A 57,216-nucleotide genomic window follows, 5' to 3' on the forward strand; every position below is an offset into this window, starting at 1 on the left:
ACGTCCAGGTGCAGTGGCGGCCGGGCAACTACGACCAGCAGACCGCCGCCGCGCTGCTCACCAAGTCCGGCCCGGACGTCTTCGAGGTCAACGGCCCGACGCTGGACCAGATCCAGGGCGGCCAGGTGGTCGACCTCACCGATCTCCTCAGCGAGGCCAAGGACGACTTCAACCCGGCCGTGCTCGCCCCGAAGACGTATCAGGGCAAGATCTGGGCCGTTCCGCAGGTCATCGACACCCAGTTGCTCTACTACCGCAAGAGCATGCTCGACGCCTCGGGGGTGGAGCCGCCGCGCAGCCTCGACGCGCTGATCGACGCGGCGAAGGAGCTGACCACCAAGGACGTCAAGGGGCTCTTCCTGGGCAATGACGGCGGCCCCGGCGTCCTCGCCGGCACCCCGCTCAACGCCGCCGGGCTCACGCTGGTCACCGAGGACGGCGAGGTCGGCTTCGACGATCCGGCCGCCGCCCGGACGCTCGGCAAGCTGCGTCAGCTCTACGCCGAGAAGTCGCTGCTGCTCGGGGCGCCCTCCGACTGGTCGGATCCGGCCGCGTTCACCCAGGGGCTCACCGCCATGCAGTGGTCCGGGCTGTGGGCGCTTCCGCAGGTGAAGAAGGCGCTGGGGGACGACTTCGGGGTGTTGCCGTTCCCCCAGGACGGGGCGCACGGCGCGCCCGCGGTGCCGGTCGGCGCGTACGGGGCGGCGGTCAGCGCCCGAGCCCGGGACAAGGCGCTGGCGAAGGCGTATGTGAAGTGGCTGTGGGTGCAACGGACCGACTACCAGGAGGACTTCGCGCTCCGCTACGGCTTCCACATCCCCGCCCGGATCTCGCTGGCCACGAAGGCGGCCAAGCTGCGGCAGGGCGCGGCCGGTGAGGCGGTGCGCTTCGCCACCGACCACGGCCATGCCGAGCCGCTGCTGTGGACCTCCGCGAGCCGTACGGCCTACCAGGACGCGCTGAGCCGGATCATCAAGGGCGGGGCCGATCCGGGCGGCGAGCTGCGGTCGGTGGTCCGCAAGACCGAGGCCGAGCTGCGGCGCGTGAAGAAGAAGAGCTGATGCGGAGTACGTTCGTCCGCAGGCTCCTGGGCCCGCAGAACCGCCATCTGTGGTTCTGGATATTCGTCGGCCCGTTCGTGCTGGGGCTGACCCTCTTCACCTACGTCCCGCTGGCCTGGAGCGTCTACCTCAGCTTCTTCGACGCGCACAACACCGTCTCGCCCACGGACTTCGTCGGCCTCGACAACTACACGGCGATGCTGGGCGACGACGCGTTCACCGGCAGCCTGGTGACCTTCCTGGTCTTCACGGCGTTCATCGTCCCGGCCACCTACGCGCTCTCGCTCGCCCTCGCGCTGATGGTCAACCGGCTGCGCTGGGCGCAGGCGTTCTTCCGGTCGGTGTTCTTCCTGCCGGTGGCGTGCTCGTATGTGGTGGCGGCGCTGATCTGGAAGATGTCGATCTTCAACGGGGTGCGCTTCGGGCTGGCCAACACCGTGCTGGACTGGTTCGGCGCCGATCAGATCGCCTGGCTGTCGACCACGGACCCGCCCTGGTACTGGCTGGTCATCGTGACCGTACGGCTGTGGCTCCAGGCGGGGTTCTACATGGTGCTGTTCCTGGCCGGGCTGCAGCGCATCTCCCCGCGGCTGTACGAGGCGGCGGCCGTGGACGGGGCGCGGCCCGGCTGGCAGGTGTTCCGGCACATCACCTTTCCGCAGCTGCGGGCGACCTCGGTCGCGGTGGTGCTGCTGCTGGTGATCAACGCCTTCCAGGCGTTCGACGAGTTCTACAACCTGCTGGCGGACTCGCGCGGCTATCCGCCCTACGCCCGCCCGCCACTGGTCTACCTCTACTACACGGCGCTGGGCCAGGGGCAGAACCTGGGCCTGGGCAGTGCGGGCGCGGTGATCCTGGCACTGATCATCGCCGTGGTGACGGTGGTGCAGGCCCGCTGGTTCGGCCTGGGCCGGAAGGAGGACTGATGCCCACTCCCCCGAAGCCGCGCGATGCCCGGCGCCGGAACACGCGCGACGTCCGGCGCCGGAACACGCGCGACGTCCGGGACGCCCTCGTCGGCGTGGGGCGCGCCGTGCGGCTGGTGCTGCTGCTCGCGCTCGCGCTGGTCTTCCTGATCCCGTTCTATCTGCTGGTGCGCAACGGTCTGTCGAGCGAGGCGGACATCACCTCGCCGGGGTGGACGTTCTTCCCGGGCGAGCTGCACTGGTCCAACGTCAGCGAGTTGTTCGACGACCCCAATGTGCCGATGGCGCACGCGCTGCTCAACTCCTCGCTGATCGCGGTCCTCACCACGGTGGGCACGCTGCTGCTGGCCTCGCTCGCCGGGTACGGCCTGGCGCGCATCCCGTACGCCTACGCCAATGTGGTCTTCTACTGGATCCTGGGCACCTTGATGGTCCCGGCGGCGGTCACCTTCGTGCCCAGCTTCGTGCTGGTCAGCTCGCTCGGCTGGGTGTCCACGCTGCGCGGTCTGGTGGTGCCCACGCTGTTCAGCGCGGTCGCGGCGTTCATCTTCCGCCAGTACTTCCTGGGCTTTCCCCGGGAGCTGGAGGACGCGGCGCGGGTGGACGGGCTGGGTTACTGGCGTACGTACTGGCGGGTCGTGGTGCCGAACTCCCGGCCGGTCTTCGCGGCGGTGGGCACGATCGTCTTCATCGGCGCCTGGAACTCCTTCCTGTGGCCGCTGGTCATCGGGCAGGACCGGGACGCGTGGACGGTACAGGTGGCGCTGTCGACGTTCACCACCGCCCAGACCGTCAACCTCCATGAGCTGTTCGTGGCGGCGGCGGTGTCGATCGTGCCGCTGCTGGTGGTCTTCCTCGTGCTCCAGCGCTATATCGTCGTGGGCGTCGAGCGCACGGGCATCGACGACTGAGGCCGGTGGCTCATCCGGCGGCCGGGCCGTCGTCCGGCAGCGGGGCGTACCGCCGCAGCCAGACCTCCGTCTGGGACAGATGCGCGGTGGCGGCCGCGGCGGCGGCCGCCGGATCGCGGGTGGCCATGGCGTTGATCAGCGCCTCATGGCCGAGGTCGCTGGCCAGCCGGATGGTGTCGGCCTCGGCGGCGCCGTAGATGCTGTAGTGGCTGCCCCGGGCGCGCAACACATCGATCAGGGCGGCCAGCGCCTCGTTGCCGCTCGCCTCGCAGAGGGTGGAGTGGAACTCCCGGTCCAGCTCGTGCCGTTCCGTCTCGTCCTCGCAGACGGCCAGCCGCTTCTGCACCTCGCGCAGCCGGGCGACCGCCCGCTCGTCGGCGCGGGCGGCGGCCAGCGCGGCGGCCTGGGCCTCCAGGGGGCGGCGGACGTCGAACAGCTCCAGCAGCCCGTCGAGCGACAGGACGTCCACGGTGGCGGCGAACCCGGCCAGCATCTGCCCGGGGCGCAGCGCCGATACGAAGGTGCCGGAGCCGTGGCGGGACTCCAGCAGCCCGAGGGCGGCGAGGGAGCGCACCGCCTCGCGCAGCGATCCGCGTGAGACGCCGAGCCGCGCGCAGAGCTCGGGCTCGGCGGGAAGCTGTTGTCCGGGCGCCAGTTCACCCTTGGCGATCATGGCGCGGAGCCCGTCCGCCGCCTCGTCGGTCGCGGTCATCCCGCCACCCCTTCCTGACCAGCTCCGGCCAAGTCATTAGATGACTCCATACTACCGGTCGGCTTCGTTACCCCCAATTTACGTCGAGCCCCTGTTCAGAATGGTCTCACCCCTCTACCGTTCCCGGGAGCTCGGAGAAGTCATCGGACAACCAAGTCAACCAGAACGAGGAAGGGACCCATGACCACCCCGTCGTCGCACTGGACGCTCGATCCCTCGGTCGTCCATCTCAACCACGGCTCGTTCGGCGCCGTGCCGCGCACCGTCCAGGAGGTCCAGCGGGCGCTGCGCGAGGAGATGGAGACCAACCCGGACGCGTGGTTCCGGGAGCTGCCCGAGCGGGTCGGGCAGGCGCGCGCCGCCGTGGCGCGGTTCCTGCGGGTCCCGGCGGACCACACCGCCCTGGTGGCCAACGCCAGCGCCGGGGTGAGCACCGTCCTGGGCTGCCTGCCGCTGCCGCCCGGCGCCGAGGTGCTGTTGACCGACCACACCTACGGCGCGGTGGCGATGGGCACGGCGCGGGCCGCCGAGCGGGCCGGCGCCCGGGTGCGGACGCTGCACATTCCGCTGGAGGCGACCGCCGAGGAGATCGCGGCCGTCTTCGCGGGGGCGCTGAGCGAGGCCACCGCGCTGGTGGTCGTGGACCAGATCACCTCGGCCACCGCCCGGCTGTTCCCCATGGCGGAGATCAGCCGGCTCGCCCACGCCGCCGGGGCGAAGGTCCTGGTCGACGGCGCCCACGCGCCCGGCATGCTGGCCGATCCGGTCGGCCTGGCCGGAGCCGCCGACTTCTGGGTGGGCAATCTGCACAAGTGGTGCTGTGCGCCGCGCGGTACGGCGGCGCTGATCGCGCGCGGGCCCGACGCCCAGGACCTGTGGCCGCTCACCGACTCCTGGGGCGCTCCGGAGCCGTTCCCGCAACGTTTCGACGCCCAGGGCACCTCGGACTTCACCGCCTGGCTCGCGGCGCCGCGCTCGCTGGAGTTCATCGAGGAGACGTACGGCTGGGACGCCGCCCGCGTCCGGATGACCAAGCTGGCCGAGGTGGCCCAGGGGCTGCTGGCCGACGCCCTGGACGCGGACCTGACCGCCGTCGGCGGCAGCGAGGCCCCGGCGATGCGGCTGATCCCGCTGCCCGCCGGGCTCGCCACCGACCACGAGGCCTCGCATGTGCTGCAGCGCCGGATCGCGGCCGACACCGGCTGCGAGACCGCGATCACCTCCTGGGGCGGACGGGGCTTCCTGCGGCTCTCGGCCCATCTCTACAACACCGTCCCCGACTACGAGCGACTGGCCGAGCACCTCCCCGGGGTGCTCAGGGCCTGAGCGGCCTCAATGAAGTCCGGTGCGGTTCGGGTGCGCCCCGAAGGGGCGCGGGGCTGTGTCGATGTGCGACATCGGCGTCACCATCGGCGCGGTCGCCACCGCCCTGGTGGCGCTGTGCTACGTGACTCCACCCACGCGTAACCGCGCGGGCTTCCTGGACCGCCGGCTAAGCAGCGTCGCAGAGGGCCAGCCCGGCCCTGTCGAGGACGTTCGTCGCTCCGACGTGGTCCGCGTGCGCGGTGAAGCCGCACGCCGTGCATGCGAACTTCGCTTGGGTGACGCGGTTCTCCTTCGCGACATGCCCGCAGCCTCCGAGGCCGGGCGGGCACGTACGGGAGGTGTTGCGCGCGTCCACCGCGACCACGAGGCGACCGGCACTCTCAGCCTTGTTCGCCAGGATCGTCAGGAACTGCGCCCAACCCGCGTCGAGGATGCTGCGGTTCAAGCCCGCCTTGGCCGCGGCCCCATTCGGCAGGAAGGTGCCGGGCGCGTCGGGGTCGGGCTTGGGTTGGGGGGCGCGGGTCATACCCGCCGTTTTCAGCTTCTCGTGGGCGATCACGTCGTGGTCCCGCACGAGGGTGAGCGCGGTCTTGTGCGCGTGGTCCAGGCGCTGGCGCCGGATCCTCGCGTACAGCTTCGCCACGCGGCGGACGGCGGCCCTGTGCGCCTTGGTGCGCCGCCGGGTGCGCTTGGGGAACGTCGCCAGGTGCCGCTGCGCTTCGGCGAGTTCGTCGGCGGCCTGGTCGAGGAAGCGGGGGCGTGCGATGTGTGCGCCGTCGGAGGTGGTCAAAAAGTGCGTGGTACCCATGTCGATCCCGACGACTGCGCCCGTGGCGGGTAGGGGTTCGGCTGGTACGTCGTCGCAGGAGAGGACGGCGTACCAGCGGTTCCCCTCCCGTTTCACCGAGATGGTCTTGACCCGGCCGCGTACGGGCCGGTGTTGGTGGACGCGGACGTGACCGATGCCCTGGAGGCGTATGCGGGTCTGTGGGTCGTGGGGGGGGTGGAGTCCCAGCGGCACCCGTCCCCGTCCTCGGGGAAGGTCACCGTGTCGAAGTGGCCGACGCCCTTGAACCTGGGGTATCCCGGCTTCTGACCGGCCTTGACGCGGCGGAAGAACGCTTGGAACGCCTTGTCCAGGCGGCGCAGGGTGGCCTGCTGGGAGGAGAACGACCAGCGGCCTTGACGCTCGGGGTCGAACGCCCGGATCTCCTTGAGCTGGGCCGACTGATCGCCGTACTTGATACTCGTCCTGGAGGCGTGCCGGTAGGCATCGCGGCGTTCCTGCAGGGCTCCGTTGTACAGCGAGCAGTGATCCCGCAGCATCTCGCCCAGCGCGACCGCCTGACGGGCCGTAGGGCGCAGCAGGAACTTGTACACACGCAACAAAACGCAGCCCGCCCCCCCTCACCCGTTTCCCCAGGTCAACGCAGATATGGTCACTCTACCGGCCGCCGCTGACAACGCAGTGGACTCCACCGCTACGCGGCTCCGGCCCAAGGATTCGACGCTCCCTCGGCTAAAGCCGTGGGTCCCCCGGAAGAAGGTCTGATGGAGTTCGCCAGGGGCCGGAAAGCCTCATCCGCGCCCTGACGGGCCCCGTCCGCTCGTGGCGACCGGCGGCAGCGCCGCCGGTACCCCGAAGACGCGCTCCCCCGGCGCCCCGCCCCGCAGCAGCGCCGCCCCCAGCGGGGTCAGCGTGTGCAGGACCGCGCTGCCCTGGCGCAGGGTGTGCACCAGGCCCGCCTCGCGCAGCACACTGGCGTGCTGGCTGGCCGAGGCCAGCGATACGCCCACTCTGCGGGCGAGTTCACTGGTCGTACAGCCGCCGCCGACCTCCAGCAGCACCGCGGAGCGGGTCTGCCCGACCAGCTTGCCGAGCCTCTGGGCGGACCCGGACCTGGAACCGGGACCGGACCCCGACGCGACGGCGGGTCGCTGCTCGGGGCGGGACATCGGACCGCACCGGGCGTGTTCGACGGGGTAGACCAGAACGGGCGTCAGATCCGGATTCCGGAAGGTCACCGGCGTCCCCCGGCAGAAGAACGACGGCAGCAGCAGCACCCCCCGCCCCCGCAGCCACAGATCGCGGTCCACCGGATAGTCGACCTCCAGCACGGGCGCCCGCCACCGCATCGTCGGCGGCAGCGAGGCCAGCAGCCCATCGGCGCCCCCGTCCAGCAGGGCGCGGCCCCGGGCCACCCGGTCGGCCTCGATCCGGGCCTGGATATGCGGCCAGTACGGGGCGACGGCGGCCTGGTGGTAGGCGCGCAGCGTGCTGATCAGCCGGTCCAGCGATCTTCGCTCGCCCTGCGCCAGACCCCGTATCCACCCCGGGAGCGCCCGAGCCGCCGGAAGCCCGGCCAGCTCCGCGTGCAAGCGCTCACCCGAGATGGCGCGCAGCGCGGACATCGCGGCATCGCAACCGATTACCCCTTCGGCGGGTGTCAGGAAGTCCGGGAAATAGCCGCGCGACGGAATGAGCGGCGCAAGCAGCCGCGCTTCGCCGTTGAGTCGGTTTCGCGCCTCGGAACGCCATTTCCCGTATACGGTCTCCGCCCGGTTCTCCCGCAACCTATGGAAACTTAAAACGGTTTCCCAGAGCGCGTCCGGGCGGACCGCCATCCGCAGCCGGGCCAGATCGAGTTCACTGAAATGAACACGGAGCACCAGACCCCCACACGTGACATTGCGATCGCCCCCCGATCACCGATGAGTATGCACGCTGGCACGGTCAGTCACCACGCCCTTTTAGCCAGATGTGAAACGGGGAGCGGCCCGGAGCCCGGAAGAGGAAAGCTGTTCCCCAGGAAAACCGGGGGCCACCGGGAAAAACTTCCGAGGGCCGTCCGGAATTCAACAGGCGGTGCTCAGAGCCAGTTTGCTCGTTCCCGTGGGGGGTGACGAGTACGTTACGGCGACTGGGCACTTGTGTTGCCGCACGTAGCCGATGCGCGCGGCAACAGCTCCCGTGGGGGGAGTGAGAGGGGGCGGCACCTCCGCACAAGGTGCCGCCCCCTTTGAGATCCGGAGGTCCCGGGCCGCGACGTCGGCCCCGGACGTGCCGCGGCGCCGCCCTCGTCATGGTCAGGAGGGCAGCCGACGACCGGCGCCCCCGCCCTCGCCCGCCTCCAGCTGCCAGGCCGCCGGGCGGACATGGGCGGTGGCGAATTCTTCGAGGCAGGCGACGAAGGACGCGATCGCGGGGGCCGCGTAGTGCTGAGTGGACCAGCAGGCGTGCAGGGCAAGCCGTAGCGGGCTTCCGTCGGAGGCGGTGATCAGCACCGGATAGGCGGAGAAATGCGGCAGATCCGTGACGACGCCGACGCCGGATCCGGCGGCGGCGAGGGCCTGGATCATCCGCGCGGTGGAGCTCTCCTCCACATGCGAGAAGGCCAGACCCGCCGCCACGACCGCCTGGTCGAGTACGGCCCTGGCCGGGTGCTCGCCGGTCAGCAGCACGAGTGGTTCCCGGACCAGCTCGGCGAGCTCGACGCTTCCGCGGCGCCGGACGGCCCAGGGGTGGGTGGCGGCGACATAGGCGCGCAGTGGGACATCCGTCAGTGGCTGCCAGCTCAGCCCATGGGCGGCCGGCGCGGTCGCGGCGACGCCGAGGTCGGCCCCCTCGGCAACCGTGTGGGGCACCTGCTGTGCGGGCACTTCCCGGATCGAGACAAACGGGTCGGTGGGCGACAACCGGGCCACGAAGGGCGCGACCACTTCGTGAATCGTGGTTTCCGCGGCGGCCACGACCACGCGACGCAGCCCGCCGTGCGCCATGTGGTGCGCCACCGACTCGATCTGGTCGGCGCGGCTGACCAGGTCCGTCGCGCTGTCGATGAGCTGCCGGCCGGCACTGGTCAGCCGCAGGCGCGGGCCGGAGCGGTCGAACAGTACGACCCCCAACTCGGCCTCCAGATGGCGTAGTTGCCGGGAAAGCGCGGGTTGGGCGAGATGGAGCCGCTCGGCCGCCGCGGTGACGGTACCGGCGCGGACGACGGCCAGGAAGTACCGCAGGCGCTTGATCTCCATCGCGGCATCATGCCATATCGGCATGGGAACCCCGGCATTTTTGGTATTAGACAGCATGCTTCGAGCTCAAGACGATGGAGACCCCTCACCGTCGACTCCCCCGGAGCGTCCGCCCATGTCCGCGATGGCACCCGCCTCTCCGCCTCCCACCCTCGGGGACTGGCTCGAACCGCCGGTCAACCGGTGGGCCTTCAACCATGTCGAGGAGTTCCTGCCGACGGCCGTGATCTCGCGGGGACGCGGCGAGCACCGCTCCTTCGCCGAGGCGCCCCTTCCGCTCGAGGACGCCGAGGTCGACCTGGCCGGGACGCGCAGCACGGTGGCGGAGTTCCTGGAGCGGACCCGGACCGACGCGATCGTGGTGCTCCACGGGGAGCACATCGTGTTCGAGCGGTACTTCGGCGAGGGGCGGCCGGACCGGCGGCACGCCCTGATGTCGATCTCGAAGTCGGTCGCGGGCATGGCCGCGGGCTGTCTGGTGGACGAGGACCGCCTCACGCTGTCCGCCCCGGTCGAGTCCTATGTGCCCGAACTCGCCGCCTCGGCGTACGGGACCGCCACCGTAGGCGAGATCCTGGACATGTCGGCCTCGCTCCGGTTCAACCATGACTACCGTGATCCGGCTTCCGAGGTGCAGGCGCTGGACCGCGCCTCCGGCTGGCGCCCGCGCGGTCCCGGGGACCCGGCCGTGCGCACCTTCCTGGCCGCCCTCGAGCCGGACGGGCCGCACGGCCGCTCCACCCAGTACTGCTCGGCCACCACCGACGTCCTCGCCTGGATCCTCGAACGAGCCGCCGGACAGCCCTACGCCGAGGTGATCGCCGACCGGATCTGGTCCCGCATCGGCGCCGAACACGACGCTCTGGTCACCACCGACCCGGAGGGCACCCCCTACGCCTGCGCCGGGGTCAACGCGACGGCGCGCGATCTCGCCCGCTTCGGACGCTGTGTGCTGGACAACGGCTCGGCCGGCGGCACTCAGGTCGTCCCGGAGGCATGGGTCCGCGCCACCCGCGGCGGCGCGCCGTCCGGGGTGGTCCCGGACGCGGACTTCCGCGAGGTCCACCCGAACGGGTCGTACCGCAACCAGTGGTGGATCACCGGCGACGCTGCCGGGAGCTTCCTCGGCCTCGGTATCTTCGGCCAGTACCTCTGGCTCGATCCCGAACGGGACGTGGTCATCGCCAAACAGTCCAGCCTGCTGGGCCCCCGCGCACAGCGCGCCGAGCACGCTTCGTCCCTCACCCAGATCGCGGCCGCGGTCGCCGCCGCCCGCCGGTCCTCCCACCCCGGCCAGGAGCCACGATGAGCAGCGACGCCGACGGGCCGCGCCAGGACCCCGCACCGACCCTCGAACAGCACGGCATCGAGCACATCCCGGCCGCCGAGCGCCACGGCAAGCCGTGGCATCAGCTCACCCTCTGGTTCTCCAGCAATGTGCAGATGACCGCGGTGGTCACCGGAGCGGTGGCGGTCACGCTCGGCCTCGATCTGCGGTGGGCCATCGTCACGATCGTCATCGGCAACCTGGTCGGCGGCGTCTTCATGGCCTACCACAGCGTGCAGGGGCCCGAACTCGGCGTCCCGCAGATGATCCAGAGCCGGGCCCAGTTCGGGTTTCTCGGCGGGGCGCTGCCCTCCTTCATCGTCGTCCTGATGTACCTGGGCTTCTCCGTCGAGGGCGGTCTGGTGGGCGGCGGGGCGCTGGCCGGCTGGACCGGCATGCCCAAGCCCGCGGGCATCGTGATCTTCTGCGTGCTGCACCTGCTGGTCGCGCTGGTCGGCTACAAGCTGATTCACGCCACCGCGCGGGTGATCTCCGTGCTCTCGGGGATCGTGTTCCTGGCGCTGTTCGTGCAGCTTGCCACCCACCTGCCCGCCCATCTGCCGAACTCCGGCTCCGCGGCTACGCCGGGCACGGTGCTGCTCGCCGTCTCGATCTCCATCTCCTGGCAGGTCACCTGGGCGCCCTACGTCTCCGACTACTCGCGCTATCTGCCCGAGGACACCCCCAGAGGCACCACCTTCTGGTACACCTACCTCGGATCGGTGGTGGGCGGCACGGCCACGATGGTCATCGGCGCGATGGCCGCCGCGGTCAACGACCAGGCGCTGAACTCGGACGCGATCGGTTTCCTCGCCGACCGCTACCCGGCGATCAGCGGCCTGGTGGTATTCGCCCTGTTGATGTCCATGATCCCGGCCGGAGCCGAAGGGGCCTACGGTGCCTTCCTCTCCACCCTCAGCATCTTTTCCCGCAAGGACAGACTGCGCTCCCCGGCGCTCGCCCGCGCGCTCTTCGTCATCGGCTTCACCCTGGTCGGGGCGGTCCTCGCCATCCTGTCCAGCGGGAGCATGATCACCACGTACACGAACATCACGCTGTTCCTGCTGTATCTGCTCATCCCGTGGACGGCCATCAACCTCACCGACTACTACTTCGTCCGGCGCGGCCACTACGACATCTCCGCCCTCTTCGAGCCGAACGGCCGCTACGGACGGTGCAACTGGGGGACGGTCATCCTCTACGCGGTGTCCATCGCGGCGGAGCTGCCGTTCGTCAACAGCAGCCTCTACGTCGGCCCGCTGGTGAAACCGCTCGGTGGTGCCGACATCGCCTGGCTGGTCGGCCTGGTGGTGGGCGGAGTCGGCTACTGCGCGCTCGCCCGGTCGGGCCGCCGCGGCCGGGCCGGGGCGGAGGCGCCGCCCGCGGCCGGTGCCGCGCCGCCGCGGGAGCAGCGCGGTGCGACCTACGGGCGGTGATCGCTCCGAAGGCCGCGGCGGATGTGTCCGCACAGGAATTCCGCACAGAAATAAGGGGGCGGCACCTCCGCACAAGGTGCCGCCCCCTTTGAGATCCGGAGCCGCTGCCGGGGGTGAGGGTGAGTTCCCGGCGCCGGCTCCGGTGGCCTTACCGGCTCCTACCCGTTCTCACCGGCCGTTCGCCGCCGCACGGCCGGCCTCCAGGCGGGCCACGGGGATGCGGAACGGGGAGCAGGAGACGTAGTCCAGGCCCACCTCGTGGAAGAAGTGGACGGACTCCGGGTCGCCGCCGTGCTCACCGCAGACCCCCAGCTTGAGGCCGGGGCGGGTGGCGCGGCCGGCCTGGGCGGCGTCGCGGACGAGGGAGCCGACGCCGTCCTTGTCAATGGTCTCGAACGGGCTGACGCCGAAGATGCCCTTCTCCAGGTAGGCGGTGAAGAAGCTGGCCTCGACGTCGTCCCGGGAGAAGCCCCAGACGGTCTGGGTGAGGTCGTTGGTGCCGAAGGAGAAGAAGTCGGCGGATTCGGCGATCTGAGCGGCGGTCAGCGCGGCGCGCGGCAGCTCGATCATGGTGCCGAGGGTGAGCTTGAGGTCCACGCCCCGGGCCTGCTCGACCTCCGCGATGACCCGCTCGGCCTCCTCACGGACGATCTCCAGCTCCTGGACCGTGCCGACGAGCGGAATCATGATCTCGGCGCGCGGGTCGCCCTTGGCGTTGCGGCGCTCGGCGGCGGCCTCGGCGATCGCCCGCACCTGCATGGCGAACAGCCCGGGGATGACCAGGCCCAGCCGCACCCCGCGCAGGCCCAGCATCGGGTTCTGCTCGTGCAGCCGGTGCACGGCCTGGAGCAGCCGCAGATCGTTCTCGTTGTGGTCCTTGCGGGACTCGGCGAGCGCGACGCGCACCGACAGCTCGGTGATGTCGGGCAGGAACTCGTGCAGCGGCGGGTCGAGCAGCCGGACGGTGACCGGCAGCCCGTCCATCGCCTCGAAGAGCTCGACGAAGTCGTTCTTCTGGAGCGGCAGCAGCTCGCCCAGCGCCGTGTCCCGCTCCTCTTCGGTGTGGGCGAGGATCAGCCGCTCGACCTTCTCCCGGCGCTCGCCGAGGAACATGTGCTCGGTGCGGCACAGCCCGATGCCCTGGGCGCCGAACCGGCGGGCGCGGGCGGCGTCCTCGGCGTTGTCCGCGTTGGCCCGTACGCGCAGCCGGCGTACTCGATCCGCGTACGCCATGATCCGGTGCACCGCGCCCACCAGCTCGTCGGCGTCGTCGGCGCCCGCGTGCATCCGGCCCTCGAAGTACTCCACGACCGGCGAGGGCACGACCGGGACCTCGCCGAGGTAGACCTTTCCGGAGGAGCCGTCGATCGAGACGACGTCGCCCTCCTCGATCACGATCCCGTCCTTGCCGTCCCGGCCGGGCACCGTCATCCGGCGCCGTTTGGTGTCGACCTCCAGCTCCTCGGCGCCGCACACACAGGTCTTGCCCATGCCGCGGGCGACGACGGCGGCGTGTGAGGTCTTGCCGCCGCGCGAGGTCAGAATGCCCTCCGCGGCGATCATGCCGTCCAGGTCGTCGGGGTTGGTCTCACGGCGGATGAGGATGACCTTCTCGCCCGAGCGCGACCATTTGACGGCGGTGTACGAGTCGAAGACGGCCTTGCCGACGGCGGCGCCCGGGGACGCGGCGATGCCCCGGCCGATCTTCTGGACGGTGTCGCCGGAGGCCACCTCGTGGTCGAAGCGCGGGAACATCAGCTGCGCGAGCTGCGCCCCGTTGACCCGGCGCAGCGCCTCGGGCTCGTCGATCAGCCCCTGGTCGACCAGCTGGGTGGCGATCCGGAAGGCGGCCCCGGCGGTGCGCTTGCCGACGCGGGTCTGCAGCATCCACAGCTTGCCGCGCTCGATGGTGAACTCGATGTCGCACAGGTCCTTGTAGTGCGTCTCGAGGGTTTCCATGATCTGCATCAGCTGGTCGTAGGACCGCTGGTCGATCTGCTCGAGGTCCGCGAGGGGCACGGTGTTGCGGATGCCCGCGACCACGTCCTCGCCCTGGGCGTTCTGCAGGTAGTCGCCGTAGACGCCCTGGTGGCCGCTGGCCGGGTCGCGGGTGAAGGCGACGCCGGTGCCCGAGTCGGGGCCGAGGTTGCCGAAGACCATGGAGCAGATGTTGACCGCGGTGCCGAGGTCGTGGGGGATGCGCTCCTGGCGGCGGTAGAGCTTGGCGCGGTCGCCGTTCCAGGAGTCGAACACGGCTCGTACGGCGAGGTCCATCTGCTCGCGCGGCTCCTGCGGGAAGCCCCGGCCGGTCTCCTTGGCGACGATCTCCTTGAACTCGCCGACCAGCTTCTTGAGGTCGGCGGCGTCGAGGTCCACGTCGACGGTGACGCCCTTGGCGTGCTTGGCCTGCTCGATGGCCTCCTCGAAGAGGTCGCCGTCCACGCCGAGCACGGTCTTGCCGAACATCTGGATGAGGCGCCGGTAGGAGTCCCAGGCGAACCGGTCGTCACCCGCCTGCGCGGCGAGCCCGGCCACGGACTGGTCCGAGAGGCCGATGTTGAGGACGGTGTCCATCATCCCGGGCATCGAGAACTTGGCGCCGGACCGTACGGATACGAGGAGGGGGTCGTCCGCCTGGCCGAGCTTCTTGCCCATCTTCGCTTCGAGGGCGTCGAGGTGCGCACTCACCTCGTCGCGCAGGGCCGGGGGCTCCGCACCGCTGTCCAGGTAGACCTTGCAGGCCTCGGTGGTGATGGTGAAGCCCGGTGGCACGGGGAGACCGAGATTGGTCATCTCGGCGAGGTTGGCCCCCTTCCCGCCGAGCAGGTCCTTGAGATCCTTGTTGCCCTCGGTGAAGTCGTAAACGAACTTCTGCTGATCTTGTGTTTCCGGCACGGGACTCGATCTCCTCGGCTCGGCTGCCCTGACGGCGGGGAGCGTACCCAGATCAAAGGCCCCTGAGCAGGTCCACTCCACCGTCATACGGCTGTAACCACCCGCCTGCCACGTGTTCGAAAGGGCGGCGCCCAAACGAGACTCCTACGAGATGCCTTCAAGCCTCGAACGCACACCCACCCTCCGCCCGTGGTGGACGCCTGGAATTTCACTATACGTAACCGATGGTTCGAGGTGTCGAACATCAAGTGGGTGGCACTGAGTGCCACGCATTGGAGAGGTGAGCACAGCGGGATGCCATCGGTTCACCCTTCAGTTGCCGCTCATCTGAGCGAAGGCCCGATCAGAGTGGCGAGAATCACGCCTTGTCACGGCCCATTGTCTCGCCTTTTGGATACAACGAGAGGGGGTACGCTCAGATGAGCGACGCGCCGGGAGAGTTCCCCGCGAACGAACCGCGCCATGCTTCAGGACGTCTGCTCGTCCCCGGACTCTCGCAACCCGGCGAGGGCCTCGCGGGTCCGCACGGTGCAGCTGTGCTCCTCGCCCAGGACGCGCTCGCTGATCTCGAGCACGGCCCGCCATTCGGCCTCCGCCTCGTCGAGGCGGCCGAGGCCCTTGAGGGTGGTGCCGAGGTTGAACCGGGTCCAAAGAGTGCTGACCTGCTCCGGTCCCAGGACACGCTGCCGGGCCGCGAGCGTCTCCCGGATCTCCGTCTCGGCCTCGGCGAACCGGCCCCGCTTGTTGAGCACATTGCCCAGGCTGTGCCGGGCCGCCAGCGTCTCCTTGGCCTCGGCTCCCATAGATCGCGTGCGCCCCTCGGCCACTCGACGGAACAAGGATTCGGACTCCTCGTAACGCTTCTGGTCGCGCAGCAGGGCGGCCAGCTGGACGAGCGTCAGCAGGGCACTCGGGTCGTCCGGCCCCAGCAGCCTGGCCTCCCCCTCCATGGTCAGGCGGTACTCCCGCTCGGCCTCCTCCACGCGCTTGAGCTGAGCCAGGGTCAAGGCACGGCCATATCGCGTCAGGAGCGTCGCATTCGCACTCGGTCCAAGGACGCGAAGCCAGTCGTCGAGCACCTCAGTGAACTCCGCCAGCGCCTCCTCGCGCAGCCCCGCCAGCCTCATGCTGGTCGCCAGGCAGTGGCGCGTGCTCAGGACGTTGGGATGGTCCTCCCCGAACACAGGGATCTGCTGTTCCAGGAGTTCGCGGTAGATCGGCCGCGCTTCGTCGTAACGCCGTTGATCCTCCAGGACGAACGCGCGCAGTTTCAGGGCGTCGAGCGAGTCTGCGTGCCATTCCCCGAGCGTGCCGACCGTCTCCGCCACCAGCGTGTCGATCTCGGTCTCCGCCTCGGCGTACCGGCCCAGGGCGCGCAGCCGGTGAATGCGGTTGCGCCGCGCGCGGCGCAACCGCCAGTGGGTGGGGCTGAGGCCCGCCGATGTCCTGTTGACCAGATCGTGCCAGAGCGACTCCGCCTCCTCATCGCGCCGTCTGACGTTCAGCAGGTCGCCGAGCGTGAAGAGCGCCGTCAACAGGGGCGAATCCACCTCCGACTTCGCCGGCGCGGCGCACTCCTCGGCCGCCGCCCGCATCTCGGCCTCCGCCTCGTCGAAGCGGTCCAGCCGCCGCAGGGCGGTCGACAGCCAGGCACGTGCGTTGACGGTGTCGAAATGCGTGGGCCCGTACAGTTCCCGCGCCATGGATACCGAGGCCCGGATCTCCTCCTCGGCCTCCGCCACCCGCCCGAGGTCCAACAGCAGGCGCCCGCGCCGCAGATGCTTGTTCTCGGCATGCCGCCGGTGGTCATCGCCCTCCCGGCGCTCCCATGCCTCGATCAGCGTGCGGCACTCCTCCTCCGCCGCCTCGCCCCGCTCGGCGTCGCTCAGCAGCTCGACGAGGTAGCCGCGGGCGAAGAGCGTGTAGTCGTGTTCCACGCCGTGCACCCGCCCCGAGATCGCGACCACCGCGCGCAGCTCGCGCTCCGCCTCGTCGTGCTCCCCGAGCTGGTTCAGGGTGAGCGCCAGATGCCCGCGGAGATTGCGGGATTCGAGGTCTTCCCGGGACCGGAGCCCCGCGATCTGCTCCCGCGCCGTCTCCCGCAGTTCGTCCGCGTACTCCGGCCACCCGGCGTCAACGAGCTGCTTGGCCAGATCGGGCAGGATCCGCACCCCCCACCAGCCGGTTTCCTCGTTCCGCTCATCGGCTTCGGTCAGCATCTTGTCGACGTAGTCACGTACCGACTTCGGCAGCCCGTCGTCCGCCGCGATCCGCCGCACCACCGCGATCACCGGCGGCTGGACCTGCTCGGAGGTGTACGAGCGTGGCGGCAAGGCGGCCGGTACCACCGGCTGCCGCACCGGCTCCTCCCGCTCCGGCGGCTCCTCCTCCGCCGCGTCCTCCACCAGCCCCAGCCGCGACAGCAGCTCCGGTGACGCCGCCGCGAACGGGCGGGCCTCCTCGGCGACGCGGGAGTCCCCGTGGTCGCCGGAGAGCCGGGCGCGGAACTCGGGGCCGCTGCCCTGGCGGTGCAGCAGGAACTCGGTGACCTGCGCCGCCGTCTCCAGCGCGTCCGACGTCCGGACCGCGTCCAGCAGCAGATCCGCGACACCGGGGTGGAACTCGTACTCCTCCGCGCTCCCCTCCCGTCTGCGCAGCAGCCCGCCCAGGAACACCTCGGCCAGCTGCGCCGGGTGGAAGCGCTCCCCACGGCCCCCGCCCGACTGGTGGATCAGCCGCATCACCGGCAGGGTCAGCGGATGGACCGTGGCCAGCGCCCCGGCCAGGCGCTGGGCCTCGGGCGAGGCGGCGCGGAAGCGACGCAGCCGCTCCCCGGCCGTCGGCTCGGGGACATGGGCCGTGGCCCGCGCGGTCCCCGGCTTCTCGGCGCCGTCCAGCAGCATCACCGGCAGCGGCTCACCGCCGCCACCCGTACCGGTGAGCGCCGCCCAGGTGCCCAGCTCGCCCTCGGCCAGCTCCAGCACGGGCACCGGTGTCGTGCCGTCGTACGACACCAGGCCGCGCGGCAGCACCGGATGGCGCACCGTCAGCGCGCGGCCGGGCGCGCCCTCGCGGCCGCCCGCGTCGACCAGCAGCCGCTGGGTGGGCATACCGCGCTCCGGCCACATCCGCGCGGGCAGCGGCTGGAGCACCGCCACCGGTGAGTGGCGGGCCCAGCGGCGCAGCAGCCGCGGAATCGCGCCACCGCGCCACCCCGGGCCCACCCCGTCCGAGAGGACCAGCATCACGGTACGGCCGGAGGTGTCGGTGAGCTGGCGGGCGGTGCGGCGCGGGGCGCCGGGGGCGTACGGGCGCGCCCGGAGCACCGGCCGGTCCTCGTGGGAGCTGTCCAGGCCGTAGGTCCGTACGGAGCGGAAGGCGCCCTGCCGCTCCAGCAGTCCGCGCACCTCGGCGGCGAGCTGCTGCCACAGCACCATCGACGGGCCGTCGTCCACGATGAGGGCGACGCTCAGCCAGCGCTCCGGGCGGGGGCGCAGCACCACGTCCGGCAGACCGGTCTCGGCGATCCACTCGGCGGTGGCCGTCTCGTCGACGAGGAAGGACGTACGGGACGGCACACTGCGCCGCAGCGGCCGCAGCGCGCGGGAGAGCCGGCGCGTCCCGGGGAGCGCCCGGACGCCCCGGACGCCGACGGCTCGGGCCGGGCGGGCCGCGGCGGGGCGCGCGGCGCCGGGGGCGTAGAGCCCGGAAGGGACGAGGGGTCCCGGGTCGGGCTCGCCGGGGGTGAGTGCCCCGGGGAGCTGCCGCTGGGCGCCCTTCGCCTCGTCCTCGCCGTCGGCCGCGCCGGAGGCGGGAGCGCCGGAACGCCGGGACGGCGGCGGTTCGTCGCCGTCCCCGTCACCCCGCGCCGGGGCGGTGGTGGCGGCGAACCACAGGACGTCGCGCAGCTCCACCTCGGAGAGCTCGACCCCCGCGTCCTCCAGCAGGGCGCACAGCCGCTCGATCATTGCGCGTCGACTTCGTTCAGCGAGCGGAAGAGCTTGTCGAGGACGTCCTGGTCGACCCGCACCCCGGAGGAGCGCAGCCGGACCGCGTTGAGCAGCTGGTCGGTGGCCAGCTCCCGCTCGTTGCGCCGGGACACGAAGTCGGCGATCAGCTCCTGGGCCCGTGCGCCGACCTCCTCGCCCAGATGCATGGTGACGATTCTCTGGAGCTGCGCCTCGTCGGGCTGCTTGAGGTCGAGCCGGACGCAGCGGCGCAGAAACGCCGGGGGGAACTCGCGCTCGCCGTTGCTGGTGATGACGACGACGGGGAAGACGGAGCAGCTGACCCAGCCGCTGGTGATCCCGACCTTCTCCCGGGAGCCGGCGTACTGCACCTGGACCTTCTTCCCCTCTCCCAGGCGGGCCAGCTCCGGAATCTCGAACTCGCCCTCCTCGAAGACCGTAAGGAGGTCGTTGGGGAGGTCGACGTCGCCCTTGTCGAGCTCGTCCACGAGCAGCACCCGCGGCTTCCTGGCCGGAAGCAGCGCGGTGCCGAGCGCGCCGAGCCGCAGATAGTCGCCGATGTCCGGCTCGGTCCCGGCACTCTCGTCGGCGCGCCGCTTGAGGGAGGCTTCGCGCAACCTGCCCACGGCGTCGTACGAGTAGAGGCCCTCGGTGAGCGTGGAGCGGCTGTTGACCGGCCAGTGCAGCACGTCGCCCAGCGTCAGCTCGCGGGCGATGGCGTGGGCCAGGGTCGACTTGCCGGTGCCGGGGCGTCCGGTGACCAGCAGCGGGCGGTGCAGATGCAGCGCCATGTTGACGACGTCGCGGTCCTCGTCGGAGATCAGGTACGGCAGCGGCCGCTTCTTGTCCCGGCGCCGCGCGTCGTCGCCGAAGCGCCGCCACGGCGGGGCGGGGGGCCAGGCCTCCACCTTGTGGGGCCGGGTGTCGCCGCCCTGGAAGAGCCTCCAGTCCTGTGCCATCTTCTTCGTCTCTCCTCAGGGTGCGGACAGGTCGAGTTGGTCGGGGAGCGGGCGGTGCGGATCGTCCCACAGGAGGGCCATATGGCTGCCGTGATGGCTCTCATCGGCCTCGCTCGCCGACCGGAGTTTGCGTAGGTGCTGAGGCAGAGACCTCAGCCGTTCGGTGCGGAGCAGGGTCTCCAACTCGGCCTGCGCGGCGGCGCCCTCCGCCTCGCCATGCCATATGAGAACGGGCACTCCGCCGAACAGACAGGCGTTGAAGACCTCCGAACGAGCCCGCACCGGGGAAGTCAGCACCACGCCCGGAGCGTCCTCCTGGCCCTGGAGGTCGCCGTTGACCTGCTTGAACGTCTCATAGTGGGCGGACAGCCAGTGCAGATCCTCGGCACCCGCCGTACAGGCCCTCTCCCAGCGCCGCTCCCACAGATGCCGTTGATGCTCCCGGAGTTCGGTGCAGCGCACGACGACCGGATAGTCCGTGCCGAGCGAGCGCTCCAGGGGCCCATCGGCGTCGAGCTGCCAGCGGTGCACGGCCAGTTCCAGGTCGGTGGGGGTCACGAAGAACTCCACCAAGGTGTCATGGGTGCGGGCATGCCTGCTCAGGAGGTGGTCGAGGCCACGCTGTATCTCCTCCAGGGAGGCGGGGGTGTCCACCTTGGCCAGGGCGTGGACGTCCTCGCCGCGCCGCGTCCACACCTCGTACGCACGCCGCTGTCCGGGCCCGCTGGACGGGTGGAGCCGGATCTGGATCCTCCCCCAGCTACCGCTGTGAGGTGCCCCCTGGTCCTGGGCGAGCCCGGCCGCCCTGACGGCCTCGGCGTACTCCGTGGCCTCGCCGCGCCGCTCCATCAGCTGGCCCTTCAGCCCCAGCCGTTCGGCGCACCGCAGCGACCAGGCGCGCAGATCGGCGGCGACCGGTCCGTCGTCGACGGCCGCGAAGCGCTCCACGACCCTGAGCAGTTGGGGAAGCTGGTCCGGCTTGGGCAGCAGCTCCTCCAGCGCGTCGGCGAGCCGGGCCGGATCGTGGAACACCAGGTCGACCAGGCCGAACAGCGTCCGGGCCGCCTCGGCGAGGTCGCACCGCCCCCGCTGCCCCAGCCGCTCCAGCAGCCCGGCCAGCTCCGCGTACTCGGTGCGGGTCAGCCACTGGTTCTGCAGCACGTGGCACGCCTTGCGGATCTCCGTGCGGACCGGGGCCTGGGCGCTGAGCTCCGCGAGGAGGGTGACGGTGCCGTGCGGGTTCTCCAGCGCCCAGTCGACCAGCTCCTCGGCCGAGGGAGGCGTCGTGGCCGGCGGGTCGGTGGTGAACTGCTCGCAGAGCCCGACGACGACCTCCCCCGCGCGACCGGGATGCGCCCCCAGCAGCGCCCCGATCGCGTGGATCAACTTGCCGCGCTCCCGCCGCTGCTGCTCGTCCAGCGGCGAAGGGGGCGGGCCGAGCGGGATGTCCCCGCCGTTCCCGTGCCCCCTGCTGATGTGCACGGTCGGGAACTGCCGCAGGCCCTCTTCCCGGCCCAGCCGCACGAACTCGTCCTGGACCCCCTGCCACACCTGGTCGAGGTCCGGTGCCACGCCACCGGCGGAGGCCGCCTCGAGCTGCCGTAACAGCACGGAGGTGAACAGGCCCGCGCCCTGCTGGTTCTTGGACACCGCCCCGGGCTGGCAGGCGCGCATCCAGTAGATCTCGCGGTCCTTGTTGATCACCGGCTTCCTGGTGAGCCACTCCGGGTCGGCGACCATCGTGTGGGTGCGGAGGGGAAGGGCCTGCCAGCAGGCGTCGATGATCACGGTGATCCGGTCCACCCCCCGCTTCGGCAGATGGTCGGTGCGCAGCAGCGTCATCAGGTTCAGCGCGTCGAGACCCCGCATGTCCCGGTCCCGGGTCTCCGGGTACAGCAGGCTCCAGCGGCCTCCCGGGGCCTGTACGCCGTGCCCCGCCCAGTAGATCCACAGCCGGTCCGCGTCGAGGGAGCTCAGCTCCTCCATGAAGACCTTACGGATGATGGGGCCGTCCGCCGGGCGGTAGTCGCGGTCCGCCGCTTCCACGGCGGCCTTGTTCCCCTCCGTGGGCGAGGCCAGCAGACGGATGTTCTCCGGCGGCACGCCCAGCCCGGTCAGCCACGTCCGCATCGCGAGCGCGTCGTTCACCGGACCGTCAAGGGTCCAGCCGTCGCTGCCGCTGTACTGCTCGACCGCCACGATCACGGCGTGGGTGCGGCGCCAGTCGTGCTCCACCGCTGTCACTTCGGCAGCTCCGGGGCCAGCAGGTCGTACAGCCGCTGGTGGGCGAAGTACGAGGTGTGGGCGCGCGGAAAGGGCTGGCGGGTGTTGACGCGCAGATCGGTGACCCGGCCGGGGAAGACCTTCTCCCCGACGAAGCCGAGCAGATCCTGCTCGTCGTAGACGTTGATCCAGCGGGGGAAGGCGCCGGGCAGCGGTTCGTCGCGGCGCAGCGCGGTGAGCGCGTCCAGCTCGTAGAGGAACGGCGCCTGGGAGCCGACCGTCACCAGCAGCTCCACCCCGGCGGGCGGATCGGGCTCGGCGAGCAGATCGACACAGGCGATACCGCCGAGGCTGTGGGCGAGCAGCACCACCGGGCCGTTCCCCGACTCGATCGCGGCGCGCACCGCCGCCCGGATCGCATCGCGCACCCCGGCGCCGCGCACCTGGTAGCGGAGGATGTCGCCACTTGCCGGGACGGACTTGGTGGTGATCGTGCCCCGGAAGGTGTGGGCCAGTGAGGAGAGCGGCGAGAGATAGGAGTTGAGCGCCCGTACGGCGACGCCCTTCGCGGCACCGGCGACGAAGCCGCTCCGGTCGGTGCCGCCCAGCTGATCGCTGAGCGCGCCGACGACCGTGTCGCGGTCGGCGCCGTCCACCGCGAGCGGCTCGTCGTCGCCGTACGGGCCCTCGGCGCGCTGGACGGCCAGGGCGTACACGGCGCGGGCCGCGATGGGCTCGACGCCGTCGGCGGGCGAGGTACCGCCCAGACTGCCGGAGATCTCGTCGGCCACGCGGTCGGCGGCCTCGTCGAGATGCGGCGCGAGATCCGCGAGCAGCCGCGGCAGGCTGCCACCGGACTCCACCGCCTCGGGCGCCACCAACTCCAGCGTCAGCCCGCGCACCTTGTCGGCGACGGTCTCCCAGGGATCGACGCGGCCGGGCGCGAAGCCCGTCTCCTCGCCGTCGTCGTGCGCCGCCTGCGCGAACTCCCGCAGCTCCGCGAGCGGATCCACCTCCAGCAGCGCCCACACGGCCAGCGGATCGTCCTCCTCCAGCACGCCGTCACCGCCGACGCCGCGGTTCTTGGTGCGCACCGGGAGCGACGCCCCGCCGAGCCCCAGCGAGGCTCCGTGCTCCTCGCCCCAGAGACAGCGGGCGACCCGGATATCGGCTCTCACCCGCCCCAGGCCGCTCACGACCCGCGCGAAGCTCTTGTCGTACGACTTGGCCCGGACCCCCGTGCCGTGGACGAAGACGACGCTTGTCACCGATCCCCCCAGATCGTCCAGATCCCACCGCGACCACGAGCCCATCACTTTAACCGGTGATGCCCCCATGTGACCCCCGGACTACCGGGCTCGCCCCGGCCCACCCGGCTTACGCCCCTTACCCGCCTTACGCCCCGGTCTACCCGCCTTACGCCCTGGTCTACCCGGCTTACGCCCCGGTCTACCCGGCTCAGCCGCCCGAGGTGTCGAGCTCCGCGTCCGCGCCGACGCCCGCGCAGTCGTACGGGTCGTCCAGCCAGCCGTCGGGCAGCACCACGCGGTTGCGGCCCGAGGTGCGGCCGCGCGGGCCGTCCGCGCCGGGGGGCCACTCCTGGTCCAGGTCCAGCTCGGCCAGCAGGGCGTCCAGCTCGGCGAGGGAGGAGGTGATCGCCAGCCGCTTGCGCATCTCCGAGCCCACCGAGAAGCCCTTGGTGTACCAGGCGACATGCTTACGGAAATCGATCACGCCGCGCTGCTCGTCCTCCAGCCACTCGGCGAGCAGCTCGGCATGACGGCGCATCACGGCCGCGACCTCCTTGAGCGTCGGCCGCGCGTACCCCGACGCCCCGGAGCCGGACACCGACGCCCCGGAGCCCGGTTCGAACGCGGCCACCAGGTCGCCGAAGAGCCAAGGCCGCCCCAGGCAGCCGCGCCCGACGACCACGCCGTCACAGCCCGTCCCGCGCATCATCCGGACGGCGTCGTCGGCGGACCAGATGTCGCCGTTGCCCAGCACCGGGATCTCGGGGACGGCCTCCTTCAGGCGGGCGATCGCCTCCCAGTCGGCGGTGCCGCCGTAGTGCTGGGCCGCGGTGCGGCCGTGCAGGGCGATCGCGGTCACGCCCTCCTCGACGGCGATCCGGCCCGCGTCGAGGTAGGTGATGTGGTCGTCGTCGATGCCCTTGCGCATCTTCATGGTCACCGGCAGCGGACCCGCCGCGGTCACGGCCTCGCGCAGGATCGAGCGCAGCAGATGCCGCTTGTACGGGAGCGCCGAGCCGCCGCCCTTACGGGTCACCTTGGGCACCGGGCAGCCGAAGTTGAGGTCGATGTGGTCGGCGAGGTCCTCGTCCACGATCATCTGGACGGCCTTGCCGACGGTCATCGGATCCACCCCGTACAGCTGGATGGAGCGTGGCTTCTCGATGCCGTCGAAGTGGATCAGCCGCATCGTCTTGGCGTCCCGCTCCACCAGCGCCCGGGTGGTGATCATCTCGCTGACGAACAAGCCCCGGCCACCGGAGAACTCCCTGCACAGGGTGCGGAACGGAGCGTTGGTGATCCCGGCCATCGGTGCCAGGACGACCGGCGGCTGGACCATATGGGGACCGATCCGCAGCTGCGTCCGCTCCGTGTGCGGCGTCTGCGGCGATTGCGTCATGGGATCTGCTTCCTCGTGCGTACTACGGTGGGAGGGCGGGGCCGATCTCTTATTGTCCCGCACCCGCGAGAGGGATCGACAGGGCGGTGATGACCGCCGGACCGACGGTATCGATGTAGCGTTCAACCATGCGTGAGCTCAGCCATCGGCGGCGCATGCTTGTGCTGGCGATTTGCTGCATGAGCCTGTTGCTCGTCAGCCTCGACAACACGGTTCTCAATGTCGCGCTGCCCTCGATACGGAGTGATCTGCACGCCTCCGTCTCGGGAATGCAGTGGACGATCGACGCCTACACCCTGGTCCTCGCCGCCCTGCTGATGCTCTCGGGGTCGACGGCCGACCGGGTGGGACGCAAGCGCACCTTCCAGACCGGGCTGGTGATCTTCACCCTCGGATCGGGGCTGTGCAGCCTCGCACCCAATCTGGAAGCGCTGGTGATCTTCCGCATGGTGCAGGCGATCGGCGGTTCGATGCTCAACCCCGTCGCCATGTCGATCATCACCAACGTCTTCACCGAGCCCAGGGAGCGGGCCCGCGCCATCGGGGCCTGGGGCGGGGTCGTCGGGATCAGCATGGCGGCCGGGCCGATCGTGGGCGGACTGCTGGTGGAGTCCGTCGGCTGGCGCTCGATCTTCTGGATAAACCTTCCGGTCGGGCTCGCGGCGCTGTTCCTCACCGCCCGTTACGTCCCCGAGTCGCGTGCCCCCAAGCCGCGCCGGGCCGACCCCATCGGCCAGCTGCTGGTCATCGCGGTGCTGGGCACCCTCACGTACGCGATCATCGAGGCGCCGGACCGCGGCTGGGACTCGCCGCTGATCGCGACCTGTGCGGGGATCGCCGCCCTGGGGCTGCTCACGCTGATCCACTACGAGCGGCGGCGTGCGGAACCGCTGATCGACGTGCGGTTCTTCCACAGCGCGCCGTTCAGCGGGGCGACGGTCGTCGCGGTGTGCGCCTTCGCGGCGCTCGGCGGCTATCTCTTCATGAACACGCTCTACCTCCAGGACGTGCGCGGGCTCAACGCGCTGCACGCCGGGCTGTGGATGCTGCCCATGGCGTTCATGTGCTTCGTCTGCGCGCCGTTGTCCGGGCGGCTGGTGGGCGCCCGCGGGCCACGGCCGTCGATGCTGGTGGCCGGGGTGGCCATAACGGCCAGCGGGGTCCTGTTCGCCGTCTTCGACGCCCAGGCCAGCGATGCGGGGCTGCTGATCGGCTATGTGCTGTTCGGCCTCGGCTTCGGCATGGTCAACGCGCCCATCACCAATACGGCGGTCTCGGGGATGCCCCGCACCCAGGCCGGGGTGGCCGCGGCCGTCGCCTCCACCAGCCGGCAGGTGGGCCAGTCGCTCGGCGTCGCGGTCATCGGCGCGGTGCTGGCAGCGGGCGCCGCGTCGGCGGCTGCGGGCGGAATGGGGCACGCCGCCTCGCCCGCGGCCGCCGCGTCGTTCGTGGACGCGGCCCGCCCCGCGTGGTGGATCATCGCCGCGTGTGGGGCCGTCATCCTGCTGCTGGGGCTGGTGACCACGGGCCGCTGGGCCGAGAAGACGACCCGGCACGCTGCCGCGCTGTTCGAAGAGGGCGCGCCGACGGGCCAGACCTCGGCGAACGCCAAGGCGTAATGGGTAAGGCGGCCGCCCCGGGGCCGTAAGGCGGCCGCAACGGGCCGTAAGGCAGCCGCCCCGGGGCCGTGAGGCAGCCGCAACGGGCCGTGAGGCGCCGCCCCGGGGCACGGCGCGTCAGACCGCCGCCGGGGCCGCCTGCTCCGTTGCGACCTCCTCCGTTGCGGCCTCTTCCGTTGCGGCCTCTTCCGCGAGCGCCAGCGCGTGCAGCCGCGCCAGCCGCTCGTGCGTCTCCACGTCCGCAGGGGTGTACGTGAGCAGCTTGGAGCCCTGCTGGGGGCCGGTCCACAGGCTGGTGGAGGCCAGCCGGAGGATGCCCACCCGCGACTGGCGGTAGACCTTGATCTTGTCACCGGGCCGAAGCACCTCATGCCGCGCCCAGATCTCCCGGAACTCCGACGAGGCGTCCTCCAGCCGCTTCACCATCGCCTTCCAGGCGGGCTCGGCCACATGCTCGGCCATGACGGCCCGGAACTTGGCCGCCATCAGCCGGATCGTCTCGTCCCGGTCCACCAGGCTGGAGCGCCACTCGTCGTTGGTGAAGGCCAGCCACAGGCAGTTCCGGTCTTCCGGCGCCACCTGTTCCAGGTCGCACATCAGCAGCCGGTAGGTGCGGTTGTAGGCGAGCAGGTCGAAGCGGCTGTTCTGGACGCAGGCGGGGAACGGCTCGAGCCGCTCCAGCATGAGCTGCAGCGACTGCGGAACGCCCGTGCACTCGCTCGCCGGGCTCGGGTCGATGGCCCCCGCGAGGGCGAACAGATGGGCGCGCTCGCTGCGGTCCAGGAGCAGCGCGCGGGCGATGGCGTCGAGGACCTGCGCCGAGACATGGATGTCGCGGGCCTGCTCCAGCCAGGTGTACCAGGTCACGCCGACGGCCGAGAGCTGCGCGACCTCCTCGCGGCGCAGCCCGGGGGTGCGCCGACGGCGGCCCCGGGGAAGCCCCACCTGCTCGGGCGTGATCCGCTCCCGGCGGCTGCGAAGGAAAGCGGCAAGCTCGCCCCGCCGTATCTCGGCCCCCGCACTCCTGCTCTCGGCCATGGCACCGGTCGTGGCATCGTGCACCATCGTGGTCATGGCTCCAGGGTGCCCGAGGGCTCAGCCGGTTGCCAGGTAGTTCTTGTACCAGGATAAAGACACTCTGGTACCAGTCTGAGAGACGCGGGATCTTCGTAAGCGTGACCGAAACGCAGATATCCACGATACGAACGAGAACCGCCGCCCCGGGCGCGACGAAGACCCCCGGGCGGACCCACACCTCCTCCGGACCCGCGCTGAGCCCCCTCGGGCTGTTCACCGTGCTGCTGGGCGCGGCGCTGCCGCTGATCGACTTCTTCATCGTCAATGTGGCCCTGCCCACCATGGACCACGACCTCCACGCCGGTCCGGCCGTACTGGAGCTGGTCGTCGCCGGATACGGCGTGGCGTACGCGGTGCTGCTGGTCCTCGGCGGACGGCTGGGCGACACCTTCGGGCGGCGTCGGCTCTTCCTCGCCGGGATGGCGGCCTTCGGGCTGACCTCGCTGGCCTGCGGGCTCGCGCCGGACGCCTGGAGCCTGGTGGGCGCCCGGGTGGCGCAGGGCGCCTCGGCCGCGCTGATGCTTCCGCAGGTGCTGGCCACGATCCACTCCTCGACCAGCGGTTCGCGCCGCGCCCGCGCGCTCAGCATGTACGGCGCGACGGCCGGTCTGTCCATGGTCGCGGGGCAGATCCTGGGCGGTGTGCTGGTGGCCGCCGACATCGCGGGCACCGGGTGGCGCGCGGTGTTCCTGGTCAATGTGCCGGTCGCGCTGATCGGCCTTGTTCTCGCGGTCCGTACGGTCCCCGAGACCCGCTCGAAGCGGCCCGCGCCGGTGGACGTGCCGGGCACGGTGCTGCTGGCGCTGTCGCTGATCACGCTGATGGTGCCGCTGACCGAGGGGCGGGCGGCGGGCTGGCCGCTGTGGACCTGGCTGGGGCTGGGCGCGTTCCCGTTCGTGGCCGCGGCGTTCTACGTCGTGGAGCGGCGCGCGGACCGCGCGGGGAGGACCCCGCTGCTGCCGCCGAGCCTGTTCGCCCTGCCCGGACTGCGGCACGGTCTGGCGATGGTGGTGCCGTTCTCGATCGGTTTCGGCGGCTTCATGTTCGTCATCGCGGTCGCGCTGCAGCAGGGGCTGCGGTACGGGCCGGTGGAGGCCGGGCTGGCGCTGGCGCCGATGGCCACGACGTTCTTCGTGGCCTCGCTGATGGGGCCGCGCCTGGTGGGCCGGTACGGCAGCCGTGTGGTGACCGCGGGCGGGCTGATCCAGGCGGTGGGCATCACGCTGCTGATGCTGGCTGTATGGCGGGACTGGCCGGATCTGTCGCTGGCCGGGCTGCTGCCGGGGGTCGCGCTGGCCGGGTTCGGGCAGGGGCTGCAGCTTCCGGTGCTGATCCGGATCGTGCTGGCAGATGTGCCGAACGAGCGGGCCGGGGTGGGGAGCGGCGTGATGGTCACCACCCAGCAGTCGGCGCTGGCGCTGGGCGTGGCGACGCTCGGCACGCTCTTCCTGTCCCTGGGGCCGTCGGCGGGCATGGGTGACGCGCTGGTCATCACGCTCGCCGCCCAGCTGGCGGCGATCGCGCTGACCCTGCTGATGAGCCTGCGGCTGCCGCGCAAGGTGTCGTAAGGAGGTCGCGGAACGGACCGGGGAACGGACCGCGGAACGGACCGCGGAACAAGCGGAACAACCGAACGGGGTGACTGGTAGGCGATGACAGATATTGAAATCTGTCATCGCATATGCCACGCTTTCCTTGGGCACCCGCCCTCGTTCCCCTTCTCGACATCTCGCCAGCCCAAGGAGCACCCCCGTGCAGAACCGCCAGCTCGGCACCACCGGCCCCCAGGTCTCCGCGATCGGCCTCGGCTGTATGGGCATGTCCGCCATGTACGGCGCCGGCGTCGACCGCGCCGAGTCCATCGCCACCATCCACGCCGCCCTCGACGCCGGGATCACCCTGCTCGACACCGGCGACTTCTACGGCATGGGCCATAACGAAATGCTCATCGGCGAGGCCCTGCGCACCGCCCCCGCCGCCCACCGCGAACGCGCCCTGACCAGCGTGAAGTTCGGCGCCCTGCGCGGCCCGGACGGCGCCTGGACCGGCCATGACGGGCGCCCCGCCGCCATTAAGAACTTCCTCGCGTACTCGCTCCAGCGGCTGGGCACCGACCACATCGACATCTACCGCATCGCCCGCCTCGACCCGGCCGTCCCGGTAGAGGAGACGGTCGGGGCCATCGCCGAGGCCGTACAGGCGGGTTACGTACGGCACATCGGCCTCTCGGAGGTGGGCGCCGAGACCATCCGGCGGGCCGCCGCCGTCGCCCCGATCTCGGATCTCCAGATCGAGTACTCACTGCTCGCGCGCGGTATCGAGGACGAGATCCTGCCCGTCTGCCGTGAGCTGGGCATCGGCATCACCCCGTACGGGGTGCTCTCGCGCGGGCTGATCAGCGGCCACTGGAGCCGGGAGCGCACCACGGACGCCCAGGACTTCCGCAGCAGGGCCCCGCGGTTCCAGGCCGGGAACCTCGACCGCAACCTCGAACTCGTGGAGGCCCTCCGCAAGATCGCCGACGCCAAGGGCGTCAGCGTCGCCCAGATCGCCATCGCGTGGGTGCTCGCGCAGGGCGTCCGGCGTTCCACCGCCATCGTCCCGCTCGTCGGTTCCCGCCGCCGCGACCAGTTGGCCGAGGCCCTGGGCGCGCTTGACGTTACGCTCGACGCCGACGACCTGGCTGCCATCGAGGACGCCGTCCCGGCGGACGCCGCCGCGGGCGACCGCTACCCGGAGGCCCAGATGGCCGCCCTCGACAGCGAGAAGAAGTAAGGGACCCGATGCCGCCGCCGCCCGAGACCCCCCTGACGCCCGCCCGCATCCTCGAAGCCACCGAGGACGTGCTGCGCCGCTACGGCCCCGCGAAGGCCACGGTGGTGGACGTGGCTCGGGCGCTGGGGGTCAGCCACGGCAGCGTCTACCGCCACTTCCGCTCCAAGACGGCGCTGCGCGAGGCGGTCACCGGACGGTGGCTGGACCAGGAGCACGACAGCCTGTCCCGCATCGCCCGCGCCAAGGGCCCGGCGGCCGACCGGCTGGAGGACTGGCTGCTCACCCTGTTCGCCGCCAAGCGCCGTAAGGCGGGCGTCGATCCGGAGCTCTTCGCCACGTATCTGGCGCTGGCCACCGAGAACAGCGAGATCGCCGCGCGCCATGTCGAGACGATGATCGGCCAGCTCACCACGATCGTCGAAAGCGGCATCGCGAGCGGGGAGTTCACGATGCGGGACGCCCATGCCACGGGCCGGGCGCTGTGGGACGCGACGGCGCAGTTCCACGACCCCGTCCACGCGCCACGGTGGTCGGACCCGGACATGGACCCGGCCTTCGCGGCCGTCTGCGAGCTGCTCCTTGACGGTCTGCGGGCCCGTTAGGGGCGTGCTGGCCCGGGGACGTCGCGGAGGACGCGGCTCACTCTTGCCCGGCGGCTCGTGCGGCCGGAGTCGGTGCTGCTGGTCTCGGGCGCGGCGCTGGTCCCCTGGCTGTACGTACTGGCCCGGACGCTGCCGTCCACGGCGCGGGTCGGCCACTGGAACGTCGCTTGGGTGGGCCTGGACGCCCTCGAGGTGCTCGGGCTGCTCTCCACCGCCGCGCTGCGTCGGCGCGGCGACGACCGCCATCGACTGACGGCGGCGGCGACGGGGGCGCTGCTGGTGGTGGACGCGTGGTTCGACACGGTGACGGCCGCGCCGGGCGGGGAGCTGGCGGCGGCGGTCGCGATGGCCCTCTGCGCGGAGCTGCCGCTGGCGGCGGTGTGCACGGCACTGGCCCTCGGCCGGGGACGGCGGACCGTCCACGACGACCCGCGGCTCACCCTTGGGAGGCGGCCCACCAGACGGTGACCGTGGCTGGCTCACCCTTGGGAGGCGGCCCACCAGACGATGACCGCGGCCACCGCGAAACAGGCCAGCATGATGAGGACGACCTGCCGACGTGCCGCCGCGTCGGCGGTCATCCGCGGTGAGCCGAGGGCCCCGTGCGCCTGGGCGAGGTGGTCGAGCCCCTTGTGCCGGGCGCCGCCGTAGGTGATCCGCTCCTGCCAGTCGCAGTGCCGGCAGCCGAGCAGCCGCCGCTGCCCCGGACCGTAGCCGTAGCTCACCTCGAAGACGGTGCCGTCCTCGTGGATGGCGGTGATGTGATGCGTCACGCCTCGCACGACTGGTGAACCCCCCGTTCTGCCGAGTCGACGGGCTCCGGCGCCACGGATCTCGCGTCCGCGGTGCCGGAGCCCGTCGTCGGGTATGTGTCCGGAACCCGTGGTCCGGGCGCGGTGGCCCGGACCGGGTCAGCAGCCGATCAGACGGCCGCCGAGGTAGGACTGGATCTGGTCGAGGGAGACCCGCTCCTGCTTCATGGTGTCGCGCTCGCGCACGGTGACGGCGTTGTCGTCGAGGGTGTCGAAGTCCACGGTGACGCAGAAGGGCGTGCCGATCTCGTCCTGGCGGCGGTAGCGGCGGCCGATCGCGCCCGCGTCGTCGAACTCGATGTTCCAGTGCTTGCGCAGGTCCGCGGCGAGCCCCTTGGCCTTCGGCGAGAGCTGCGGGTTGCGGGACAGCGGCAGCACCGCGACCTTGACCGGCGCCAGCCGCGGGTCGAGCCGCATCACGGTGCGCTTCTCCATCTTGCCCTTGGCGTTGGGCGCCTCGTCCTCGACGTACGCGTCGAGCATGAAGGCCAGCATCGCGCGGCCCACGCCCGCCGCCGGCTCGATGACGTAGGGGGTCCAGCGCTCGCCGGCCTCCTGGTCGAAGTACGACAGGTCCTGGCCGGAGGCGGCGGAGTGCGCCTTCAGGTCGTAGTCGGTGCGGTTGGCCACACCCTCCAGCTCGCCCCACTCCGAGCCGCCGAACTGGAAGCGGTACTCGATGTCAGCGGTGCGCTTGGAGTAGTGGGAGAGCTTCTCCTTGGGGTGGTCGTACCACCGGATGTTCGCCTCCTGGAGACCGAGGTCCCGGTACCAGTTCCAGCGCTGCTCCATCCAGTACTCGTGCCACTTCTCGTCCTCGCCCGGCTTGACGAAGAACTCCATCTCCATCTGCTCGAATTCACGCGTACGGAAGATGAAGTTGCCCGGCGTGATCTCGTTGCGGAACGACTTGCCGAGCTGCGCGATACCGAACGGCGGCTTCCGGCGCGAGGTCTGCTGAACGGCGAGGAAGTTGGTGAAGATGCCCTGGGCGGTCTCGGGGCGCAGATACGCGACCGAGCCGGAGTCCTGGGTCGGGCCGAGGTGGGTGGCGAGCAGCCCGGAGAACTGCTTGGGCTCGGTGAAGCTGCCCTTGTTGCCGCAGTGCGGGCAGTTGACGTCGGCCAGGCCGTTCTCGGGGAGCCGGCCGTGCTTGGCCTCGTACGCCTCCTCCAGGTGGTCCGCGCGGAACCGCTTGTGACAGGAGGTGCACTCGGTGAGCGGGTCCGTGAAGGTGGCGACGTGGCCGGACGCCTCCCACACCTCACGGGCCAGGATCACGGACGAGTCGAGTCCGACGACGTCGTCACGCGAGGTGACCGTGGAACGCCACCATTGCCGCTTGATGTTCTCCTTCAGCTCCACACCGAGCGGTCCGTAGTCCCAGGCGGCGCGCTGGCCGCCGTAGATCTCGCTGCACGGGTAGACGAAGCCACGGCGCTTGCTGAGGCTGACGATGGTGTCGATCTTGTCGGCGGCCACGGTGCTCTCTTCATTGATGACGACATTGACGACGAAGCGAATGCTTCAGGTTACCGGCGGCGGCACCCCCCGGATCAAATCGATAGTCGAAGCGATCAACAAGAGGACACTTGTTGACAATCGTTTCCATCTTTGTTGAAAATGAGAGTCATGAACATACGCCGCCTCAGGCCCACGACCGCCCTCGTGGGAGCCGCCGCACTGGGTCTGACCACCCTCACAGCCTGCTCCACCAACGCCGGAGACGGAAGGACGGACGGCAAGCTGGATGTGGTGGCGTCGTTCTATCCCATGCAGTTCCTCGCCCAGCGGATCGGCGGGAACGCCGTCCACGTCTCCTCCCTGACCAAGCCGGGCGTCGAACCGCACGATCTGGAGATCAGCCCCCGGCAGACCGCCGATCTCAGCAAGGCCGGACTGGTGGTCTACCTCAAGGGGCTCCAGCCCTCCGTCGACCGGGCCATCGCCCAGGCCGAGCCGAGGCAGGTCGCGGACGCCGCCTCGTACACCTCGCTGGAGGACCACGGCACGGAGGTCGAGGGCGAACACGAGCACGGCGGCGAGGGCGAGACGGGGCACGAGGGCGAGGAAGCGCACGAGGGGCACGACCACTCCGGCGACGCGGCCGCCGACCCCCATATCTGGCTGGATCCGGTGCGCTACGCCCAGGTGGCCAAGGGCGTCGGCAAGGCGCTGGAGAAGGCCGACCCCGATCACGCCGCGACGTACAAGAAGAACACCACCGCCCTGGTCAAGGAGCTGAGCACGCTCGATCAGGACTTCCGGAGCGGTTTGAAGGGCCGTTCTTCGGACACCTTCATCACGACCCATGCCGCCTTCGGCTATCTCGCCGAGCGCTACGGCCTGCGGCAGGAGGCGATCTCCGGGCTCGACCCCGAGTCCGAGCCCAGCCCGGCCCGGGTCAAGGGGCTGCACACCATCGCCAAGAAGGACAAGGTCAACACCGTCTTCTTCGAAACCCTGGTGAGCGACCGCACGGCCAGGACGCTGGCGGGCGATCTCCATCTGCGGACCGATGTACTGGACCCGATCGAGGGCATCGGCTCCAAGTCCAAGGGCGACGACTACATCCAGGTCATGCGAGCCAATCTGAAGGCGCTGCGGAAGGCGCTGGGCACCAAGTGACGGAGGAAGCCATGAAAGCCGAGGAGACCCGGGAATCCGGGGTGACCGGGGAATCCCGGGTGGCCGGGAAATCGGTGGCCGGGGAATCCGGGGCGGCCAGGGAGGAATCCGGGGTGGCCGGAGACCCGGCCGCGGACCCCATATCCCTGCGCGGCGCGACGGCCACCCTCGGTGGCCGCCCCGTGCTGCGCGGTATCGATCTGACCGTCCGCCGCGGTGAGGTCGTGGCGCTGCTCGGCGCCAACGGCTCGGGCAAGTCCACCGCCGTACGGTCCATCGTCGGCCAGGTGCCGCTCAGCGGCGGTGAGCTGACCCTCTTCGGCACCCCGCGCCGCCGCTTCCGCGACTGGGCGCGGATCGGTTACGTACCGCAGCGCACCACCGCCGCCAGCGGCGTCCCCGCGACCGTGCGCGAGGTCGTCTCGGCGGGGCGGCTGGCCCGCCGCCGGTTCGGGCCGCCACGCAAGGCCGACCGGGCGGCCGTTCAGCGGGCCCTGGAGCTCGTCGGCATGGCAGACCGTGCCCGGGACCCGGTGAGCGCCCTGTCCGGCGGTCAGCACCAGCGCGTACTGATCGCCCGCGCCCTCGCGGGCGAACCGGAGCTGCTGATCATGGACGAGCCGATGGCCGGGGTCGACCTCACCAGCCAGGAGATCCTCGCGGGCACCCTCCGCGAGCAGGTCGCCGGCGGCGCCACGGTCCTGCTCGTGCTGCATGAGCTCGGCCCGCTGGAGCCGCTGATCGACCGCGCGGTGGTGCTCCGCGACGGCTGCGTCGTCCACGACGGACCGCCGCCCAAGGCCGTGGGCCAGCACGCGCTGCCCGGCCACGATCACGTCCATCCCCATGCGGCGCCCGACGCCGAACCGATCCGGACAGGGTTGCTGACCTGAGATGCTCGAGATCCTCGACTACGCCTTCATGCAGCGGGCCCTGCTCGCCGCCGTCCTGGTGGGCATCACCGCGCCCGCCGTCGGCATCTACCTCGTCCAGCGCCGCCAGGCGATCATGGGCGACGGTATCGGCCATGTCGCCCTCACCGGCGTCGCCCTCGGCTTCCTGACCGGCACCAACCCGGTGTGGACCGCCGTCCTCGTCTCCGCCCTCGGCGCGATCCTCATGGAGCTGATCCGCTGGTACGGCAAGACCCGCGGCGATCTCGCGCTCGCGATGCTCTTCTACGGCGGGATGGCGGGCGGTGTACTGCTGATCAACCTCTCGCCGACCGGCTCCAACGCCAACCTCACCACCTATCTCTTCGGCTCGATCACCACGGTCTCCCCCCAGGACGTCGTCGCGATCTCCTTGCTCGCCGCCTTCGTCGTAGTGACCACCCTGGGGCTGCGCCGCCAGCTGTTCGCGGTCTGCCAGGACGAGGAGTTCGCCCGGGTGACCGGCCTCCCGGTGCGCACGCTCAATCTGCTGCTGGCCATCACCGCGGCCGTCACGGTCACCGTCGCCATGCGCGTCGTGGGCCTGCTCCTGGTCAGCGCCCTGATGGTGGTCCCGGTCGCCGCCGCCCAGCAGGCCACCCGGGGCTTCGCGATGACGCTGGCGCTGGCGATCACCATCGGCGTTGTGGTGACCCTGTCCGGCACGGTCTTCTCCTTCTACCGGAACGTCCCGCCCGGCGCGAGCATCGTCGTCCTCGCCATCGGCGTCTTCGCCCTGATCACGGCCCTGGCCGCGCCCCTGGCGAAAAGACGCGCGGGGCGGGTGGCCGCGGCCGAGGAACGATGCACCCTGAGGGACGATGTACTCGTACAGTCCACTGCTCGTAGTGCACGGTCGTAGTGCACGGTCGTAGTGCACGGTCGTAGTCCACTGCCCGGCCAATGCCGTGCTCCGTCGCCCATCCCGTCACTCTCGTCCGCCACCCGAGCGATAACTGGCACAATGGCCGGGCAGAAAGCGCGGTGGGCGCGGAACGGGCCCCGAGAGCGACGGAGCATGCGAGGTTGAGGAGGCAGCTGTGGCGACCGCCGGTCCCCCAGTACGCGGCCGGTCCACCAGGCAGCGCGCCGCGGTGGCGGCGGCACTGGACGAGGTGGATGAGTTCCGCAGTGCGCAGGAGCTCCACGACATGCTCAAGCACCGGGGCGACTCGGTCGGCCTGACCACCGTCTACCGCACCCTCCAGTCCCTCGCCGACGCCGGCGAGGTCGACGTCCTCCGCACCACGGAGGGCGAGGCGGTCTACCGCCGGTGCAACAGCGAGGAGCACCACCACCACCTGGTCTGCCGCGCCTGCGGCAAGGCGGTCGAGGTGGAGGGCCCCGCCGTCGAGAAGTGGGCCGACGCGATCGCCGCCGAGCACGGCTTCGTGGACGTGGCCCACACGATCGAGATCTTCGGCACCTGCGGCGACTGCGCCGCGGCCAAGGCGTCCCAGGGCTGACTCCCACTCCACAGGCGTACGCGCGGCACCCTGTCCCTGGGCGGGGCACCGAGTACGGTGCCAAGTACGCGAACATTACGGCTACTTGGGGGGGGAGCCTGATGTCCTTGTTTCCTGATCCACCGGGGCCGCCGGGCCTCTTCGTCGATCCGCCGTCCCCGAAGAAGACCGCGAGCGCCTTCCACACCGCGGGCGCGACGGGGCAGAACAAGATCAAGCTGGACGACCCGGAGGCCGCCGGGAAGGCCCATTCGGGCTGGCCGGTCGCGAAGGTCGACCAGGAGTTCGGCTCGCCCAACTGCGCCACCCTCGCCCTGCACGGCACGGTCGTGTCCTACGACGGAGGCTGACCGCCGATGCCCTCGGAAACCCCCGGCCGCACCCCCGTCCGTGTGCTGCGCCGAGCGGCGTCCCTGCTCGGGCGGGGGCGAGTGGCGTTTGTGCGGGGCTGGGCGCATCCGCGGCTGAAGTGGCCCAAGCGGGTGGCGGCGGCTGCCGCTGTGCTGCTGGTGGTGCCCGTTCTGACCGCCGGGGTGTCGCTGCGGCTGGAGTACGCGGGGGATCCCGCGCCCGGGACGCGGACCCGTGAGCGGGACGCGGTGTGGCTGGGGCATGCCTGGGTGGACGGGCGCAATGGTGAGGCGCGGCTGGCCGAGCTGGTCCAGCGGATACGCGGCACCGGCATCCGGGACCTGTACGTCCACGCGGGCCCGCTGGAGCATGACGGCGGCCTGTCCGCGGCGCGCTATCCGAAGGCCCGGTGGCTGGTGGACGCGGTGCGGCGGGAGCTGCCCGGGGTGCGCGTCCAGGCGTGGCTCGGAGACGTGCTGTCCACCGAGGGCGAGACGGGGTTGGACCTCGGCGAACCGGCGACGCGCGAACGCGTCGTGCGCTCGGCGCGCCAGGTGCTGGACGCGGGGTTCGCCGGCGTCCACTTCGATCTGGAGCCCCTGCACTCCGGCGACCGGGACTACCTGTCGCTGCTGGACGATGTGCACGCGGTCACCCGCGCCCACCGCGCACCGCTGTCGGTGGCCGCGCACCAGATAGACCCGCTCCCCTCTCTCCACTCCGTCGCGGGCTTCGTCGCCGGTCACCCCAAGTGGTGGTCGCAGTCGTACTTCGGCGCGGTCGCCCGCCGGGTCGACCAGATCGCGGTGATGTCGTACGACACGGCGATGCCCATGGAGAGCCTGTACGGGGGCTATGTGGCGCACCAGACGCGGCTTGCCCTCGAGGCGACCCCGCGCGGCACCGACCTGCTGATGGGCCTCCCGGCCTTCCACACCGACGACATCGGCCACCATGAATCGGCCGAGACGGTGGCGGCCGCCGCCCGGGGCGCCCGCCTCGGCCTGAGCCGCGAGGACGCGCGCCGCGAGCGGTTCGGCCTCGCGCTGTATGTGGACTTCGCGGCGACGCCGGGTGACTGGGCCGCGTACCGGAGGGGCTGGGGCGCGCCGAAACCGGATTGATCTCGGATGAGTCCCTCGCTTCCAGCGACCGGATACGACTTACGAGTCCGTGTGTGGGGTCAGCTCTTGTCGGTGGAGGAGAAGGTCACAGAAAGAGTCCCTTGAAAATCAATACGGGCCGTTCGACAAAGCGCCGGCCCGGCTCCGATTGATCTGTGTCGGGGTTGTGGGTACGGTGCTGGACGTGATGAGCCCTGAATCAGACAGAACGGAGCCGCCGGTCGCTCGGCGGCGAGTCGTTCTCTGACGACTGATCTGACTTTGGTCTGACGTGATCTGACCCTTTGGGTCGATCTCGCTTCCAGCGACCGGACACGACTCCGTGTGTTTGGTTCCTTTCTCGGGCTCTTGGCGTGGTCCGACATCCAGCACGCGGCCGCTCTTGCCCGCATACGCTCATCGCTGATCGCTGATCGCTGGAGTCGACCTCTTGCCTGTCTTCCTCTATGTCCTCGCGCTCGCCGTCTTCGCGCAAGGGACGTCCGAGTTCATGCTGTCCGGTCTCGTACCGGGGATCGCCCGCGACCTCTCCGTATCGGTGGGGGCCGCGGCGAGTCTGACGTCCGCGTATGCGATCGGGATGATCGTCGGCGCCCCGGTGATGGCCGCGTTGAGCGCACGATGGCCACGGCGGCGCGCGCTGGCGGGCTTTCTGGCGGCGTTCGTCGTCGTGCATGTGATCGGGGCGGTCACGACGGACTTCGCCGTGCTCTTCGGCACGCGTGTCGTCGCCGCGATCGTCAACGCCGGCTTTCTGGCGGTCGCGATGTCCGTGGCGACGGCGCTGGTCCCGGCGGAGCAGCGCGGCAGGGCCACCGCCGTTCTGCTGTCCGGGGTCACGCTGTCGTGCGTCGCGGGCGTCCCCGCGGGGGCGCTGCTCGGGGACTGGTCCGGCTGGCGTTCCGCGTTCTGGGCCGTGGCCGCCCTGTGCCTGCCCGCGCTGGCGCTGGTCTTCCGCCAGGCGCCCGCCGACGCGGCCGGTCGGGCGGAGGTTTCGATCAGGCGGGAGGCGGGTGCGTTGCGCTCGCGTCCGGTGCGGTTGGCGATGGTCCTCGCGGCCGTGGTGAACGGGGCGACCTTCGCGACCTTCGCCTACCTGGCCGTCATCGCCACGGACATCGCCCACCTCCCGGCCGCCGCGGTCCCGGCCCTCCTCGCCGCGTTCGGGGTGGGTGCGTTCGTGGGGGTGACCACGGCCGGGCGTAAGGCCGACGGCGGACTGGGGAGGGGCCCGCTCCTGGTGCTGTGCGTCCTGCCGATGGGCTGGGCGGTGCTGGCCGCGACCAGTGCGCATACGGCCCCGCTCTTCGTCGTGACGATCGTCCAGGGCGCCCTGTCGTTCGGCATCGGCTCAACGCTCGTCGCGCGCGTCATGTACGTGGCGCCCCAGGCCCCTTCGCTGGGCGGCTCGTTCGCCACGGTCGCGCTGAACGCGGGTGCCTTCCTGGGCCCGTTGATCGCGGGCGCCGCGACCGGGGCGACGGGCGACTACCGGGACGCGGCATGGGTCAGCGCCGCCCTGGCCGCGACGGCGGTCGCCGCCGTCGCGGTCTCCAGGGCGGGGGTTGCCCGCGCCGGGGTCGAGGAAGCCGGATAACCCACCGGCCGGTGGTCGAGTGCGACGTCAGCACGCCCAGCAAGGCTCTGGTGGGCTGACGTCGCCCCCTCCGAAGCCATCAGCCCAGGCTCAGGCTCCAGACGTCCCCATGCCCCGGGCAGTCATCACGCTCCTCCTCGCCCTCCACCACCAGCACGGAGACCTTGGTTTCCGGTGCTCGGTATTCGAGATAACCGCCTTGAGAGCGAAGATTGAACTCAGGCGCGTCGGGGGTTCGTGACAGCTGCTCCCGCAGCTCGCTCCAGGAGCAGTACTCCGGGAACTGCACGCCCATATCTCGACACCACTCCGCTGCCATGCCCTCCTCATCGGCAGCCAGACGGTGGAGTTCGACCATCCCGCTGGTCATGACCCACTCCCCCTGGCCACCGGAGAAGTAGAGCTCCACGAATCCGTAGTCCCTGCGGAGGGTTCCGTACTCCTCGTCGATCACTTCGATGAAGTCGACCTTCAGCGCCTGATCCACCTCTTCGAGGGATGATCCGACCCCCACCTCGTGCAGTCGCCCGGTCGCAATAACGCTCGCCAGAAGCGCCGCACCGCTCACTGACCCTCCCCACTAATGCTGCACAACAACAGTTCGCCGGGCATTGCCGCTACTGTCCGCTCCATCGTGCGATCTCCCCACCCGGCATGCATGCCACTCGACTCCCGTTCGGCCCCACAAGCCCCCAAGCCTCGTAATCAGAATTCGGAGCCACAGTCAATTCCGTACCGCTCTCGAACGAGATGAGCAGATCCCCGGCGCATCCCACCTCAGCCGAGGTGACCGCATCGCGCACGAGGCTCACCAATCGGACCGTAGTAGCACCTGGGGATTCCGGGTCGAACGGTACGAGATCCCCACCGGGCGCCTGGATGCTTGCGTCTGTCTCCACACGCACCTCGTAACCCTCACTGGTGAGGAGCGTGAGACGGTACGTGTCCGCTCCCAGCAGGATGGTGGGCATGGACCTGAACCTCCGAGGCCAATCAGTCACCCGTGTCTGCTTCGACGTGGGGGTGAGCGGTGGGAGTCTATCGGCGGTCCGGACTGGGGTTGGATATCTTTCACTTACCAAAACCTCTATTACGCCGGAGGCAGGGACTCGATCGCCTCGCGCATCTCGTTGACCTCATACCCAGTGCGCAGGAATAGTTCCCGGCCGTCCATCTGTGCAAGCACCTTTTCAGCGAGTGGTCGCCAAATCCCGATGAGCTCCCTCGGCATCTCAAGCTTTACGACGCTCGCACCATCCGCGCCGGAGCTTGCCTCCTCAAGTCGCGGCATGGCCGGAGACTCGTTTTCGATCACGTCGATCAAGATCGGATTCGGCCTCGCCGCCCTCGCAATTTGCCTGGCCATGCGGATACAACGGAGCAACTCGTCCCGCAGGTCAGGATCCTGCGGCAGCTCGGCCGTCTCAGGCAAATTCGGAATCTCTTTGGTCACCTGGAAGATGATTTTGAATTCATCGAAGGTGATCTGCGCTCTCCGCACACCAAATCCTCTGTCTGTCGCTACTCGAGATCTTCGAAATAAGTCTTCCCTTCCTTCGGTGTGAATACTGTTCCTCCGTCCCCTTCCTCGACCACAACCGCACCCTTGCCCGGATCCCAGTAGGCGATTCGGTGCCTCTCAAGGTAACGGACCTCAACGTTCGGCACTTCCTCGTTGATCACCTTGTCAACATAGTCATCCAGCTCCTCTGGTTTGACATCTCTCACATAATGATCCATGCCGCCCTCGTCTTTTGCCCGCGCACGGGAGTGTTGGGCGATGTTTTTCGCCGTCTCACACGCCTCCCGACCCATAGGGTCAATGAACCTGTAGGGATTCCTGACGTACGCGTGGTGGTTGGGGGCGGGATCGAGGCCCAGGGGGTCGGGGGTGACGTAGCGGGCGGTCTCTGGGTCGTAGTGGCGGAAGTAGTTGTAGTACAGGCCCGTTTCGGGGTCGGCGTATTGGCCAGGGAAGCGGAGGGGGCAGTCGACCATTGATCCGCTCGCCCCGGAGGGGAAGTCCGTGCCCCAGAGGGTGGTGCGGTGTTGCCAGGCCAGGTCACCGGCCGCGGAGACCAACTCCGTTGGAGTGCCGACCAGGTCCGTGATGATGGCGTGGAAGCGGGGTGTGGTGTCGTCATCGGCGCCGGTGAATTTCTCTATGAGGGATTCGCCGGGCCCGCGCACCAGGGACGTGTGGTCGGTTTGGGTCAGGGGGCGGTGGCTGCCCGGGGCGTAGTCCCAGGTGGTGTGCTTGCCGTCTGGTGTGGATTGCTCCGCAAGTCGGGTGTCTTCCCATGCGAAGGTCACCGATTCCGCCACCGTGCCGTCCTCGGCCAGGCGTTGTTTGGATACGCGGCGGCCGAGGGGGTCGTACGCGTAGCGCCAGTGGTCGCCGTCCGGGGTTGTCGCGTCCGTCAGGCGGTCCTCGGCGTTCCAGATGTAGGTCCAGGTGCGGGTCTGGCCGTTGAGGAGTTTGCGGGTGCGGCGGGTGAGGCGGCCCTGGGCGTCGTGTTCGTAGGTGGTGCGGCCAGCGCGGTGGATGATCGTGCCGGTGAACTCGCGGTCGCCGGGTGACGCGTGGTCGGGGGCCGTGGCATTCGTGAGGTTGCCCGCCGCGTCATAGGCGTATGTCTCGGTCCAGCCGTGCGCGTGGACCGCCGTCACGCGGCCGACCGGGTCCAGGTCGAAGCGGCGCGTGCCGGAGGTGAGTTCGCGGATCTCGGTGAGGTAGCCGTCCGCGCGGTAGGCGTAGGAGCGGTGTTGGAGGATCCGGCTCGCCTCGTTGTCGCGGCCCTCGCCGATCGTCTGGGTAGTGAGGCGGTCCGCCCTGTCCCAGGTCTGGGTCAGTCGCACCGCCTCGCCCACGCGGCGTTCCGTCTCGCGGCCCGCCGCGTCGTACGTGAAGGTCAGGGTGCCTGCCGTGCCCGTGGTCAGTTGGGTGGGGCGGCCTGCCTCGTCGTAGGTCCGGACGCTCCTCAGGCCCGAGGGCGTCGTGCGTTCGGTGCGGCGGCCCACGGCGTCGTACGCGTACGTCGTCGTCCGGCCGTTGACCGTTTCTGACCGGACTCGGCCCACCGCGTCCCGTTCGAGGGTCAGCTCAACGTCCGGATTCGCCGCTCGGATCAGGGCGCCCTGTGCGTCGTAGGCGTATGTCGTCCGTGCGCCCGCCTCGTCGCGTTGTTCCGTCGTGCGGCCGAGCGCGTCCCGGGTGAAGTGCAGCGTCTCGCCCGCGCCGCCTGTGCGGGTCAGCAGGCCGCCCGCCGGGTCGTGGGTGTAGGCGATGGTGCGGCCGTTGAAGTCGGTCTCGGAGGTGAGCCGGCCCGCCGGGTCGTAGGTGTAGGTCCAGGTCAGGCCCTGGGGGTTGGTGACCTCGGTCAGGCGCAGTTCGGTGTTGTAGGCGAAGGCGTACGTCGCGCCGTCCGGCTCCGTACGGGTCGCGGGGACGTCGAAGTGGGTGGACGTCTGGTGGGTGGCGTGGCCCGCCGGGTCCGTGTGGGTGAGGAGGTTGCCCTCGCCGTCCCAGGTCCAGCTCTCCCGGGCGCCGTCCGGCTCCTCCCGCCACGCCGGTCTGCCCTCGGTCGTCCAGCCCATACGGGTCGTATGGCCCAGCGGATCCGTCGCCTCCACCACCCGGCCGAAGGCGTTCCGGTGGACGCGCGTGGTGTGCCCCAGCGGGTCCGTTACGGCGATGGGGAGCCCGGCCCCGTCCGGGGTCAGGCGCGTGATGTTGCCCAGCGCGTCCGTCACCTCGGCCAGGTGGCCCCGCTCGGTGTAGCCGTAAGCCGTGGTGGCCCCCACGGGGTCCGTCGTCGCGAGGAGGTTCCCCGTGTCGTCATACGTATGGCGCCACGTCCCGCCGCCCGGTTCGGTGACCTCCACCGGCAGGCGCAACGCGCTGTACGTGGCCTCCGCCCGCGCCCCGTCCGGCAGGGTGACGCCGGTCAGGTTGCCGTCCTCGTCGTACCCGTAGCGGGTGGTACGGCCCAGGGGATCCGTCACCGAGACCTTGCGGTCGCCGCGCGCGTCCCACTCCGTCAGCGTGGTGTGGCCCAGCGGATCGGTCTCCTCGATCAGCTGACCGTCGGCGCTGTAGCAATACCTCGTCGCGTGGCCGAGCGAGTCCGTGTAGACCGTCGTGCGCGCCTCGTCGTCGTAGTCCAGGCTGCCGTTGAAGACGCCGTCGCTGCCCTCGGTGCGCACCACCTTGCCGTCCGGCCCGTAGACGTACCGGAATGACGTGCCGTTGCGGTCGGTCCAGGACGTGACCCGCCCCTCGCCGTCGTAGGTGAACCGCAGCGGCGTGCCGCTTGAGTTGATGACCTCGGTGAGGTTGCCCGCCTCGTCGTAGCCGTAGCGCATCACCACCGTGCCGCTCGCACGGTTCGTCTCGGGCTCGTAGACCGACGGTGGCTCATCGAGCAGCCGGAGCGCGGTGACCCGCCGGCCCTCGGTGTCGATGGCCAGGTAGTAGCCCCCGGAGTGGCGGACGGCCAGCGGGGCGCCGCTCAGGGCGCGCTCGATCTCGATGCGCGCGCCGTTGCGGTCCTGCAGGCTCTCCAGGACCAGGTAGACCGCGCCCGGCTCCTCCGTGGCGGCGGGATGGACGAACGTCCGCACTACACCCGCCTCCGGATCGGTGACCGTCATGACGCCGTCCGGTTTGCCGTCCCACTCCAGCGGCCACCGCGCGCCCTTCGCGGGCAGCGTCGGCACCCCCGGCTCCGGCACCGGATACACCAGCCGCATCCCGTCCGCGGCGGCGAACACCACGCCCTCCGCGTCCAGTTGGACCCGCTCGTCCAGCAGACTGGCCCACGTCGGGCCGAACCACACCCCGCCCCGGTACGAGGACACATGAGTGCGCTCGAAGACCAGCGGCAGCGACCCCGGCAGCGTCAGATCAGTCTGCTCCATCAGCATCGCGCCCGTCGCGATGTCGATCGGCTCGCCCGCGCACGGGCACTTCTTGGCCGGGCGGGCGGCCGGGCCCTCCTCGATGAGGTTCGGGCGCATCGAGGGCACCTTCGGCGGCTTGAGCAGATCCGGGACGCCCGTGAGCTTCGGCGTCACACCGGGCTTGAGCACCCCGAGCCCGGCGCCGAAGATGCCGCCGTCGATCATGCCGTCCTTGGCGGCCTGGTTGACCTCGTCGAGGCTGAAACCCTTCTGCTGCCCCAGAGCGATCTTCACCGGCTGGGCCACCGCCGCGTCGATCGTCACCGACAGCACGCTGGTGAAGACCGCGCCGGTGAAAATCTCCGCGGCCAGCGTCGCCACCGCCTCCTCCACCGCGATACCCAGCCCGCTCGCCATCGCGATGATCTCCGCGGCCACCTCGTCCGAGGCGCCTCCGGTGAACGGGGTCAGCAGGAGACCACCGACCAGCGCGGCCGCGTCGATGGCGATCTGCGCCTTCAGCGCGTCGATGGCGTCGTCGACCTTGTCGGCGAACTTCTCCAGGAACTTCGCCATGTTCCGGGCGGACTTGGCGAGATTGCTCAGCCAGCCCTCGTCCTTGCCCTTGGCGTAACGCCCCCAGAAGGTCTCGAAGGCGTCGATCGCCTCGCCCTTGTTGTGGTGGATGAGCGTCGTGGCCGCCTTGTTGGTGGCGACCCGCACATCGTCCACGCTGTCGGCGAACGTCCGCCAGGCGTCGGCGGCATCGCGCAGGGTGCCGGAATTGGCGTCCGGCCACCACATGCCCAGCTTCATGAGGAGGGCCTTGGCCTTCTCCTCGATCTCGCTCCCGAAGCTCACCGATGGCCGTCCGCGCCCGGACCCTGGTCATGACCCGAGCCGTGCTTGGCCTTGGTGAACATGCCCTCGATGAGCTTGTCGTTGTCGACATGCCCGTCGGCCATGTCGTTCATCGCCTCGTAGATGCTGGTCAAGCCGAGGACGAGAATGCCGGCCGCCGACTCGATGTGCTTCTGGTTCGGCTTGTACTGCTTGGCGAAGTCCTTACCGGGCTTGTCGTCCCCCCACGGCTCGCCATAGCCGTCCAGTGTCGAGATCAGCGTGGTCAGCGCCTCACTCAGCTTCACCGCCTGGTGGTGGAACGTCGGCGCGACCGACTTGATGTCCGCCACCTTGATGTCCAGAACCTTGCCGCCGCCGTGCCCGCCGCCACTGCCCATGCGACGCCTCCCCCGCTGAACCGAACCTTTGTCGTACAAAGCTTCCAGGCTAGGGCGGCAACCATCACGGACCGTTCAACGTGGCCTCTACAGCGAGTAAAGAGTGCTCACCCCGAGGTGCGTCCCACTCCCCCTACCGGCGGCCGTTGACGAAACGGAACGTGGATCCGTATATTAATCGGAACGACGATCCGCTTCTGGCGGGGTCGCGATCATGCCGTAAGGAGAGTTCAGGAATGATTCTGGTCACCGGGGGGCTCGGCTTCATCGGCTCCCACACCGTGCAGGCCCTGCTGGCCGCGGGCGAGGAGTGTGTGCTGGTCCAGCGCAGCTCCACCGAGCCGCCGACCGGGCGGTTCGACGCGCCGGTCGCGGTGGAGCGGGCCGACATCACCGATCTGAGCGCGCTGCTCGACGTGGGCACGCGCCACAAGATCACCGGCATTGTGCACCTCGCGGGGTCCATGCCCTGGCCGCCGAGCCCCGAGCAGCCCATCGAGGCGACGCGCAAGGCGATCGGCGGCCTGCTCAACGTCCTCCAGGCCGCGCGGGACTGGGACGTGCGGCGGGTCGGGGTCGCGAGCACGATCGGCGTCTACGGTGGCGGCGGAGCCGAGGGCCCGCTCACCGAGGACATGCCCGTGTCGTTGAACTCGGGGCACCTCATCCCGACCTTCAAGAAGATCGGCGAGCTGCTCAACGACCACATGGCCGACGCCACCGGCATCGAGATCGTCAACTACCGCATCTCCGGCATCTGGGGGCCGCTCGAGCCGCACGGCCCGCTGTTCTTCGCCGCCCCCGAACTCGTCCACGCCGCCGCGCGCGGCGTCGAGCCGGACCTCTCCCCCCTCCCGGCGCCCGCCTACGCGGAGGACTCGCTCGACCTCTGCTACGCGAAGGACGCGGGCCGGGCGATCGCACTCCTCCAACTCGCGGACCGCCTCAACCACCGCACCTACAACGTGGCCTCCGGCCGTGCCACCAGCAACGCCGAGATCATCGCCGCCATCAAGAAGGTCGTCCCCGATGCCCGGGTCGACCTCCCCATCGGTGGAGCCAGCTCGCAGACGTATCTCGACATCACCCGCATCCGGCAGGACACCGGCTACGAGCCCGCCTACGACACCGAGCGCGCGGTCGCCGAGTACATCGCCTGGCTGCGGGCGGGCAATGAGCGCTGAGCCAGAGCCCCCTGGTCAGCGACGGGTGGTGAGGCGGGTGAGGGTGACGCCGTTGGGGAAGGCCGTGCGTTCGGCGACACCGAAGACGGTGGGATCGAAGGCGCCGTCGAAGGCGGGAATCCCGGCACCCGCGACGACGGGGTAGTTCTTGATCACCAGTTCGTCGATCTCCGGCAGCAGGGCACCCGCGAGCTTGCCGCCACCGCAGAGCCAAACGTTCAGCGCCGTGCCGTCCAGCCTCGTGTCGTCCTGCCCCGTGCCGTCCAGCCCCGTGCCGTCCAGCCCCGTGCCGCCCTCCCGCTTGAGCTCGCGTACGAGGGCGAGCGGGTCGCCCGGGACGACGGTGACTGCCGGGTCGATATCGGGCTTGAGGGTGCTGGACACGACGTACTGGCGCAGGTGGGCGTACGGGCTGGTGATCCCGGCGTCGAGGGCGGGGCGGTAGGTGCCGAGGCCCATGAGGACGGTGTCGAAGTGGCGGTTGGGCGCGTCGGCCAGGCCGGCCGCCGCGCGGTGGGCGGTCGGGACGGTCTCGGGAAACAGCGTGTTGGTCCAGTTCGAGTAGGCGGCGGACTGCTGTTCGTCGCCGCCGGGGAAGAAGTCGTACTCGCCGCCCGGCCCCGCGATGCGGCCGTCGAGCGTGATACCGACGTAGTACACGAGCTTTCGCATCTCTAGCCGCTCCAAACGTAGTACTCTGCTTGTAGTGGTTGGAACGTAGTACTACAGCTGGAGTGGTGTCAATGGTGAGACGGAACGACCAGCGGCGCGCCGCCCTCGTGGACGCCGCGATCGAGGTACTGGCCAAGGAGGGCGCGCGCGGCCTGACCTTCCGCGCGGTGGACGCCGAGGCCGCCGTACCCGCCGGGACCGCGTCCAACTACTTCGGCAGCCGCGACGACGTGCTCACCCAGGCCGGCGCCCGCGTCTATGAGCGGCTCCAGCCCGACGAGGCCACGATCGCCCGCCAGCGGGCGGCGGGCCGCGACCGGGAGACCTACGCGGAGCTGATGCGCGAGCTCGTCAGCCGCGTCGCCTCATTCCGCACCGGCTATCTCGCGCTGCTGGAACTCCGCCTCGAGGCCACCCGCCGGCCCGGCCTGCGCAAGGTTCTCACCGAGCGGGTCCGGGCCGACCTCGACGCCAACGTCGCGTACCACCAGGAATCGGGCCTCCCCGGCGACGCCACGGCCGTCAAGCTGCTCATGCTGGCGCTGAACTGGCTGATCGTCGAGCAGCTCACCCTGCCGGACGTCTTCACGGAGGCGGAGCGGGATCAGCTGGTGGCGGCCGCGGTGGAGCGCATCGTGGCGGCGGAGTAAGAATCGGGTCAGAGCCTCGCGCTCCTACCGCTTACGCGGACGGGGAGTCCTTCTTCAGCTGCTCCTCATTGGGGATCGCCCCGCCGAAGCGGCGGTCCCGCGAGGCGAATTCCAGGCACGCCCGCCAAAGGTCGCGCCGGTCGAAGTCCGGCCACAGCACGTCCTGGTACACCATCTCGGCGTACGCGCTCTGCCAGATCAGGTAGTTGGACGTCCGCTGCTCGCCCGAGGGGCGCAGGAAGAGATCCACGTCCGGCATGTCCGGGTAGTAGAGGTACTTCGCGAACGTCTTCTCGTTCACCTTCGACGGATCGAGGCGGCCCGCCCGGACGTCCTCCGCCAGCGCCTTCGCCGCGTCCGCGATCTCCGCGCGGCCGCCGTAGTTCATGCAGAAGTACATCGTCATGGCGTCGTTGTCCTTGGTCTGCTCCTGGGCGACCTGGAGCTCCTGCGCCACCGACTTCCACAGCTTCGGCATCCGGCCCGCCCAGCGGATCCGGACGCCCATCGCGTCCATCTCGTCGCGGCGGCGGCGGATGACATCGCGGTTGAAGTTCATCAGGAAGCGCACCTCGTCGGGCGAGCGCTTCCAGTTCTCGGTCGAGAAGGCGTAGAGGGAGAGGTTCTTGACGCCCATCTCGAGGCAGCCCTTGAGCACGTCCAGCACGACGCCCTCGCCGACCTTGTGCCCCTCGGTGCGCGGCAGCCCGCGCTCCTTGGCCCAGCGGCCGTTGCCGTCCATCACGCAGGCCACGTGCTGCGGCACCAGCTCACCGGGGATCTTCGGCGGCCGGGCGCCGGACGGGTGCGGCTCCGGGGTCCGGTACTCGCGCCGCTGTCGGCCCAGAAACCCGCGTCCTGCCATGCCTGCCATGTCTCCCTCAGCTCTTGCTCTCTGTGCTACTGCTTCTGCTGCTACTTCTCTACGTACCGCAGCGACCGAAGTCCCCGCTCCAGGTGCCAGTGCAAATACGCCGCCACGAGCCCGCTGCCCTCCCGGGCATGCCTCAGCTCACACGCGTCCGCCGTCTCCCAGTCCCCGGTCAGCAGCGCGCCCAGCAGCGTCAGCGACTCCGCCGAGGGTACGACGCTTCCGGGCACCCGGCACTCTCCGCAGATGACCCCGCCCGCGCCGACCGAGAAGAACCGGTTCGGACCGGGCATCCCGCACTTGGCGCAGTCGTCGAAACTCGGTGCGTAGCCGTTCACGGCGAGGGAACGGAGCAGAAACGCGTCCAGGACGAGATGGGGCTCGTGATCCCCGGCGGCGAGGGTGCGCAGCGCGCCGACGAGCAGCAGATACTGCTGCACTGCGGGCTCGCCCTCGTGGTCGGTGAACCGCTCGGCCGTCTCCAGCATGGCCGTACCAGCGGTGTAGCGGGCGTAGTCCGTGACGATCGACCCACCGTACGGAGCGATGGTCTCGCTCTGCGTACACAGCGGCAGCCCGCGGCCGATCAGCTCGCCACCACCGCGTGAGAAGAACTGCACGTCGACATGGCTGAACGGTTCGAGCCGCGCCCCGAACTTCGACTTCGTCCGCCGCACGCCCCGCGCGACGGCGCGGACCCGGCCGTTGTTACGGGTGAGCAGCGTGATGATCCGGTCCGCCTCACCCAGCTTCTGGGTGCGCAGCACGATGCCGTCGTCGCGGAACAGACTCATGGCGCCCATTGTCCCCTAGCGGGACAGCTGATCGAACCGCCCGGCCCGGACGGCCCGGGTGAGCGACCGGAGGGCGGTGGGGGTGGTAGTGATCACGGTCTGCGGCTCGTCGCTCTCGCGCAGAAGGACGGCGTCCAGGGTTCGGGCCAGCTCGACGCAGTTGTTGGCCGCGTCACCTGAGTACGAGGACTTCCGCCAGGGTTGTATGTCCGACATCTCCATGCCTTCAGAGCTGTTGCGCGATGTCGCGAACGAAGTCGCGCGTGTCCTCAGGGCTGAGTGACAGCCCCTGCGTCCGGTCCAGGACTTCCCGGTAGTTGGCAACGAGCGTTTCCGCGTCCACCAAGGCGACTCCGGTCGCCACGTCGAGCTGAACGGTGTCCAGCTGCGGCACCGGTCCGGCCGCATAGAGTACGGAAGCCCCCGCGCCAGGAAAACCTCCGGCCGCGAACGGAATCACGCGCAGGGTCACGTTGTCGCGCTCGGACGCCTCCAGCAGGTACTCCAACTGGCCTCGGGCCACCTTGGCGCCACCGAACCGCATCCGCAACGCGGCCTCGTGGACGAGGAAGGTGCACTGCGGCGGATTGTCCCTGTCCAGTACGTCCCGACGCTTCAGCCGGTGGGACAGCCTGCGACGGTGCTCGACCGCGGTGAGATCGGGTACCGCCGTAGCGAACACGGCTCTGGCATAGTCCTCCGTCTGCAACAGCCCCGGGACATGCATCGGCTGCATCGTTCTCAGACTCACGGCATAGTGTTCCAGTTCGGCCAGATCGAGCGCGCCTGCGGGCAGCTTCCCCCGGTACTCCTCCCACCAGCCGTGCACCCTCTCCACGGCCATGGCCGCCAGCGCGTCAACGTACGCCTGGTCCGCGCACGAGTAGATTGCCGCGAGCGTCCTGACTCGCTCCTCGCTCATGCCGAGGCGACCCGCCTCCATGTTGCTGATCCGGGTGCGATCCGCGCCCAACTCCTCGCCGGCGCGGGCCACGGTCATTCCGGCGTGCTCGCGCATCTTGCGCAGTTCCGTACCGAGGCGCCGCTGCCTCGCGGTCGGGCCTGACCTGGGTGACACCAGCACGCTCCCCTTCAGTTAACGGTTACCGGAAGCATAGTGCACACGTGCACTCAGATGCTCTATGGTTCTGGTAGCGCAGCGCATCGAACCAATCACGCACCGTGTTGGGAGCACCGCCATGCCCGAAGTCGCCGAACCCACCGAACCCCCATACGCCTACCGCCTCAGCGCCCCCAACTCCCCCAAGAGCCCCAGGGTCTGCCGCGACGCGGTCGCCGCACTCCTCCAGGCCAACGACCTGCACGACCTCGCGGACACGGCGAAACTCCTGGTCTCCGAGGCCGTGACGAACGTCAATCAGCACACCGACACCCAGCTGATCCACATCGACACCCTCGTCCGCGACCGCATCGCGACGATCGCCGTACGCGACGGCTCCCCGGAACGCCACCCGTACCCCCGCGACGCGGCACCCGACGAGGAGGGCGGACGCGGGCTGTTCCTGATGCGGGAGCTGGCCTACGCATGGGGCGTCACCTGGGAGAACGGGCTGCGCCCCACCGGCAAGCACATCTGGTTCGAGCTGCGCGACCCGCCCACCGAATGACGGGCGCCCCAGCAGCTCGCGCTCCGCCGGAGGCTACTCGGTGCGCAGCGCCGTGGCCGTACGCGCCCTGGCCGCCCAGCCGGCCGGGATCAGCGCCCCCAGCACCGCGATCACGACTCCGCCCAGCCCCAGCAGGAGCAGCTGAACGGGCTCGTACACATCGAGGACCGGCGACGGCAGACTGGTGCCTACGGCACGCCCCATCACCGGCATGACGAGGCGGTGCAGCGCGTACCCCGCCGGCACGCCGATCAGCCCGCCGATCACGCCGATCGCGGTCACCGAGGCGAGCACGAGGCTCATGGTCTGCCGTGGCGACATGCCGATCGCTTTGCAGACGCCCAGGTCGTGGATGCGTTCCCGGGTGTCCAGGACCACGGAGTTGAGTACGCCGAGGCCGGCCACGGAGACCAGCATCAGCGTGAGCAGCACCGCCATCGCGGACATGATGAGGATGACGCCCTCCTGCCCCGAGGGGGTGTTGGTCGTGGCGTCGCCGCCCAGCGGCTGTATGACCGCGGCGACCTTCTGGGCGTACTCGTCGGCGGAGACGCCGGACTTCACCTCGACGAGGAAGGCACTGGGCTCGGCCGACGCGAAGTTGGCCATGTCCGCGTGGATCTCCAGCTCGCTGCTGGAGGTGTCGAAGGATTCGCCCACAATCTGCAGGTTCGCGGTCTCCTTCTCGTAGGTCACCCGCACCGTGTCACCGATCTTGGTGCTGGTCTTTTCCAGGAAGCGCGTGGGCACCACGACCTGCCGCGTGCCGGTGATCCAATGCCCGGAGATCATCTCGTAGCTGCCGGAGCGCGAATCGCCCTCGTAGAGGCTGGCCTGAACCGAGCCGGAGATCCCGGTCACGGCGACCTCGGTCTGGGTCTTGCCGTAGTACGACCCCGTGCCCGCCTGCGACGTGACGGCGGCCCGCACCTTCGCCGGGTCGGCAATCTTGGGTTCGGACGTGCTTGCCACGCTGCCGCTTACGGGGGACGGGCTTGCCACGCTGCCCCCCACAGGAGGAGGCGGAGGGGGAGCGACGTTGTTCAGCTTGGTGGTCGTGACCGTGACCGCGGCACGGCTCTCGGGGTCCTGCGAAGTGCCGATCGCGGTAAGGGACGAGGTCAGCCCTACTGCGAAGGTTGCCGCGACTGTACCGAACGCCACCGCGAGCAGCATCGCGAGGGTACGGACCGGATGTGTGAAGGGGGTGGCGAGACCGTAGGTCACCGGTCGCGGCAGCGGCAGCAGCCCCATCGCCCGATGTGCCCACTGGCCGCGCCCCGTGCGCGGCGCCCGGCCGACCGCGATGGCCTCGACCGTACGCAGCCTGCCGGCCCGCAGCGCGGGAATCAGCGCCGCGACCCCCACGACGGCCAGGGCGGCGGCCGGCACCGTGACGTCCACCCACCAGGCCACCGAAAGCGGGACGCCGCCGTACACCGACTCGGTGTCGGACAGCAGGGGCACGGCAAGGAGGTTGCCCAGGACGACCCCCAGAGCGATGCCGGCACCGGCCGGAATCAGCGCCTGGGCCATGTAGGCGCGTACGACCTCGCGCGGAGTGAAGCCGATGGCCTTGAGGATGCCGATTCTGCGCAGGCTGGTGCCGACCGCGCCACTGATCACACTGCTGACGATGATCACCGACATCACGATGCCGAGCGCGCCGAAAGCCATCACGAACGGGACGGTCGCCGCCGCACCCTGATCAGCGGCGCGCTTGGTGTCCAGCCAGGACTGGGTGCCCAGCAGCGCCCCGGAGCCCACGGAGGCGGCGAGCTTCTTCCGGTCGGCGATGATCTGCTGCTTCGTGCTCGCGGAGTCGAAGCGGTAGAGCATCTGACTCGCGACCGGGTGGCCCTCCGACACCAGCGCGTCGACCTGCGCGGGAGTAGCCCAGGAGTCAGCGGTCTTGCTGGCCGACACAGCGAAGCCGACGATCGAAAGGGCCGGGGCGCCCTCGGCGTCCGAAGCCTTCAGGGTGGCGCCGATCCCGATGGCGGGCCCCTCGAACGAGGCGGCGAGCACGATCTCGCCCGGCTTCCGCGCCCACCGGCCGGACTTCAGTTCCACCCGGTCCACGGCGCCGTCCGGCGCGGACCGCCCGACCAGGGTCAGCGCCGGCAGTTGGAAGCCCGCCCGGTCCACCGGGCGGACCGACGTGGACGGGTACGGTCCCGCGCTCGCGGCGACGCCGGACAGCTTCCCGGTCTTCGCCAGCTGCGCCGCACTCGCCCTGGCCGGGTCGAACTGTGCGGTGATGTGCGAGCCCTGCTGCTTCTTGAAGGCGTTGTCGAAGGGAGCGGCCGCGGCGACCATCAGCGACCCGGCGACCACGGCCGAGGCCACGGCCATCATCGTGGCCACGGCGATCACCACGGTCTGCACCCGCCGTCGGCCGACGCCGGAGCGTACGACCCGGCCCAGCGCGCCGGTACCGAACAGGCTCATCGGACGGCCTGCGCGTACGTGTCGAGGGCGAGGTGACCGTCGACCAGGTGGATCGTGCGGCTCGCGCACGCCTCCGCGAGGGCCAGGTCGTGCGTCACCAGCACGATGGTCTGTCCGGCGCGGTGCAGATCCATCAGAAGATTTCGGACGTCGTGGCCCGAGGCCGTGTCGAGCGCACCGGTGGGCTCGTCGGCGAGCAGCAGCGCGGGCCGGTTGACCAAGGCACGGGCGACCGCGACCCGTTGGCGTTCACCTCCGGACAGCCGGCCCGGGTAGGCGCGGGCATGCTTCTGGATCCCCAGCGTCTCCATGAGCTCATACGCGCGGGCCTCGGCCTTGCGCCGACTGGTCCCGGTCAGCTGGGCCGGGAGCTGAATGTTGTCGGTGACGGTGAGATCGTCGAGAAGATTGAAGAACTGGAAGGCCATGCCGATGTGCTCGCGACGGAACTTGGCGAGGGCGTGCTCGCTCAGCTGGTCGATCCGTCGCCCGGCCACGATCACGGCGCCATCGGTCGGCTTGTCCAGGCCGGCGACGAGGCCCAGCAGCGTGGACTTGCCGCTGCCGGAAGGGCCCGTAACGGCAAGGGCCTCACCCTTGGCGACGCTGAGCGTGAGCGGTCCGAGCGCCGGTGCGCCGGCGCTGTCGTAGCGCTTCGCCACACCCTCCAGTTCGATCACTTGATGCATATGAGTTGTCCGTCCTTGCGGTCGCGAGAGGCCATGCCGTTGCCAGTCCTGCGAACCTAGAGGTGCCGTGTGTGGGGCGCGTCGGCCGCGGAACCGACATCAGGCCCTTCCTGCGGAGGATTCGGCCGCGGAGTCATACCTGAGAAGCAGGCCCCTGGGGCAATGCCCTGGCCGGACAGGCGGACGCGGGCCGGGCGGGGAGCGCAGCACAATGCACGGATGGAGACGGAAGGCCGGCGCAGCCGGCCTCAGCAACTCATCGACGCGCTACGCCCGGAGGCGAAGGCCGCCCCGCTGTCCCGCCGAGCGGTGCGCGCCGATGTGGTGCTGGCGGTCGTACTGACCGTCATTGCCCTGTTCGTGGCGGTGCGCTATCCCGGCGACGGGCCGGTGAACATCAACCCCCCTACGGTGGACGTCGGGACCGGGGTCCCAGCCCCGCCCCCGCCGCCCGACCCTGGCCAGGTGCCCGTGGAGGAAGAACCCTCCTCCGTGCCCTGGGCCCTGGTCGTCCTGTCGACGCTGCCGCTGTCAGCCAGGCGCCGGTATCCGCTGACCTTGTTCGTGGTGGTGCTGGGAGCAGCACTGGCCATCGGCAGCTCCGCCTCCTGGATCACCGTCCTGGCCTGTGTCATCGGCGCCTACAGCGCCGTCGTATACAGCCGTTACCGGATAACGGCGATCGCCGTCCTGGTGATCGCCGCCGCGCTGTCCGGCTTCGCTTTCCGCAACGCGGAACCCGTGCTCCCCGGATGGTCCAGCCCAGGATTCGTGCTCCTGGTGGCAGGGATGCTGGCCAGCCTCGTCCGATTTCTGCAACTGCGGCTGGCCTCCAGCCGGGACCGGATGACAGAACTGCAGGCCGCTCAGGAGGAGGCCACGCGCCGCGCCGTCGAGGAGGAGCGTGCCCGCATTGCCGCCGAACTGCACGATGTTGTGACCCACAATGTGAGCGTGATGGTGATCCAGGCCGGCGCGGCCCGCAAAGTGATGGACATGGCGCCCGAGCAGTCCAAGGAGGCACTACTGGCCGTCGAGGCGGGCGGTCGGGCCGCCATGGCTGAACTCCGCCACGTGATGGGCCTGTTGGCCGCCCCGGACCATGAGAGGCCCGACGGCCTGGAGCCCCAGCCTGGGCTCGCGCAGCTCGACGCGCTCGTCGCACGAGTACGCGCCGCCGGTACACCCGTAAGCGTCGGGGTGTCGCTGCCACCGGATCCGCTGCCACCGGGGGTGGACCTCGCGGCGTATCGCGTCGTACAGGAGGCGCTGACCAACACGATCAAACATGCGCGCGGCGCGCAGGCATCCGTCGCCATTGGTTACACCGACGCCTGTCTGGAGATCGAGATCACGGACACCGGCGGCGCCAAGGATTCCCCGCCGGTGCAGAGCAACGGCCGTGGCCACATGGGGCTGCGCGAGCGGTTGGCCGTCTACAAGGGCGAGCTGACGGCCGGACCGACGCCGACCGGCGGCTACCGGGTGACGGCCCGCATCCCACGGAGCGCGGTATGACCGCGGACCGGCCACCTCTGCGCGCCGTCATCGCCGACGATCAAGCCCTCGTACGCACCGGTTTCAAGATGATCCTGGCCGCGGACGGCATCGAAGTGACGGCCGAGGCCGCCGACGGGGCCGAGGCTGTGGCAGCGGTTCGCCGTACGCGGCCCGACGTCGTCCTCATGGACATCCGGATGCCGGAGATGGACGGCATCGAGGCCACCAGGCGCATCATCGGCGACGCCGGCCCGGCCGGAACTCGGGTCATCATCCTCACCACATACGACCTCGACCACTACGTCTACGCCGCGCTCACGGCCGGCGCCAGCGGCTTCCTGCTCAAGGACGTCACCCCCGAACATCTGGTCTCCGCCTTACGCCTGGTGCAGACCGGCGACGCTCTCCTCGCGCCCACGATCACTCGTCGGCTGATCGAGCGCTTCGCCCATCACGACGAACCGCAGACCATCGCCCCGCACCGCGATCTGTCCGGCCTGACCCCGCGCGAGCTCGAGGTGCTCCGCCTACTCGCGACGGGCCTCAGTAATGCCGAACTCGCCTCCCGGCTGTTCCTCAGCCCGACCACGGTCAAGAGCCACGTCGGCCGCATCCTGTCGAAGCTGGACCTGCGCGACCGCGTCCAGGCCGTCGTCTTCGCCTACGAGACGGGGCTGATCGCCCCGGGAGGGGGCGCCTAGGGCCTGTCGCGAAAGTCGGTCTTCGGGGGAGCTAGAGTCCTCGCCGGGTGGCTTTGATCTGGGGAGGGACGAGCACCATGGATACTCACGTGCAGACGCGTGTCTCGGCGTACGCCATCGCGGTGGAAGACGAGCGGCTGCTCTTGGCCCGGTTGTCGGACGCATCGCCCATCTTTGCTCCAGGGCTGTGGCACCTGCCGGGCGGAGGAATCGACCGAGGTGAGCAGCCTGTGGAGGCCCTGGCGCGTGAGCTTCTGGAGGAGACCGGTCTTGAATTGGCCGCTGCTCAACTGCTCGACGCGCGGACATACGCAGTTCAGCGACACGGAGTCAACTGGAGCCTCACCGCACTGTTCTACGCCGTTGACCTCAAGGCCGGGGCACTGGCGGTGGCCGAGATCGACGGTTCCACCGATGCGGCGGTTTGGACCCCCCTGGCGGACCTGCGTGACTCCATGCTCTCGCCGGCGGCTTCCGATGCGCTTCGGATGCTGCGGCCCAAGGGGCAGAGTGCCGTTCACAGCC

The 57,216-nt window shown here is 70.3% G+C and carries 48 protein-coding genes and 1 pseudogene (2 of these 49 only partly in view); 24 read left to right on the forward strand and 25 right to left on the reverse strand.

What is annotated here, in order from left to right; genetic code table 11:
* The 3 genes in view from J2Z30_RS29935 to J2Z30_RS29945 are tightly spaced (each overlapping or abutting the next) and all read left to right on the forward strand, a layout consistent with a single transcriptional unit that may run on beyond the window.
* Window positions 1-1,061 carry the 3' portion of an ABC transporter substrate-binding protein gene (locus J2Z30_RS29935; protein ID WP_107073364.1) on the forward strand. The gene continues 205 nt to the left of window position 1, outside the view, so 1,061 of the gene's 1,266 nt are visible here — the last part of the coding sequence; the start codon falls outside the window, past its left edge; its stop codon occupies window positions 1,059-1,061.
* Entirely contained in the window at window positions 1,061-1,987 is a 927-nt protein-coding gene (locus J2Z30_RS29940; protein WP_044575639.1) for a carbohydrate ABC transporter permease, read from the forward strand. Before J2Z30_RS29935 ends, J2Z30_RS29940 begins: the two co-directional genes overlap by 1 nt.
* Window positions 1,987-2,898 (forward strand): carbohydrate ABC transporter permease, encoded by a 912-nt coding sequence (locus J2Z30_RS29945; RefSeq protein WP_245388576.1) that lies wholly within the window; start codon window positions 1,987-1,989, stop codon window positions 2,896-2,898. The genes J2Z30_RS29940 and J2Z30_RS29945 overlap by 1 nt, the downstream gene beginning before the upstream one ends.
* 10 nt (window positions 2,899-2,908) lie before the next feature.
* On the opposite strand, the gene J2Z30_RS29950 is transcribed toward J2Z30_RS29945, so the two are convergent.
* A complete protein-coding gene (locus J2Z30_RS29950; protein ID WP_044575636.1) occupies window positions 2,909-3,610 on the reverse strand; it encodes a FadR/GntR family transcriptional regulator in 702 nt (233 codons plus the stop codon).
* 180 nt (window positions 3,611-3,790) lie between these two features.
* On the opposite strand from J2Z30_RS29950, the gene J2Z30_RS29955 reads away from it, so the two are divergent.
* Window positions 3,791-4,936, forward strand: a complete 1,146-nt coding sequence (locus J2Z30_RS29955; RefSeq protein ID WP_209468900.1) for an aminotransferase class V-fold PLP-dependent enzyme — start codon at window positions 3,791-3,793, stop codon at window positions 4,934-4,936.
* A 166-nt stretch (window positions 4,937-5,102) separates the two neighbouring features.
* Here the strand turns inward: J2Z30_RS29955 and J2Z30_RS29960 are convergent.
* From J2Z30_RS29960 to J2Z30_RS29970, 3 genes and pseudogenes are all read right to left on the reverse strand, one after another.
* Window positions 5,103-6,325 (reverse strand): annotated as a pseudogene (locus J2Z30_RS29960) (RNA-guided endonuclease InsQ/TnpB family protein).
* 189 nt (window positions 6,326-6,514) lie between these two features.
* The gene (locus J2Z30_RS29965; protein ID WP_052701596.1) at window positions 6,515-7,606 is read right to left on the reverse strand and encodes an ArsR/SmtB family transcription factor; all 1,092 of its coding nucleotides are present in this window, start codon (window positions 7,604-7,606) and stop codon (window positions 6,515-6,517) included.
* A 417-nt stretch (window positions 7,607-8,023) separates the two neighbouring features.
* Window positions 8,024-8,968, reverse strand: coding sequence for a LysR family transcriptional regulator (locus J2Z30_RS29970; protein WP_044575633.1), 945 nt, complete (start codon window positions 8,966-8,968; stop codon window positions 8,024-8,026).
* Between the two features lie 115 nt (window positions 8,969-9,083).
* Here J2Z30_RS29970 and J2Z30_RS29975 point away from each other — a divergent pair, with 115 nt between their 5' ends.
* Together J2Z30_RS29975 and J2Z30_RS29980 are read left to right on the forward strand one after the other, a co-directional pair.
* Complete coding sequence (locus tag J2Z30_RS29975; RefSeq protein WP_052701595.1) at window positions 9,084-10,277, forward strand: serine hydrolase domain-containing protein; 1,194 nt, start codon at window positions 9,084-9,086, stop codon at window positions 10,275-10,277.
* Window positions 10,274-11,731 carry a purine-cytosine permease family protein gene (locus J2Z30_RS29980; protein WP_044575629.1) on the forward strand — a complete coding sequence of 486 codons (1,458 nt, stop codon included), beginning with the start codon at window positions 10,274-10,276 and terminating at the stop codon, window positions 11,729-11,731. Before J2Z30_RS29975 ends, J2Z30_RS29980 begins: the two co-directional genes overlap by 4 nt.
* Window positions 11,732-11,899: 168 nt before the next feature.
* On the opposite strand, the gene ppdK is transcribed toward J2Z30_RS29980, so the two are convergent.
* The 6 genes from ppdK to dusB form a co-directional block, all read right to left on the reverse strand.
* Window positions 11,900-14,626 (reverse strand): pyruvate, phosphate dikinase, encoded by a 2,727-nt coding sequence (gene ppdK, locus J2Z30_RS29985; protein WP_044575626.1) that lies wholly within the window; start codon window positions 14,624-14,626, stop codon window positions 11,900-11,902.
* Window positions 14,627-15,093: 467 nt separating this feature from the next.
* Window positions 15,094-18,594: an SAV_2336 N-terminal domain-related protein gene (locus J2Z30_RS29990; RefSeq protein ID WP_044575624.1), complete on the reverse strand. Its 3,501-nt coding sequence runs from the start codon at window positions 18,592-18,594 to the stop codon at window positions 15,094-15,096.
* Window positions 18,591-19,553, reverse strand: coding sequence for an AAA family ATPase (locus J2Z30_RS29995; protein WP_044575621.1), 963 nt, complete (start codon window positions 19,551-19,553; stop codon window positions 18,591-18,593). The genes J2Z30_RS29990 and J2Z30_RS29995 overlap by 4 nt, the downstream gene beginning before the upstream one ends.
* Before the next feature lie 15 nt (window positions 19,554-19,568).
* Window positions 19,569-21,797 (reverse strand): VMAP-C domain-containing protein, encoded by a 2,229-nt coding sequence (locus tag J2Z30_RS30000; protein WP_052701594.1) that lies wholly within the window; start codon window positions 21,795-21,797, stop codon window positions 19,569-19,571.
* Window positions 21,794-23,044: a lipase family protein gene (locus J2Z30_RS51435; RefSeq protein ID WP_044581957.1), complete on the reverse strand. Its 1,251-nt coding sequence runs from the start codon at window positions 23,042-23,044 to the stop codon at window positions 21,794-21,796. Before J2Z30_RS51435 ends, J2Z30_RS30000 begins: the two co-directional genes overlap by 4 nt.
* 190 nt (window positions 23,045-23,234) lie before the next feature.
* Window positions 23,235-24,425, reverse strand: coding sequence for a tRNA dihydrouridine synthase DusB (gene dusB / locus J2Z30_RS30010; protein ID WP_044575618.1), 1,191 nt, complete (start codon window positions 24,423-24,425; stop codon window positions 23,235-23,237).
* A gap of 128 nt (window positions 24,426-24,553) precedes the next feature.
* Here dusB and J2Z30_RS30015 point away from each other — a divergent pair, with 128 nt between their 5' ends.
* Window positions 24,554-26,044, forward strand: a complete 1,491-nt coding sequence (locus tag J2Z30_RS30015) for an MFS transporter (RefSeq protein ID WP_044575615.1) — start codon at window positions 24,554-24,556, stop codon at window positions 26,042-26,044.
* 117 nt (window positions 26,045-26,161) lie between these two features.
* On the opposite strand, the gene J2Z30_RS30020 is transcribed toward J2Z30_RS30015, so the two are convergent.
* On the reverse strand, window positions 26,162-27,118 hold the full coding sequence (locus J2Z30_RS30020; RefSeq protein ID WP_372453329.1) for a helix-turn-helix transcriptional regulator: 957 nt from the start codon (window positions 27,116-27,118) through the stop codon (window positions 26,162-26,164).
* Between the two features lie 101 nt (window positions 27,119-27,219).
* Between J2Z30_RS30020 and J2Z30_RS30025 the strand changes: the two genes are divergently transcribed.
* The 4 genes from J2Z30_RS30025 (at window position 27,220) to J2Z30_RS30040 (ending at window position 30,966) form a co-directional block, all read left to right on the forward strand.
* Window positions 27,220-28,689 carry an MFS transporter gene (locus J2Z30_RS30025; protein ID WP_209468901.1) on the forward strand — a complete coding sequence of 490 codons (1,470 nt, stop codon included), beginning with the start codon at window positions 27,220-27,222 and terminating at the stop codon, window positions 28,687-28,689.
* A gap of 184 nt (window positions 28,690-28,873) precedes the next feature.
* The gene (locus J2Z30_RS30030; RefSeq protein WP_044575613.1) at window positions 28,874-29,896 is read left to right on the forward strand and encodes an aldo/keto reductase; all 1,023 of its coding nucleotides are present in this window, start codon (window positions 28,874-28,876) and stop codon (window positions 29,894-29,896) included.
* A gap of 8 nt (window positions 29,897-29,904) precedes the next feature.
* Window positions 29,905-30,498, forward strand: a complete 594-nt coding sequence (locus tag J2Z30_RS30035; RefSeq protein WP_044575610.1) for a TetR/AcrR family transcriptional regulator — start codon at window positions 29,905-29,907, stop codon at window positions 30,496-30,498.
* 57 nt (window positions 30,499-30,555) lie between these two features.
* Complete coding sequence (locus J2Z30_RS30040) at window positions 30,556-30,966, forward strand: hypothetical protein (protein WP_044575607.1); 411 nt, start codon at window positions 30,556-30,558, stop codon at window positions 30,964-30,966.
* 11 nt (window positions 30,967-30,977) lie between these two features.
* Here the strand turns inward: J2Z30_RS30040 and J2Z30_RS30045 are convergent, their stop codons facing one another.
* The gene (locus J2Z30_RS30045; protein ID WP_230991655.1) at window positions 30,978-31,271 is read right to left on the reverse strand and encodes a hypothetical protein; all 294 of its coding nucleotides are present in this window, start codon (window positions 31,269-31,271) and stop codon (window positions 30,978-30,980) included.
* A gap of 138 nt (window positions 31,272-31,409) precedes the next feature.
* Window positions 31,410-32,792: a glycine--tRNA ligase gene (locus J2Z30_RS30050; RefSeq protein WP_044575600.1), complete on the reverse strand. Its 1,383-nt coding sequence runs from the start codon at window positions 32,790-32,792 to the stop codon at window positions 31,410-31,412.
* A 150-nt stretch (window positions 32,793-32,942) separates the two neighbouring features.
* Here J2Z30_RS30050 and J2Z30_RS30055 point away from each other — a divergent pair, with 150 nt between their 5' ends.
* From J2Z30_RS30055 to J2Z30_RS30085, 7 genes are all read left to right on the forward strand, one after another.
* Window positions 32,943-33,938, forward strand: coding sequence for a metal ABC transporter substrate-binding protein (locus J2Z30_RS30055; protein ID WP_044575597.1), 996 nt, complete (start codon window positions 32,943-32,945; stop codon window positions 33,936-33,938).
* An 11-nt stretch (window positions 33,939-33,949) separates the two neighbouring features.
* Complete coding sequence (locus J2Z30_RS30060) at window positions 33,950-34,831, forward strand: metal ABC transporter ATP-binding protein (protein ID WP_245388577.1); 882 nt, start codon at window positions 33,950-33,952, stop codon at window positions 34,829-34,831.
* Between the two features lies 1 nt (window position 34,832).
* Window positions 34,833-35,732, forward strand: a complete 900-nt coding sequence (locus J2Z30_RS30065; RefSeq protein WP_044575594.1) for a metal ABC transporter permease — start codon at window positions 34,833-34,835, stop codon at window positions 35,730-35,732.
* 178 nt (window positions 35,733-35,910) lie between these two features.
* The gene (locus tag J2Z30_RS30070; protein WP_020871449.1) at window positions 35,911-36,336 is read left to right on the forward strand and encodes a Fur family transcriptional regulator; all 426 of its coding nucleotides are present in this window, start codon (window positions 35,911-35,913) and stop codon (window positions 36,334-36,336) included.
* Window positions 36,337-36,437: 101 nt separating this feature from the next.
* Window positions 36,438-36,686, forward strand: a complete 249-nt coding sequence (locus tag J2Z30_RS30075) for a hypothetical protein (RefSeq protein WP_044575586.1) — start codon at window positions 36,438-36,440, stop codon at window positions 36,684-36,686.
* 6 nt (window positions 36,687-36,692) lie between these two features.
* Window positions 36,693-37,811 (forward strand): glycoside hydrolase family 18 protein, encoded by a 1,119-nt coding sequence (locus J2Z30_RS30080; RefSeq protein ID WP_044575584.1) that lies wholly within the window; start codon window positions 36,693-36,695, stop codon window positions 37,809-37,811.
* Window positions 37,812-38,241: 430 nt separating this feature from the next.
* The gene (locus J2Z30_RS30085) at window positions 38,242-39,408 is read left to right on the forward strand and encodes a Cmx/CmrA family chloramphenicol efflux MFS transporter (RefSeq protein WP_044575582.1); all 1,167 of its coding nucleotides are present in this window, start codon (window positions 38,242-38,244) and stop codon (window positions 39,406-39,408) included.
* Window positions 39,409-39,487: 79 nt separating this feature from the next.
* Here the strand turns inward: J2Z30_RS30085 and J2Z30_RS30090 are convergent, their stop codons facing one another.
* The 5 genes from J2Z30_RS30090 to J2Z30_RS30105 form a co-directional block, all read right to left on the reverse strand.
* Entirely contained in the window at window positions 39,488-39,976 is a 489-nt protein-coding gene (locus tag J2Z30_RS30090) for a hypothetical protein (protein WP_044575579.1), read from the reverse strand.
* A 49-nt stretch (window positions 39,977-40,025) separates the two neighbouring features.
* Window positions 40,026-40,379, reverse strand: a complete 354-nt coding sequence (locus tag J2Z30_RS51810; RefSeq protein ID WP_372453330.1) for a DUF6188 family protein — start codon at window positions 40,377-40,379, stop codon at window positions 40,026-40,028.
* Window positions 40,380-40,498: 119 nt separating this feature from the next.
* Window positions 40,499-40,909: a hypothetical protein gene (locus J2Z30_RS30095; RefSeq protein ID WP_044575576.1), complete on the reverse strand. Its 411-nt coding sequence runs from the start codon at window positions 40,907-40,909 to the stop codon at window positions 40,499-40,501.
* Window positions 40,910-40,929: 20 nt separating this feature from the next.
* Entirely contained in the window at window positions 40,930-45,171 is a 4,242-nt protein-coding gene (locus J2Z30_RS30100) for a DUF6531 domain-containing protein (RefSeq protein WP_052701593.1), read from the reverse strand.
* Complete coding sequence (locus tag J2Z30_RS30105; RefSeq protein ID WP_044575573.1) at window positions 45,168-45,551, reverse strand: hypothetical protein; 384 nt, start codon at window positions 45,549-45,551, stop codon at window positions 45,168-45,170. The genes J2Z30_RS30100 and J2Z30_RS30105 overlap by 4 nt, the downstream gene beginning before the upstream one ends.
* 236 nt (window positions 45,552-45,787) lie before the next feature.
* Between J2Z30_RS30105 and J2Z30_RS30110 the strand changes: the two genes are divergently transcribed.
* The gene (locus J2Z30_RS30110) at window positions 45,788-46,735 is read left to right on the forward strand and encodes an NAD-dependent epimerase/dehydratase family protein (protein ID WP_044575570.1); all 948 of its coding nucleotides are present in this window, start codon (window positions 45,788-45,790) and stop codon (window positions 46,733-46,735) included.
* Between the two features lie 15 nt (window positions 46,736-46,750).
* Here J2Z30_RS30110 and J2Z30_RS30115 read toward each other — a convergent pair whose 3' ends face one another.
* The gene (locus J2Z30_RS30115) at window positions 46,751-47,407 is read right to left on the reverse strand and encodes a dihydrofolate reductase family protein (protein ID WP_044575569.1); all 657 of its coding nucleotides are present in this window, start codon (window positions 47,405-47,407) and stop codon (window positions 46,751-46,753) included.
* Window positions 47,408-47,478: 71 nt separating this feature from the next.
* On the opposite strand from J2Z30_RS30115, the gene J2Z30_RS30120 reads away from it, so the two are divergent.
* Window positions 47,479-48,057: a TetR/AcrR family transcriptional regulator gene (locus tag J2Z30_RS30120; RefSeq protein ID WP_044575566.1), complete on the forward strand. Its 579-nt coding sequence runs from the start codon at window positions 47,479-47,481 to the stop codon at window positions 48,055-48,057.
* 31 nt (window positions 48,058-48,088) lie between these two features.
* Here J2Z30_RS30120 and J2Z30_RS30125 read toward each other — a convergent pair whose 3' ends face one another.
* From J2Z30_RS30125 to J2Z30_RS30140, 4 genes are read right to left on the reverse strand one after another with little or no spacing between them, the layout of a single operon-like run.
* Window positions 48,089-48,922, reverse strand: coding sequence for an isoprenyl transferase (locus J2Z30_RS30125; RefSeq protein ID WP_044575563.1), 834 nt, complete (start codon window positions 48,920-48,922; stop codon window positions 48,089-48,091).
* 50 nt (window positions 48,923-48,972) lie between these two features.
* Window positions 48,973-49,722: a DNA repair protein RecO gene (gene recO, locus J2Z30_RS30130; RefSeq protein WP_044575559.1), complete on the reverse strand. Its 750-nt coding sequence runs from the start codon at window positions 49,720-49,722 to the stop codon at window positions 48,973-48,975.
* A gap of 15 nt (window positions 49,723-49,737) precedes the next feature.
* The gene (locus tag J2Z30_RS30135; protein ID WP_044581951.1) at window positions 49,738-49,938 is read right to left on the reverse strand and encodes a DUF397 domain-containing protein; all 201 of its coding nucleotides are present in this window, start codon (window positions 49,936-49,938) and stop codon (window positions 49,738-49,740) included.
* A 10-nt stretch (window positions 49,939-49,948) separates the two neighbouring features.
* On the reverse strand, window positions 49,949-50,800 hold the full coding sequence (locus J2Z30_RS30140) for a helix-turn-helix domain-containing protein (RefSeq protein WP_044581950.1): 852 nt from the start codon (window positions 50,798-50,800) through the stop codon (window positions 49,949-49,951).
* Window positions 50,801-50,921: 121 nt separating this feature from the next.
* On the opposite strand from J2Z30_RS30140, the gene J2Z30_RS30145 reads away from it, so the two are divergent.
* Window positions 50,922-51,350 (forward strand): ATP-binding protein, encoded by a 429-nt coding sequence (locus tag J2Z30_RS30145; RefSeq protein WP_044575556.1) that lies wholly within the window; start codon window positions 50,922-50,924, stop codon window positions 51,348-51,350.
* 33 nt (window positions 51,351-51,383) lie between these two features.
* Here the strand turns inward: J2Z30_RS30145 and J2Z30_RS30150 are convergent, their stop codons facing one another.
* Both J2Z30_RS30150 and J2Z30_RS30155 read right to left on the reverse strand, forming a co-directional pair.
* Window positions 51,384-53,801 carry an ABC transporter permease gene (locus tag J2Z30_RS30150; RefSeq protein WP_044575554.1) on the reverse strand — a complete coding sequence of 806 codons (2,418 nt, stop codon included), beginning with the start codon at window positions 53,799-53,801 and terminating at the stop codon, window positions 51,384-51,386.
* Window positions 53,798-54,490: an ABC transporter ATP-binding protein gene (locus tag J2Z30_RS30155; protein ID WP_044575551.1), complete on the reverse strand. Its 693-nt coding sequence runs from the start codon at window positions 54,488-54,490 to the stop codon at window positions 53,798-53,800. The genes J2Z30_RS30150 and J2Z30_RS30155 overlap by 4 nt, the downstream gene beginning before the upstream one ends.
* Window positions 54,491-54,709: 219 nt before the next feature.
* On the opposite strand from J2Z30_RS30155, the gene J2Z30_RS30160 reads away from it, so the two are divergent.
* The 3 genes from J2Z30_RS30160 to J2Z30_RS30170 all read left to right on the forward strand — a co-directional run.
* On the forward strand, window positions 54,710-56,008 hold the full coding sequence (locus tag J2Z30_RS30160; RefSeq protein WP_044575547.1) for a sensor histidine kinase: 1,299 nt from the start codon (window positions 54,710-54,712) through the stop codon (window positions 56,006-56,008).
* Complete coding sequence (locus tag J2Z30_RS30165; RefSeq protein ID WP_044575544.1) at window positions 56,005-56,691, forward strand: response regulator; 687 nt, start codon at window positions 56,005-56,007, stop codon at window positions 56,689-56,691. The genes J2Z30_RS30160 and J2Z30_RS30165 overlap by 4 nt, the downstream gene beginning before the upstream one ends.
* Window positions 56,692-56,768: 77 nt before the next feature.
* A protein-coding gene (locus tag J2Z30_RS30170) for an NUDIX domain-containing protein (protein WP_044575540.1) crosses the window boundary here: on the forward strand, window positions 56,769-57,216 show its 5' portion. It continues 38 nt past the right edge of the window; 448 of the gene's 486 nt are visible here — the first part of the coding sequence; its start codon is at window positions 56,769-56,771; its stop codon lies beyond the right edge, outside the window.

This window comes from Streptomyces iranensis (assembly GCF_017874715.1).
Lineage (GTDB): Bacteria > Actinomycetota > Actinomycetes > Streptomycetales > Streptomycetaceae > Streptomyces > Streptomyces iranensis.

What these genes read in the sequence shown, in the direction of transcription:
- J2Z30_RS29940 (WP_044575639.1), top strand. Translation starts at nt 1,061, where the DNA reads ATGCGGAGTACGTTCGTCCGCAGGCTCCTGGGCCCGCAGAACCGCCAT.
- J2Z30_RS29945 (WP_245388576.1), top strand. Translation starts at nt 1,987, where the DNA reads ATGCCCACTCCCCCGAAGCCGCGCGATGCCCGGCGCCGGAACACGCGC.
- J2Z30_RS29950 (WP_044575636.1), bottom strand. Translation starts at nt 3,610, where the DNA reads ATGACCGCGACCGACGAGGCGGCGGACGGGCTCCGCGCCATGATCGCC.
- J2Z30_RS29955 (WP_209468900.1), top strand. Translation starts at nt 3,791, where the DNA reads ATGACCACCCCGTCGTCGCACTGGACGCTCGATCCCTCGGTCGTCCAT.
- J2Z30_RS29970 (WP_044575633.1), bottom strand. Translation starts at nt 8,968, where the DNA reads ATGGAGATCAAGCGCCTGCGGTACTTCCTGGCCGTCGTCCGCGCCGGT.
- J2Z30_RS29975 (WP_052701595.1), top strand. Translation starts at nt 9,084, where the DNA reads ATGTCCGCGATGGCACCCGCCTCTCCGCCTCCCACCCTCGGGGACTGG.
- J2Z30_RS29980 (WP_044575629.1), top strand. Translation starts at nt 10,274, where the DNA reads ATGAGCAGCGACGCCGACGGGCCGCGCCAGGACCCCGCACCGACCCTC.
- J2Z30_RS29990 (WP_044575624.1), bottom strand. Translation starts at nt 18,594, where the DNA reads ATGATCGAGCGGCTGTGCGCCCTGCTGGAGGACGCGGGGGTCGAGCTC.
- J2Z30_RS29995 (WP_044575621.1), bottom strand. Translation starts at nt 19,553, where the DNA reads ATGGCACAGGACTGGAGGCTCTTCCAGGGCGGCGACACCCGGCCCCAC.
- dusB (WP_044575618.1), bottom strand. Translation starts at nt 24,425, where the DNA reads ATGACGCAATCGCCGCAGACGCCGCACACGGAGCGGACGCAGCTGCGG.
- J2Z30_RS30015 (WP_044575615.1), top strand. Translation starts at nt 24,554, where the DNA reads ATGCGTGAGCTCAGCCATCGGCGGCGCATGCTTGTGCTGGCGATTTGC.
- J2Z30_RS30020 (WP_372453329.1), bottom strand. Translation starts at nt 27,118, where the DNA reads ATGACCACGATGGTGCACGATGCCACGACCGGTGCCATGGCCGAGAGC.
- J2Z30_RS30035 (WP_044575610.1), top strand. Translation starts at nt 29,905, where the DNA reads ATGCCGCCGCCGCCCGAGACCCCCCTGACGCCCGCCCGCATCCTCGAA.
- J2Z30_RS30055 (WP_044575597.1), top strand. Translation starts at nt 32,943, where the DNA reads ATGAACATACGCCGCCTCAGGCCCACGACCGCCCTCGTGGGAGCCGCC.
- J2Z30_RS30060 (WP_245388577.1), top strand. Translation starts at nt 33,950, where the DNA reads ATGAAAGCCGAGGAGACCCGGGAATCCGGGGTGACCGGGGAATCCCGG.
- J2Z30_RS30065 (WP_044575594.1), top strand. Translation starts at nt 34,833, where the DNA reads ATGCTCGAGATCCTCGACTACGCCTTCATGCAGCGGGCCCTGCTCGCC.
- J2Z30_RS30075 (WP_044575586.1), top strand. Translation starts at nt 36,438, where the DNA reads ATGTCCTTGTTTCCTGATCCACCGGGGCCGCCGGGCCTCTTCGTCGAT.
- J2Z30_RS30080 (WP_044575584.1), top strand. Translation starts at nt 36,693, where the DNA reads ATGCCCTCGGAAACCCCCGGCCGCACCCCCGTCCGTGTGCTGCGCCGA.
- J2Z30_RS51810 (WP_372453330.1), bottom strand. Translation starts at nt 40,379, where the DNA reads ATGCCCACCATCCTGCTGGGAGCGGACACGTACCGTCTCACGCTCCTC.
- J2Z30_RS30105 (WP_044575573.1), bottom strand. Translation starts at nt 45,551, where the DNA reads ATGGGCAGTGGCGGCGGGCACGGCGGCGGCAAGGTTCTGGACATCAAG.
- J2Z30_RS30110 (WP_044575570.1), top strand. Translation starts at nt 45,788, where the DNA reads ATGATTCTGGTCACCGGGGGGCTCGGCTTCATCGGCTCCCACACCGTG.
- J2Z30_RS30115 (WP_044575569.1), bottom strand. Translation starts at nt 47,407, where the DNA reads ATGCGAAAGCTCGTGTACTACGTCGGTATCACGCTCGACGGCCGCATC.
- J2Z30_RS30120 (WP_044575566.1), top strand. Translation starts at nt 47,479, where the DNA reads ATGGTGAGACGGAACGACCAGCGGCGCGCCGCCCTCGTGGACGCCGCG.
- J2Z30_RS30125 (WP_044575563.1), bottom strand. Translation starts at nt 48,922, where the DNA reads ATGGCAGGACGCGGGTTTCTGGGCCGACAGCGGCGCGAGTACCGGACC.
- recO (WP_044575559.1), bottom strand. Translation starts at nt 49,722, where the DNA reads ATGAGTCTGTTCCGCGACGACGGCATCGTGCTGCGCACCCAGAAGCTG.
- J2Z30_RS30135 (WP_044581951.1), bottom strand. Translation starts at nt 49,938, where the DNA reads ATGTCGGACATACAACCCTGGCGGAAGTCCTCGTACTCAGGTGACGCG.
- J2Z30_RS30145 (WP_044575556.1), top strand. Translation starts at nt 50,922, where the DNA reads ATGCCCGAAGTCGCCGAACCCACCGAACCCCCATACGCCTACCGCCTC.
- J2Z30_RS30150 (WP_044575554.1), bottom strand. Translation starts at nt 53,801, where the DNA reads ATGAGCCTGTTCGGTACCGGCGCGCTGGGCCGGGTCGTACGCTCCGGC.
- J2Z30_RS30155 (WP_044575551.1), bottom strand. Translation starts at nt 54,490, where the DNA reads ATGCATCAAGTGATCGAACTGGAGGGTGTGGCGAAGCGCTACGACAGC.
- J2Z30_RS30160 (WP_044575547.1), top strand. Translation starts at nt 54,710, where the DNA reads ATGGAGACGGAAGGCCGGCGCAGCCGGCCTCAGCAACTCATCGACGCG.
- J2Z30_RS30165 (WP_044575544.1), top strand. Translation starts at nt 56,005, where the DNA reads ATGACCGCGGACCGGCCACCTCTGCGCGCCGTCATCGCCGACGATCAA.